This is a genomic window from Chryseobacterium barbadense, assembly GCF_042849955.1.
Lineage (GTDB): Bacteria > Bacteroidota > Bacteroidia > Flavobacteriales > Weeksellaceae > Chryseobacterium.
Genome location: NZ_BAAFHL010000015.1, coordinates 5,001 through 62,671, shown reverse-complemented (window position 1 = coordinate 62,671; position 57,671 = coordinate 5,001). Strand labels below are relative to the sequence as shown.

48 protein-coding genes and 1 rRNA gene (2 of these 49 cut by a window edge) are annotated in these 57,671 nt (G+C 36.5%); 28 read left to right on the top strand and 21 right to left on the bottom strand.

The genetic code is table 11. The features are described 5' to 3' along the window. The 7 genes from flxA to ACGHIN_RS08390 all read left to right on the top strand — a co-directional run. Positions 1 to 1,286, top strand: partial view of a flexirubin biosynthesis tyrosine ammonia-lyase FlxA gene (gene flxA / locus ACGHIN_RS08420; protein ID WP_390452510.1) — the 3' portion only. It extends 235 nt beyond the left edge of the window; the window shows 1,286 of its 1,521 coding nt (coding positions 236-1,521); its start codon lies off the left edge, out of view; its stop codon occupies positions 1,284 to 1,286. A 59-nt stretch (positions 1,287 to 1,345) separates the two neighbouring features. Next, on the top strand, positions 1,346 to 2,077 hold the full coding sequence (gene flxB, locus ACGHIN_RS08415; protein ID WP_390452509.1) for a flexirubin biosynthesis SDR family reductase FlxB: 732 nt from the start codon (positions 1,346 to 1,348) through the stop codon (positions 2,075 to 2,077). A 122-nt stretch (positions 2,078 to 2,199) separates the two neighbouring features. Then, positions 2,200 to 3,420 carry a beta-ketoacyl-[acyl-carrier-protein] synthase family protein gene (locus ACGHIN_RS08410; protein WP_390452507.1) on the top strand — a complete coding sequence of 407 codons (1,221 nt, stop codon included), beginning with the start codon at positions 2,200 to 2,202 and terminating at the stop codon, positions 3,418 to 3,420. A 4-nt stretch (positions 3,421 to 3,424) separates the two neighbouring features. Further along, on the top strand, positions 3,425 to 3,679 hold the full coding sequence (locus ACGHIN_RS08405; protein WP_184191560.1) for an acyl carrier protein: 255 nt from the start codon (positions 3,425 to 3,427) through the stop codon (positions 3,677 to 3,679). 135 nt (positions 3,680 to 3,814) lie between these two features. Beyond that, the gene (locus ACGHIN_RS08400) at positions 3,815 to 4,699 is read left to right on the top strand and encodes an LpxL/LpxP family acyltransferase (protein WP_390452505.1); all 885 of its coding nucleotides are present in this window, start codon (positions 3,815 to 3,817) and stop codon (positions 4,697 to 4,699) included. A gap of 211 nt (positions 4,700 to 4,910) precedes the next feature. Next, positions 4,911 to 6,443 carry a phytoene desaturase family protein gene (locus ACGHIN_RS08395; RefSeq protein ID WP_390452503.1) on the top strand — a complete coding sequence of 511 codons (1,533 nt, stop codon included), beginning with the start codon at positions 4,911 to 4,913 and terminating at the stop codon, positions 6,441 to 6,443. Positions 6,444 to 6,564: 121 nt separating this feature from the next. After that, positions 6,565 to 8,193 (top strand): C45 family autoproteolytic acyltransferase/hydolase, encoded by a 1,629-nt coding sequence (locus ACGHIN_RS08390; RefSeq protein ID WP_390452514.1) that lies wholly within the window; start codon positions 6,565 to 6,567, stop codon positions 8,191 to 8,193. A gap of 82 nt (positions 8,194 to 8,275) precedes the next feature. Here the strand turns inward: ACGHIN_RS08390 and ACGHIN_RS08385 are convergent, their stop codons facing one another. The 16 genes from ACGHIN_RS08385 to DarG all read right to left on the bottom strand — a co-directional run bounded on the left by ACGHIN_RS08385 (position 8,276) and on the right by DarG (position 20,882). Continuing rightward, a complete protein-coding gene (locus ACGHIN_RS08385) occupies positions 8,276 to 9,448 on the bottom strand; it encodes a DUF2062 domain-containing protein (protein ID WP_390452501.1) in 1,173 nt (390 codons plus the stop codon). Positions 9,449 to 9,452: 4 nt separating this feature from the next. Next, positions 9,453 to 9,938 carry a hypothetical protein gene (locus ACGHIN_RS08380; protein WP_390452499.1) on the bottom strand — a complete coding sequence of 162 codons (486 nt, stop codon included), beginning with the start codon at positions 9,936 to 9,938 and terminating at the stop codon, positions 9,453 to 9,455. Positions 9,939 to 9,943: 5 nt separating this feature from the next. Further along, positions 9,944 to 10,315 carry a 3-hydroxyacyl-ACP dehydratase gene (locus ACGHIN_RS08375; protein ID WP_390452498.1) on the bottom strand — a complete coding sequence of 124 codons (372 nt, stop codon included), beginning with the start codon at positions 10,313 to 10,315 and terminating at the stop codon, positions 9,944 to 9,946. Positions 10,316 to 10,318: 3 nt separating this feature from the next. Then, positions 10,319 to 10,954 carry a flexirubin biosynthesis protein LolB2 gene (lolB2, locus tag ACGHIN_RS08370; protein ID WP_390452497.1) on the bottom strand — a complete coding sequence of 212 codons (636 nt, stop codon included), beginning with the start codon at positions 10,952 to 10,954 and terminating at the stop codon, positions 10,319 to 10,321. Beyond that, positions 10,920 to 11,546 carry a flexirubin biosynthesis/transport protein LolA2 gene (gene lolA2, locus ACGHIN_RS08365; protein WP_390452496.1) on the bottom strand — a complete coding sequence of 209 codons (627 nt, stop codon included), beginning with the start codon at positions 11,544 to 11,546 and terminating at the stop codon, positions 10,920 to 10,922. The genes lolB2 and lolA2 overlap by 35 nt, the downstream gene beginning before the upstream one ends. A 185-nt stretch (positions 11,547 to 11,731) precedes the next feature. Continuing rightward, positions 11,732 to 12,499: a polysaccharide deacetylase family protein gene (locus ACGHIN_RS08360; RefSeq protein ID WP_390452494.1), complete on the bottom strand. Its 768-nt coding sequence runs from the start codon at positions 12,497 to 12,499 to the stop codon at positions 11,732 to 11,734. 144 nt (positions 12,500 to 12,643) lie between these two features. After that, the gene (locus ACGHIN_RS08355; RefSeq protein WP_390452493.1) at positions 12,644 to 13,705 is read right to left on the bottom strand and encodes a beta-ketoacyl synthase N-terminal-like domain-containing protein; all 1,062 of its coding nucleotides are present in this window, start codon (positions 13,703 to 13,705) and stop codon (positions 12,644 to 12,646) included. Continuing rightward, complete coding sequence (locus ACGHIN_RS08350) at positions 13,702 to 14,901, bottom strand: beta-ketoacyl-[acyl-carrier-protein] synthase family protein (RefSeq protein WP_390452492.1); 1,200 nt, start codon at positions 14,899 to 14,901, stop codon at positions 13,702 to 13,704. The genes ACGHIN_RS08355 and ACGHIN_RS08350 overlap by 4 nt, the downstream gene beginning before the upstream one ends. Positions 14,902 to 14,993: 92 nt before the next feature. After that, complete coding sequence (locus ACGHIN_RS08345; protein ID WP_390452490.1) at positions 14,994 to 15,251, bottom strand: phosphopantetheine-binding protein; 258 nt, start codon at positions 15,249 to 15,251, stop codon at positions 14,994 to 14,996. 105 nt (positions 15,252 to 15,356) lie between these two features. After that, positions 15,357 to 15,899: a 3-oxoacyl-ACP synthase gene (locus ACGHIN_RS08340; RefSeq protein WP_390452488.1), complete on the bottom strand. Its 543-nt coding sequence runs from the start codon at positions 15,897 to 15,899 to the stop codon at positions 15,357 to 15,359. After that, entirely contained in the window at positions 15,896 to 17,056 is a 1,161-nt protein-coding gene (locus tag ACGHIN_RS08335; protein WP_390452486.1) for a beta-ketoacyl synthase N-terminal-like domain-containing protein, read from the bottom strand. The genes ACGHIN_RS08340 and ACGHIN_RS08335 overlap by 4 nt, the downstream gene beginning before the upstream one ends. Then, positions 17,053 to 17,481, bottom strand: coding sequence for an acyl-CoA thioesterase (locus ACGHIN_RS08330; RefSeq protein WP_390452485.1), 429 nt, complete (start codon positions 17,479 to 17,481; stop codon positions 17,053 to 17,055). The genes ACGHIN_RS08335 and ACGHIN_RS08330 overlap by 4 nt, the downstream gene beginning before the upstream one ends. Then, the gene (locus ACGHIN_RS08325) at positions 17,471 to 18,736 is read right to left on the bottom strand and encodes an ABC transporter permease (protein WP_390452483.1); all 1,266 of its coding nucleotides are present in this window, start codon (positions 18,734 to 18,736) and stop codon (positions 17,471 to 17,473) included. The genes ACGHIN_RS08330 and ACGHIN_RS08325 overlap by 11 nt, the downstream gene beginning before the upstream one ends. Then, the gene (locus ACGHIN_RS08320) at positions 18,726 to 19,481 is read right to left on the bottom strand and encodes an ABC transporter ATP-binding protein (protein ID WP_390452481.1); all 756 of its coding nucleotides are present in this window, start codon (positions 19,479 to 19,481) and stop codon (positions 18,726 to 18,728) included. The genes ACGHIN_RS08325 and ACGHIN_RS08320 overlap by 11 nt, the downstream gene beginning before the upstream one ends. A gap of 1 nt (position 19,482) precedes the next feature. After that, positions 19,483 to 20,478 carry a BtrH-related acyltransferase DarH gene (gene darH / locus ACGHIN_RS08315; RefSeq protein WP_390452480.1) on the bottom strand — a complete coding sequence of 332 codons (996 nt, stop codon included), beginning with the start codon at positions 20,476 to 20,478 and terminating at the stop codon, positions 19,483 to 19,485. After that, a complete protein-coding gene (gene DarG / locus ACGHIN_RS08310; RefSeq protein ID WP_390452478.1) occupies positions 20,475 to 20,882 on the bottom strand; it encodes a flexirubin biosynthesis protein DarG in 408 nt (135 codons plus the stop codon). The genes darH and DarG overlap by 4 nt, the downstream gene beginning before the upstream one ends. Positions 20,883 to 21,098: 216 nt before the next feature. Here DarG and ACGHIN_RS08305 point away from each other — a divergent pair, with 216 nt between their 5' ends. Beyond that, the gene (locus ACGHIN_RS08305) at positions 21,099 to 24,011 is read left to right on the top strand and encodes a M16 family metallopeptidase (RefSeq protein ID WP_390452477.1); all 2,913 of its coding nucleotides are present in this window, start codon (positions 21,099 to 21,101) and stop codon (positions 24,009 to 24,011) included. 317 nt (positions 24,012 to 24,328) lie between these two features. Here the strand turns inward: ACGHIN_RS08305 and ACGHIN_RS08300 are convergent, their stop codons facing one another. Genes ACGHIN_RS08300 through ACGHIN_RS08280 form a run of 5 tightly spaced genes read right to left on the bottom strand, consistent with a single transcriptional unit; the run spans position 24,329 to position 30,956 of the window. Further along, positions 24,329 to 24,772, bottom strand: a complete 444-nt coding sequence (locus tag ACGHIN_RS08300; RefSeq protein ID WP_390452476.1) for a hotdog family protein — start codon at positions 24,770 to 24,772, stop codon at positions 24,329 to 24,331. Next, the gene (locus ACGHIN_RS08295) at positions 24,772 to 25,203 is read right to left on the bottom strand and encodes a hotdog family protein (protein ID WP_390452475.1); all 432 of its coding nucleotides are present in this window, start codon (positions 25,201 to 25,203) and stop codon (positions 24,772 to 24,774) included. Before ACGHIN_RS08295 ends, ACGHIN_RS08300 begins: the two co-directional genes overlap by 1 nt. Further along, the gene (darB, locus tag ACGHIN_RS08290; RefSeq protein ID WP_390452513.1) at positions 25,203 to 26,342 is read right to left on the bottom strand and encodes a dialkylresorcinol biosynthesis protein DarB; all 1,140 of its coding nucleotides are present in this window, start codon (positions 26,340 to 26,342) and stop codon (positions 25,203 to 25,205) included. The genes ACGHIN_RS08295 and darB overlap by 1 nt, the downstream gene beginning before the upstream one ends. Positions 26,343 to 26,344: 2 nt before the next feature. Next, positions 26,345 to 27,259 carry a dialkylrecorsinol condensing enzyme DarA gene (locus tag ACGHIN_RS08285; protein ID WP_390452473.1) on the bottom strand — a complete coding sequence of 305 codons (915 nt, stop codon included), beginning with the start codon at positions 27,257 to 27,259 and terminating at the stop codon, positions 26,345 to 26,347. 43 nt (positions 27,260 to 27,302) lie between these two features. Beyond that, positions 27,303 to 30,956, bottom strand: coding sequence for an MMPL family transporter (locus ACGHIN_RS08280; protein ID WP_390452471.1), 3,654 nt, complete (start codon positions 30,954 to 30,956; stop codon positions 27,303 to 27,305). Between the two features lie 376 nt (positions 30,957 to 31,332). On the opposite strand from ACGHIN_RS08280, the gene ACGHIN_RS08275 reads away from it, so the two are divergent. From ACGHIN_RS08275 to ACGHIN_RS08180, 20 genes are all read left to right on the top strand, one after another. Continuing rightward, on the top strand, positions 31,333 to 32,148 hold the full coding sequence (locus ACGHIN_RS08275) for a hypothetical protein (protein ID WP_390452470.1): 816 nt from the start codon (positions 31,333 to 31,335) through the stop codon (positions 32,146 to 32,148). Continuing rightward, positions 32,149 to 33,288: an EpsG family protein gene (locus tag ACGHIN_RS08270; RefSeq protein WP_390452468.1), complete on the top strand. Its 1,140-nt coding sequence runs from the start codon at positions 32,149 to 32,151 to the stop codon at positions 33,286 to 33,288. It abuts the gene before it with no gap. A gap of 599 nt (positions 33,289 to 33,887) precedes the next feature. Next, positions 33,888 to 37,217, top strand: coding sequence for a T9SS type A sorting domain-containing protein (locus ACGHIN_RS08265; protein ID WP_390452466.1), 3,330 nt, complete (start codon positions 33,888 to 33,890; stop codon positions 37,215 to 37,217). A 151-nt stretch (positions 37,218 to 37,368) separates the two neighbouring features. After that, the gene (locus ACGHIN_RS08260; protein WP_390452464.1) at positions 37,369 to 38,517 is read left to right on the top strand and encodes a hypothetical protein; all 1,149 of its coding nucleotides are present in this window, start codon (positions 37,369 to 37,371) and stop codon (positions 38,515 to 38,517) included. A 52-nt stretch (positions 38,518 to 38,569) separates the two neighbouring features. After that, a complete protein-coding gene (gene topA, locus ACGHIN_RS08255) occupies positions 38,570 to 41,110 on the top strand; it encodes a type I DNA topoisomerase (RefSeq protein WP_390452463.1) in 2,541 nt (846 codons plus the stop codon). Between the two features lie 119 nt (positions 41,111 to 41,229). Continuing rightward, on the top strand, positions 41,230 to 41,691 hold the full coding sequence (locus tag ACGHIN_RS08250) for an ecotin family protein (protein ID WP_390452461.1): 462 nt from the start codon (positions 41,230 to 41,232) through the stop codon (positions 41,689 to 41,691). A gap of 37 nt (positions 41,692 to 41,728) precedes the next feature. Then, a complete protein-coding gene (locus ACGHIN_RS08245) occupies positions 41,729 to 42,799 on the top strand; it encodes a formimidoylglutamase (protein WP_390452459.1) in 1,071 nt (356 codons plus the stop codon). A 3-nt stretch (positions 42,800 to 42,802) separates the two neighbouring features. Next, complete coding sequence (locus ACGHIN_RS08240) at positions 42,803 to 43,804, top strand: glycosyltransferase family 2 protein (RefSeq protein ID WP_390452458.1); 1,002 nt, start codon at positions 42,803 to 42,805, stop codon at positions 43,802 to 43,804. A 94-nt stretch (positions 43,805 to 43,898) separates the two neighbouring features. Next, a complete protein-coding gene (locus ACGHIN_RS08235) occupies positions 43,899 to 45,017 on the top strand; it encodes a glycosyltransferase family 4 protein (protein WP_390452456.1) in 1,119 nt (372 codons plus the stop codon). A 37-nt stretch (positions 45,018 to 45,054) separates the two neighbouring features. Next, entirely contained in the window at positions 45,055 to 45,918 is an 864-nt protein-coding gene (locus tag ACGHIN_RS08230) for a polysaccharide biosynthesis/export family protein (RefSeq protein ID WP_390452455.1), read from the top strand. Positions 45,919 to 45,920: 2 nt separating this feature from the next. Further along, a complete protein-coding gene (locus tag ACGHIN_RS08225; RefSeq protein ID WP_390452453.1) occupies positions 45,921 to 48,413 on the top strand; it encodes an exopolysaccharide transport family protein in 2,493 nt (830 codons plus the stop codon). 214 nt (positions 48,414 to 48,627) lie between these two features. Next, positions 48,628 to 49,521, top strand: a complete 894-nt coding sequence (gene porG / locus ACGHIN_RS08220; RefSeq protein WP_390452452.1) for a type IX secretion system protein PorG — start codon at positions 48,628 to 48,630, stop codon at positions 49,519 to 49,521. 5 nt (positions 49,522 to 49,526) lie between these two features. Continuing rightward, complete coding sequence (locus ACGHIN_RS08215) at positions 49,527 to 50,276, top strand: isoprenyl transferase (protein WP_390452450.1); 750 nt, start codon at positions 49,527 to 49,529, stop codon at positions 50,274 to 50,276. 30 nt (positions 50,277 to 50,306) lie between these two features. Then, positions 50,307 to 52,844 carry an outer membrane protein assembly factor BamA gene (gene bamA, locus ACGHIN_RS08210; protein ID WP_390452448.1) on the top strand — a complete coding sequence of 846 codons (2,538 nt, stop codon included), beginning with the start codon at positions 50,307 to 50,309 and terminating at the stop codon, positions 52,842 to 52,844. A gap of 4 nt (positions 52,845 to 52,848) precedes the next feature. Then, a complete protein-coding gene (locus ACGHIN_RS08205) occupies positions 52,849 to 53,412 on the top strand; it encodes an OmpH/Skp family outer membrane protein (protein ID WP_390452447.1) in 564 nt (187 codons plus the stop codon). Positions 53,413 to 53,470: 58 nt separating this feature from the next. Then, positions 53,471 to 53,974, top strand: coding sequence for an OmpH/Skp family outer membrane protein (locus ACGHIN_RS08200; RefSeq protein WP_390452445.1), 504 nt, complete (start codon positions 53,471 to 53,473; stop codon positions 53,972 to 53,974). A gap of 69 nt (positions 53,975 to 54,043) precedes the next feature. Beyond that, positions 54,044 to 54,529: an acyl-CoA thioesterase gene (locus ACGHIN_RS08195; RefSeq protein WP_390452443.1), complete on the top strand. Its 486-nt coding sequence runs from the start codon at positions 54,044 to 54,046 to the stop codon at positions 54,527 to 54,529. Beyond that, on the top strand, positions 54,526 to 55,386 hold the full coding sequence (rfbD, locus tag ACGHIN_RS08190) for a dTDP-4-dehydrorhamnose reductase (RefSeq protein ID WP_390452441.1): 861 nt from the start codon (positions 54,526 to 54,528) through the stop codon (positions 55,384 to 55,386). Before ACGHIN_RS08195 ends, rfbD begins: the two co-directional genes overlap by 4 nt. Then, positions 55,386 to 56,069, top strand: a complete 684-nt coding sequence (locus ACGHIN_RS08185) for a hypothetical protein (protein ID WP_390452439.1) — start codon at positions 55,386 to 55,388, stop codon at positions 56,067 to 56,069. The genes rfbD and ACGHIN_RS08185 overlap by 1 nt, the downstream gene beginning before the upstream one ends. A gap of 584 nt (positions 56,070 to 56,653) precedes the next feature. Next, positions 56,654 to 57,671 (top strand): 16S ribosomal RNA (locus ACGHIN_RS08180); it runs 499 nt beyond the window's last position.

Here is a 57,671-nt window from a genome sequence, read left to right as displayed (position 1 = left end):
ACTCGTCAGGAATTGGAAACCCATTACCTCCACAAGAAGTGAAGGCCTGTATGTTGGCGAGATTAAATACCTTGTCTTTAGGGAATTCAGGAGTTCATCAATCGGTTATCGATTTACTTAAGGAATTAATTAACAGAGATATTACGCCGTTGATTTTTGAACACGGAGGAGTAGGGGCAAGTGGAGACTTGGTACAACTGGCTCATTTGGCGTTGGTACTAATTGGTGAAGGAGAAGTTTTCTATAAAGGAGAAAGAAAATTAACAAAAGAAGTATTTGAAATAGAAAGACTAGAGCCAATTCAGGTGGAAATCCGTGAAGGATTGGCGTTGATGAACGGTACTTCTGTGATGTCCGGAATTGGAATTGTAAATGCCTACAAAGCCAATCAGTTAACTGATATTTCTATCCAGCTTTCTTGCGCCATCAATGAAATTGTTCAGGCGTATGACGACCATTTGTCGGAAGCTTTAAATGGCACAAAAAAACATTACGGTCAGCAGAAAGTGGCGGAAAAAATGCGTGCTCATTTATCTGACAGTAAATTGATCAGAAAAAGAGAAGATTACTTATATACTCATTTTGAAGAGCAGGAAAAAGTATTTAAAGATAAAGTTCAGGAATATTATTCATTAAGATGTGTTCCTCAAATTTTAGGACCAGTTCTGGATACATTGGAATACACGGAGAAAGTTCTTGAAAATGAGATCAATTCAGCCAATGATAATCCTATTATCAATATTGAAGATCAGCATGTGTATCATGGCGGGAATTTCCATGGAGACTATATCTCTCTGGAAATGGACAAACTGAAGTTGGTCGTTACTAAACTGACGATGCTAGCTGAAAGACAATTAAATTATTTATTAAATTCTAAAATTAACGAAATATTGCCTCCTTTTGTAAATTTAGGTAAATTAGGGTTTAATTTTGGAATGCAGGGAGTTCAGTTTACAGCAACTTCCACAACAGCTGAAAGCCAGATGTTATCCAATTCCATGTATGTTCACAGTATTCCTAATAACAATGATAATCAGGATATTGTAAGCATGGGGACAAATGCTGCCGTAATTTGCAGGAAGGTGATTGAAAATGCTTTTGAAGTATTAACTATTGAAGCGATTACCATTATTCAGGCTATTGAATACCTTGGTTTCCAGGATAAAGTGTCTTCATCTACTAAGAAATTGTATGATCAGATCAGAAAAATTATTCCGGCTTTTTCTGATGATATGGTAATGTATCCGTATCTGGAAGAAGTAAAGAAATATTTAAAGGCAATGTAATTAAACTTTATAATTAATTGTCAATAATTAAGAATTGAAATAAAAACTAACACTAATACATGAAATGTGCAATAATAACAGGAGGCTCCAGAGGAATAGGAAGAGCCATCTGTATAAAGCTCGCAGAAGAAAAGAACTATCATCTGCTCATCAACTACACTTCCAATGAAGCAGCAGCTAATGAAACATTGGCTAAAGTTGTAGAACTGGGAGCAACAGGAGAGATTCTGAAGTTTGATGTAGGAAATGCAGAAGAAACAGAGAACGTTTTATCAGATTGGCAGGAGAGAAATCCTGATGCTATTGTTGAAGTGATTGTCAATAATGCGGGAATCACAAGAGACGGATTATTCATGTGGATGAAAAATGAAGACTGGAATAGCGTGATCAATACCAGTTTAAATGGATTTTTCAACGTAACGAATTTCTTTATCCAGAAACTGTTGCGTAACAAATATGGCAGAATCATCAATATGGTTTCTGTTTCCGGAGTGAAAGGAACTGCCGGACAAACCAATTATTCTGCGGCAAAAGGGGCTTTAGTGGGAGCTACAAAAGCTCTGGCTCAGGAAGTGGCTAAAAGAAATATCACCGTGAACGCAGTTGCTCCGGGATTTATCAGAACAGATATGACGCAGGAGTTTAATGAAGATGAACTGAAAGCAATGATCCCTGCCAACCGATTTGGGGAAGCAGAAGAAGTAGCAGATTTAGTGGCATTTTTAGCTTCTAAAAAGGCATCTTATATCACAGGTGAAATTATTAATATTAACGGGGGAATTTACTCTTAATTAATGTAACAATTCAACAATGTATCAGTATAACAATAGAGAATTTAGCTGTGATAATATTATTGGCTACATTATTAGACTGATACATTGTTATATTTAATTGCATTGTTAAATTGAAAAGAATGGAAAATAGGGTTGTAATTACCGGAATGGGAATTTATTCCTGCATCGGGACTTCTTTGGAAGAAGTCAGAGAATCCCTGTATCAAGGAAAATCCGGAATTGCTTTAGTAGAAGAAAGAAAAGAATTTGGTTTCAGATCAGGCCTCACAGGTGTTGTCCCGAAACCTGATTTAAAAAACCTTCTCAATAGAAGACAGCGTGTAAGTATGGGAGAAGAAAGTGAGTACGCTTATCTTGCTACCATGGACGCTTTGAAACAAGCCAACCTGGATCAGGATTATCTTGACGCCCATGAAGTTGGTATTTTATATGGAAACGACAGTGTTTCTCAGGCAGTTATCGAATCTATTGATATTGCCAGAGAAAAAAAAGACACTACATTAATGGGTTCAGGAGCCATTTTCAAATCTATGAACTCTACCGTTACCATGAACCTTTCCACAATATTTAAGCTAAGAGGAATTAATTTGACCATTAGTGCAGCGTGCGCAAGCGGATCACATTCCTTAGGATTGGCCTATATGATGATCAAAAATGGTTTTCAGGATATGATCGTATGTGGTGGTGCTCAGGAAACCAATAAATATTCTATGGCAAGTTTTGACGGCTTAGGCGTATTCTCTGTGAGAGAAGATGAGCCGGCAAAAGCATCAAGGCCATTTGACGCAGCAAGAGACGGATTAATTCCAAGTGGAGGAGCTGCAACCTTAATTGTTGAGAGCCTGGAATCCGCACAAAAACGAGGAGTTCCGATTTTAGCAGAAATCATAGGATATGGCTTTTCATCCAACGGAGGACATATTTCTACACCCAATGTCGACGGGCCGGCTTTAGCAATGAGCAGAGCCTTAAAACAATCAGGTTTAACAGCAAAGGATATCGATTATATCAATGCTCATGCAACTTCCACACCTATTGGAGATGCCAATGAAGCAAAAGCCATTCATGAGATTTTCGGAAGTGAAGTTCCGGTAAGTTCTACCAAATCCATGACAGGCCATGAATGCTGGATGGCAGGAGCAAGTGAAGTGATCTACTCAATCCTGATGATGCAAAATGATTTTGTTGCCCCAAACATCAATCTGGAAAACCCTGATGATGAAGCAAAAAAGATAAATTTAGTCTCTGAAACGAAAAATCAAAAAATTGACGTATTTTTGTCAAATTCTTTCGGATTTGGGGGAACCAACTCCGCATTAATTGTTAAAAAATTTGATTAAAAACATGGAAAGGGAAAAAATTGTTGCCATTGTTAATGATTTTCTGATCAATGAATTTGAAGTAGATGGTGACGAAATCAGCAATGAAGCCAACCTTAAAAATACGCTGGGCTTAGACAGTCTGGATTATATTGATATGGTAGTGGTAATCGAGTCTAATTTTGGAGTGAAATTAGGAGAAGCCGACTTTAAAAAGATGGTTACCTTTGATGATTTCTATACGACTATTGAAAATAAAATTGCTGAAAAAAACGCATAATTATCGATTAAACTTTTATTTTCTATTAAAATTTAATGAAACTTGTCTTTGTTGAGTGAAATGCCTTTGCAACTTAAAAACGACATTACATTAAAAAGATCTTTGCGAACTTTGCGTTAAGAACAAGAATAAAACATGAACAAGTGGAAAGGTAAGTCTAAAGGGACAATATTAGGATATAAAATATTCGTCTGGTGCATTAGAAATATGGGTGTCCGCAGTTCATATATTGTTCTTTATTTCGTAGCAGCTTACTACTTTCTTTTTCTGAAAAAGAGCAACCAATACATCTTTTATTATTTTCATAAAAGGCAGAATTACAGTTACTGGAAGGCTAAACTGGCCATATTTAAAAGCTATTTCGTCTTCGGAAAAGTTTTAATTGACAAAACAGCTATTTCTGTAGGTCTGAGAGACCGTTTTACCTACGAATTCGATGGTGTTGAAAATCTGAAGAACCTTTTGAATGAGAAGAAAGGCGGAGTTCTCATCAGTGCCCATATCGGGAATTTCGAAATTGCAGAACATTTCTTTGCAGACATCGATTTTGATTGTCAGATTAATTTAGTGACAACAGATCAGGAAGTTACGGTTATCAAAGAATATCTGGAAAGCGTAGCTGTTAAAAAAAGTAATATTAAATTCATCTACGTGAAAGAAGATATGTCGCATATCTTCGATATCAATCAGGCACTTTCTAATAATGAATTAATTTGTTTCACCGGCGACCGTTATTTCGAAGGCTCAAAATATCTCGAAGCAGACTTGTTAGGGAAGAGTGCCAAATTTCCGGCCGGCCCATTCTTAATAGCTTCCAGATTGGGAGTTCCTGTTGTATACGTTTATGTAATGAAAGAAAACAACCTTCATTATCACTTATTTGCCAGAGTAGCCCAAAATATCAAAAAACGTGATGCACAGGGACTTTTGCATTCTTATGTCCAGAATCTTGAGTTCATGCTGAAAAAATATCCTACCCAATGGTTCAATTATTTTGATTTTTGGGATGATATTGATTAATTTTTCTAATTTTAAGCCTGAAAACTAATAATAAAATAAACTCAAACATCTAAGAACTTTAGGAAATAAGGCTGCAAAGTTTTATATTGTATGTGATATTCATATAGTTTGTCATTCCGTAGGAATCTAATAAAGATGCTTACTGCAAACAAAGAGAATATTTAACGACAAATACATCTAACTTTCTTAATTAAAAACACACTTTTCTCCTTTGAAAAAAGAATATGACATATTGGTAATCGGGAGCGGATTAGGAGGTCTTGTTTCGGCACTTGTTCTGGCAAAAGAAGGCTTAAAGGTCTGTGTGTTGGAGAAAAACAATCAATACGGTGGAAATTTACAGACTTTTTCACGGGATAAACTGATTTTTGATACGGGTGTACATTATCTGGGCGGACTTTCCGAGGGCCAAAATCTTCATCAATATTTTTCCTATCTGGAAATAATGAATGATCTTGAGATCAAAAAGATGGATGAAAACGGCTTCGACAGAATTACCTTTGGAGACGAAACCATTGAATATCCCCATGCTCAGGGATACGAAAATTTTGTAAAACAGCTGACCGAATTTTTTCCCCATGAAAAAGAAAATATAGAGAATTACTGTGAAGAAATTCAGTATGTATGCAGCCAGTTTCCAAGATATAATGTGATTGGAAGTGATAACTATGACCGGGAAATCCTGCATCTTAATACCAAAAGATTTATAGAATCCGTTACTTCGGATAAAAAGCTTCAGTCAGTGTTATTAGGGTCTAATTTCCTGTACGCGGGAGATTCTGTGAATGCCCCTTTTTATGTTCACGCCCTTACCGTGAACTCCTATATCCAGAGTGCCTACAAATGTGTGAAGGGAGGAAGCCAGATTTCCAGATTGCTGATCCGGAAATTAAGAGAATACGGAGCAGACGTTCATAAGCATTCTGAAGTGTCGGAAATGATTTTTAATGATGATGTATTGGTCTCTGTAAAAACCAAATCGGGGAAAGAATACCATGCGAAGAAATTTGTTTCAAACATTGAAATCCGTTCTACCATACAGCTAATTGGTGAAGAACGGCTGAAAAAATCCTTTCTGAACAGAGTGATGAGCTGGGAGCCGATACCATCGTGCTTCAGTGTTTATCTGGTTTTGAAGCCTCATGCGATACAGAGTTTTAACTACAACATTTATCATCACTCTTCTGAGGAGCACGTCTGGAGTACGTATCGCTATACCAAGGAAGCCTGGCCGGAAACCTATATGCTTTCCTCTACACCATCAAAACATCACCCTGAATTTGCGGAAAGCTTAACCGCTATTTCTTACATGAATTTTGATGAGGTGGAAGCCTGGAAAAATACGGTAAATACGGTTGCAGATGAACACGAAAGAGGAGAGCAATACGAAAAATTCAAACAAGAGAAAGCTGAGAAAATGATTGATGCACTGGAAAAGAAAATTCCGGATATAAGAAAGGCAATCAAAAAAATATATACCTCTTCTCCTTTGTCTTACCGGGACTATATTGGAAGCTTTGAGGGAAATATGTACGGATATATCAAAAGTTCAGAAAATCCTTTGAAGACAATGGTTTCTCCCCGAACTAAAATTAATAATCTCTTTCTGACAGGGCAATCTGTGAATATGCACGGGATTTTGGGCGTAACGATCGGGGCTTTCAACACCTGTGCGGAAATTCTTGGAAAAGAATTGATAGATGAGCGTTTATCTCAAATGATCAAGCAAAGTGAAAAGGAATAACCATAATTTTGTCATTCTGAATGAAGCGCCGCGTAACGAAGAATCTCAACAAAGAAAAAGAGATTTCTCCTTTCGTCGGAATGACAAATATTTCGTACAATTATTTCTCAACCTTTTCCTCATTCTCAATCTTATTTCCTGCGGTATTTCAAAATCCGTTCATCATCTTCCGGATATTAATCAATATACACTTGAAATCCCTAAGGTCAGCAAAATCAATGATTCTACTTTTAGGTATAACCAAAATTATTTAACTAAAAACAAGCAACAGCTTTGGGAACTTTATATACAGGGAAATCCTTTACAATTAGGTTATAATAATGGGGCCTTGACTCAGGATTTAATGCAGAAACAGGAAGAAATATTTTTCTCTAAAGTGGAAGGTTTTGTCCCATCCAGGTTCAAACAAAAGTTATTAAGAGGCTTTTTGAAATGGTACAACCGGAAAATGTATCTCAATGTAAGAGAAGATTATCAGGCGGAACTATACGGATTATCCCAATATTCATCAGAAAAATACAATTTCATTGCTCCTAAATATTTGAGAAGCCTGTATTTGCATGGAGCTCATGATATTGGGCACGCTTTGCAGGATTTAGCGATGGTGGGCTGTACTTCTTTAGCTGTTTGGAATGAAAACACAGAAGATGGAGATTTACTGATTGGCAGGAATTTCGATTTTTATGTCGGGGACGATTTTGCCAAAAATAAAGTTGTTGAATTTGTAAAACCTGAACAGGGAATTCCATATATGTCCGTAAGCTGGCCGGGAATGATCGGTGTAGTTTCAGGAATGAATCAAGAAGGAATTACCATTACCATCAATGCCGGAAAATCAAAGATTCCTTTAACGGCAAAAACGCCTATTTCTTTAGTCACAAGGGAAATTTTACAATACGCTAAAAATATTGATGAGGCGATTACCCTTGCCAAAAAGAGAAAAGTTTTTGTTTCCGAATCTATTCTCGTGGGAAGTGCCCATGATAAAAATGCGGTAATTATTGAAGTTTCTCCAACCAATTTCGGGGTTTACAGGGTTCAGAACTCAAGCCAGGTATTTTGTACCAATCATTTTCAGTCAGAAGCCTATAAAAATGATCAAAGAAATCAGAAGCATATTATAGAAAGCCATTCTGAATACCGTTATGAAAAGCTTCAGGAACTTTTACAACAAAATAAAAAGCTGAATCCGGAAAAAATGGCTGCCATTTTAAGGGATCAATCCGGCTTGAAAGGAGAGAAGATAGGCTATGGAAATGAGAAAGCAATCAACCAGCTTTTGGCACATCATGCCGTTATATTTTCGCCCCAGAAAAAGTTGGTTTGGGTTTCTTCAAATCCTTATCAGCTGGGAGAATTTGTCTGTTACGATCTGAATGAAATTTTCTCCGGTAAAAATTTACAGAAGGGTGAATTGGCGAAATCACAGATGAATATTCCTGAAGATCCATTTGTACATTCTCAGGAATTTAAAAACTATGAGCAATATAAAATCCTGAACTCTGAAATAACCAATGCCATTCATGAAGATATGTTGCTTACAGAAGATTTTATCAGCCATTATCAAACGTTAAATCCTGATTTTTGGGAAGTATATTATCAGACAGGCAGATATTATTATCAGTTAAAAGACTACCAAAAAGCAAAAGCTGAATTTGAAAAAGCACTGACAAAGGAAATCACTACGCTTCCGGATCAGGAAAATGTTGAGAAGTATTTGAAAAAGACGATGCGCAAACTGAAGCCGTAATTGTCATTCCGTTGGAATTCTAAATATTATTTTTCTTGACTTTGAGTCAGGAGCAGAATAACTTATGAAAACTAATATTTCATTAATTATTCTCCGGATTAAGTTTATGCAGAAGCAGGTAAGTTGCAATTCCTGTAAGAGCAGACATTGTTGTGGCAAGAATTGCACTTCCGATCACATATTGCAGCAGATTATTTTTTACAAGATCGAAATTGAATTCCTGAGTCAGGATATTACTGTCTCCCTGCACAAACGGAGCTCCCAGAAATAAGGAAGCAGCAATGATGAAGGGAATGAACGGCGGCAGACTGATATTGGATGCGACGAAAGCCAGTACTTTATTCAATTTGAAGAGTACCGCTAATGAAATAACGAGCAATGTATGAAGTCCCCAAAACGGAGACAAACCGATGAAGATTCCCAATGCCACGGAAAATGCCTTCGTGCGGTTGCTGCCGTCACTTTCAAGAACATCTTCTTTTATGAACTTTTTAAAGCTTTTTTTTTTGAAATTATTCACGAAATTTCTCGGAATAATGTAAAATAAAGTGATAATAACCAGAATCGTATTCAGAATGCTGATCCTCGTAAAATCTTTAAACGGCCTGAAATGAGAAACCCTCTCAGCAGGATCATATAAAACTTTCACCGGAACATTTTTCACGGGGACATGTCTCCATGCAGTTCTTACAATGATCTCGATCTCGAATTCAAACTTTGGGGTAAAATATTTTTTCGGAATTCTGTGTAAAGGATATAAGCGGTAACCGGATTGCGTATCTTCAAGCTTAATTCCTGTTTCAAACCAGAACCAGAAATTAGAAAAACGGTTTCCAAAACTGCTTTTCTTGGGAATTCCATCCTGAGACATATTTCTGTTTCCAATCAGCAGAACATCTTCTTTTTCCTGAAGCAAGGCTTCCACAAAAACAGGAATGTCATCCGGATAATGCTGCCCGTCGGAATCAATGGTGATGGCATAATCATATCCCAGTTTCTTAGCCTTCCTGAATCCGGTTTTAAGTCCATGGCCTTTCCCTTTGTTTTCGGGCAAGGAAATGACTGTAATTTGAGGATAAGTACTCAGAATTTCCGCAGTAGAATCGGTAGAACCATCATTAATCACAATGATATTTCCGGTGTAATCCAAAACACCGTCTATCACTCTTTGCAGAGTTTTTTCATTGTTGTAAGTAGGGATTAAAACACTTATTTTCTTTTCAGAAATAGCGTTTTGTACTTCAGGGATGGTCATTGTTTTATTTTAATAAAGCTCTGTCTGCAGCCGTAAAAGTTTTAGACTGTGAGGCAAACCTTTTAATATAGTTTTTTAAAGCGGTATTCTGTTTACTGAAATTATTCAGGAGAAATGTTTTATCAGCTTTTAAGCTGGAATGATAGCCCACAATCTTCGGGAGATTTTCCTGAACACTTAATCGGATCAATCTTAATTCTGCATTATTAGGATTGTTTTTAATAATACTTTCAAGGTTGGTAGCCCCGGATTTAATAAATGATTTTCTCTTATTCTTTTCTGTAGTGATCTTCGCTTCCATGATTTTAGCAGCGGCCTTATATCCCGAAGTTACAGCATCAGAAGAAGACTGCTTCTCCGTAAGATCTATAAAATTCTTTGTATTGGCAACAGACTGATTGGCTTTTGCATAGCTGTTTCTCAATGCATCGATATCTGCAGATTGAAAAAAAAGAAACAATCCTGTTAATAGAGATAAGAGAAGTTTCATACGGTCTATTTATTATAATTTACTGACATTTTTAATGCAATAGTCTCGCCAAAAGATGTCGTATTTTTTACTTTAACTTCTCCTTCACTTTCGTTAATATCCAGTTGAAGTTTCAGTTCAGGATTTTCAACAGGATTAATGATGGCCATAAACTTTACATTGGAAGCCGATTTTAAGAATAATTTGGAACCGGTAAACTCTTCCGTAAGTTCTTTTACGATCTGCATCATGCAAACTCCGGGAGTTACAGGGTTTCCCGGAAAATGCCCTTTGAAAATATCGTGATCTTTATTTAATCGGATATGGGCAATGAAGCTTCCGTTCTCTGCCTTTTCCGAGGATTGTAACGTATAAAAATCTGTAAGAATGGTTTGCATCAGTTATTCGGTTTCAGTTATTTGAACAAGTTTAATATTGATCTTAAAATCTTTATGCTGAAGATCGATACTATCCGCGAAGATATGTTTTTTTGCCTCAAAAGTAAAATCGATTTTTTCCTTATTATTTTTCGTATAAATGATGGTATTTAACAAACCGTTTTGTTTATTGAAGAATAAGTAACAGGCTTTTTTATCAGTTTTAGAAAGGTAGATTTTCGATTGATTGTTTTCAAAACTTTTGCTTACCGGATACTGCCTTTTCAAAAGCTGCTGGAAATCATTTCTCAGGAAATTAATGACCATTTTCTTATCCAGATCAGGGATCACATAATTGACCTTAAAATCTTGATCTGAAATCTCAAAATCGATCAGTTTGTTCCCGAAATCAGAAGTTAAGGCAACACGGTGCGTCGTTTCATTAAGTTTCTTGATGATCAGAATTCCGCTAACGTGATTTTTATAAATATCGATCTGACATTTATAGACATAATCTTCACCGGAAGAAAAATACAGATTTTCAACTACCGTTTCGGCATTGGAAACAGGGGTTGCATCCGTAAGCTGAAAGGTTTTACATGAAACCAACAGCAACAATCCACAACTATAAAGAAAATTCTGAAGCAGCGATCGGCGCATTGATCTTGGTGTTTTTGAAAACAATATTCGTAGTATCTCCTGAAGCTTCCAGCATATTCACCTGCGAAACCGTAGATTGATTTTTAGGGAAATACAGTTCAATCTGTTTAATGTATTTTAATAATTGTGAAGACTTCGGAGTGAATTTGGCAATGTTGAAATTCGCATTTTTAAAATAGCTTACCTTGAACTCCGGATCATTGAACATTTTCCCGTTTGAACTTCCCACGATCAGTTTATTGATCTTCTCAAAAGTTTTGCTCTTAGCATCTACAGAAGATTTCTTTCCCTGATCATTAATGAAAATTTTATTGTCTTTAAAAACAATACTGTATTGATAAGGTTTTGTATACCTCCAGCTTAGCATATTCGGAGATTTTAAAGACATTTTGCCGTAGGTCACAATGTTTTTATCCAAAAAATCCATCTTTTTGGTTTGGATAAAGTCACTCTGCAATGTTTTGATCTGTTGGGCTCCGGAAGAAACCTGAGCGACAAATGCTTTAGCTTCCGTTCCTGTCATGGCCGTATTTTGACCCAAAAACAGGCTTGAAACTAATAAAAATGCTCCGAAAGCAATATTTTTAATCATTTTCTTAATGTATTAATTTAATCACAAAAGTTACAAAAGATGATGAAGTTTAAACACTTTAAAACTCTTTAAGCTCAATACTTTGAGAATAAAAGTTCACATACGCTTAAAAATCTTTGATTTTTCAAAAAACTCATGTGTTCTTCTAAAGTGTTAATTTACTAAACTCAAACTTACTTAAGTGTTTAAAAAAGCTTTTGTGACTTTTGTGGTTTAGATATTATTGAATCCACCGTAAAAGTAGAATACTTTTTCTCCTTCAAAAATAGCAATAAATTGACCAAAACGTTATAGGTCTTTTCAGAGGTGTCATGAAGCAAAATAATGTTTCCTTTTCTTACCCCTCTGGTAACTCTTTTATAAATTTTCTTTTCGTTGTCAGTAATGGTATCTAAAGAACGGACATTCCAGCCGATGCTTTTTTTATGAGTTCTTTTAATCGCTTTGGCGATATTCGGATTGGTAACTCCAAAAGGAGGACGATATAAATCCGTAGTGATATTTCCGACTTTAGAAATGATCTCATCACATTTTTCAATTTCTTCAACCATCTTTAAAGTGGATAAAAATCCTGTTGAATTGGAGTGGGAGAGTGTATGATTTCCAATCGTATGTCCTTCCGCAATGATCCTTTGAAAAGTTTCAGGATATTGCTCAATCTGTTTCCCGATGCAGAAAAAGGTTGCTTTTACATTATTTTCTTTTAAAATATCTAAAAACCTGGGAGTAAATTCAGTCGGGCCGTCATCAAAAGTAAGGGCAACTTCTTTACTTCTTGTTCTTTTGTGCGTAATACTATTGACGAAATATCCTAATCCAATATCAAAAGAACCCCAAACTACGACTGCGGAAAAAGCCAGAAAACATACCAGATATACCCAAAAGCTCCCGTGGAACGCATAAATAAATACGTTACAGAAAAGATAAAACAGGATAAATGGATAGTGTTTCACTTTTTACTTCGGATTTTGTTGTTGCTCATAATCGTTTGTCATTCAGAGCGAAATGAAATGGAGCGAAAAATCCATCATGTTATAAATTCTTCCTTCGTTAGAATGACAAATGTTCTGCTTAATGCAAATTTACGGTTTTGCTCATTAAGCTTTCCCCAACAACATTAAACTATGGTCATTTCCGGATAAATGATTATAAAGGAGAATATTTTTAACCCCTTCTTTCTTCACTGAATTGATCATCATGATTTCCGGAATCTGCTGATTTTTCAAAATATGACAGGCCATAAAGGTTGAAAAACCACTTGCCGTATTGAATTCTCCACTCAGATGTTTATAATATAACATTGCTGAATTTGGAAATAGATCCATGGCTTCCGTATAATAAGCATCAGATTTTACATCGCCGCTGAAACCTAAAATAACCGCATCAATATCATGATGGGTAAGATTGTTTTTAGCTAAAAAATCTCCGATAAAGTTTTTAGCCTCATCGTGTTCAATTTTGTTGCTGATCTGAATATCCTGAAGCTGTGCATAAGAATTCTCCGTTTTTTCTTTGCCTACAACAAAGAAACTCGATCCTTCTCCCCAAATAACACCTTCTGTTGTGGAATTCAGATGATCAAAAGGTAAATCTTCTGATTTTTTAATCGTATTATTCAGTTTATAAAGTTCCATCGTTCTGTCCGTCTGTTCATCCGTAGAACCAACGAGAACATTTTCGGCTTCTCCGTCATTGATCTGAAGTTTGGCATCCAACAAGGAGAACTCCAGGGAAGAAGACGTATTCACGTACGTAAAATTATAAGCGTGACATTGCAAACCTAAAGCGATCTGCCCTGCAACGGTATTGTGGGTGGATTGAATAAAAAAAGTGGGAGTCAGGAACTCTTCATTGTTATCAATTACATTTTTTAAAAACTTTTCGGAATCCTGAGAACAGCCCATCCCGGTTCCTACAATAATAGCATCCGGGTGCTCAATTCCAGCTTCTTTCAAAGCATAATGGGAAGCCACGGAGCTCATTTTAACTGTTTTAGACATCCTTCTGATCATTGCAGCGGGAATGAACTCTTTGTAATTGGGTTCAATGGCTTTAATCACCTGAGTAGAGTTTTCAGGAGTAAGATCTTGAAAGAAATTTTCATTTAAAGTATCCTGAGCCGAAATGCAGGAAGCACTGTTGATGTATACTGCACTCATGATTTAGAGAAAATTAAGGTTGAACAATTTCCACCAAACCCGAATGAATTGGAAAGGACATGATTGATATTTTTCTCTTTCAATTCCGTTACGGGAGTTAAATCAAATTCTTCCATTTTTGTTTTAAAATTCAGATTCGGGAAGATCATATTGTGCTGCATTGCTAAAATTGAAAAAACCGCTTCAATTCCTGCTGCTGCCGCCAATGTGTGACCTGTAAATGCTTTTGTAGAGCTAAATTCAGGCACTTGGTTTTCTCCAAAGATCCGAATCATCGCAATTCCTTCCGATAAATCATTGTTGGGAGTTGCCGTTCCATGAACATTGATGTAGTCTATATTTTCCTTTTGAAGCCCGGAAATGTTTAAAGCCTGCTGCATCGCTAAATAAGCACCCTGTCCGTTTTCCGAAGAAGCGGTTTGATGATGAGCATCATTGGCATTTCCATAGCCGGAAAGATAAGCGAGTACCTTTTTATTTTCCTTTTTTACCACTTCATCCGATTCTAGGACTAAAAAAGCGGCGGCTTCGCCCAGATTCAATCCTTTTCTGCCGTTATCGAAAGGAGTATTATAAGAATCGGTAAGAATCATCAGGGTATTGAATCCGTTCAGGGTAAATTTTGACAGGGAATCTGTCCCGCCAACGATCACACGATCCAAAACTCCGTTTTTAATGAGTTTGGCTCCCATCATAATGGCATTGGCTGCGGACGAACAGGCAGTACTGATGGTAGAAACCATACCTTTTAAACCTAAATAGTCTGCAATTGCCAATGAGGAATTTCCTGCGTCATGGGAATCAATATATTTTTGCTTTTCAGGGAAGTCTTCGTAAGAGTAGAAATACTTTTCGGTAATATCCATTCCGCCTACACTGGTAGAGGAAATCAGTCCGGTTTTGTACTGATTGATATTTGAAATTCCGGCATTTTCTACAGCTTCTTTGGCAGCAACCATCCCTAATAAAGAAGTTCGTGTTACATTATTGTCTTCAGAAAGCTGAAGTTTCTGTATTAGCTCTTCATTAGATAATTTTATTTCACCTGTTTTAATTGCTCCGGCGCGGCGTGTTTCAAACAATTCAATGTCTGAAATCCCGTGTTTGCCGGATTGAAGTGATATAAGATTTTCCTCCACATTGTTTCCAATGGAAGAAATGATGCCCATTCCCGTTATGGCAATTTGATGACCCATGGTTTATATATAAATGTAGCAATGTATCAATTTGGCAATATAACAATATTGGTAAACTGGTACATTGTTACACTGTTACACTGTTACATTAATTACTTTGTTCTGTTTTCTTCGATGAATTTTGCCATTGTATCGATAGATTGGAAGATTTCTTTTCCTTTTTTTGGATCAGATAATTTAATTCCATAATCTTTATCCAGAAGCACGATCAGTTCCAATGCATCAATAGAATCCAATCCCAGCCCGCCTCCGAATAACGGATCAGAATCTTTGATCTCCTCTACGGAAACGTCTTCAAGATTTAATACTTCGATAATTTTGTGCTTCAATTCTGTTTTTAAGTTTTCCATAAATAATTAATTTGAAAATATGCTAATTTGAAAATTCGAAAAACAGGCTAATTATTACAGTACTTTTTACATGTTCAAATTAGCATATTCTCAAATTCTCAAATTTTATAATGTTAACAAATATACGAAAGCTTTATAACTTTCCTGATAGAGTTCCACCCAACCGCATAAAACCTTCTCCGCCTTTCCAGATAGTAAAATCTGGTGGGAATACTCGTTTAAAAAATCTTCATCAAATTCATCCAATACAAAAAAAGCATTTTCAGTTTGCATTTGATGTTTAATACTGATCTCACCTACACAAATGTTAGGTAAAGTATACACAAAAACAGCAGGACTCGGGAAATAATTTTCCTGAGAGTTAATACTTTCCTGGTATTTTGAATCTGTATCCAAGCTGGATGATCTGTTGGCGAAAACCAATGCCGTTCTGCTGTTGTCTTTGTCTTTCAAAAGAACTTCGGAAGCAAGGAATGCGAGTTTACTTAAATTATCCATTTTATGAAACTTCGGATAACTGATCTCTAAACTTTTATACGCTTCTTTCGCGAACTCTGAAAAGGTTTCGTTTTGGCTTTCAAAAATAACGTTTCCATTAACGGTTATGGTTGAATGTTCTATGGTGCAGGTGTCTGTTTTCTTCATCATTTTCCTATTAACATTTTTTCTAAAACAATAGCAGCATTACATCCTCCGAATCCCGATGCGGTCTTCAAAATATAACTGATTTCCGCAGGCTGGCTTTCTTTAATAATATGTAAAGGTTGGGAAGTTCCCGGTTCTTCAAAATTTTGGGATGGAAGTAAGGTATTGTGTAAAGCACTTTCCATAGAAATAATGCTTTCCAGTAAACCGGATGCTCCCAAACAATGTCCGTAAAATCCTTTCATGCTGTTTAAAGGAACATGCTGTAATTCCATTCTGTTGAAAGCGATCGCTTCCATTTCGTCATTATATAAAGTGGCGGTTCCGTGGGCAGAAATGAAATCGATCTGTTCTGCAGAAACTTTGGCCTCTGTCATGGCATTTTTAATGCTTGCAAACAATCCGTCTCCTGTTCTGGATGGTCCTGAAATATGATTGGCATCATTGATGGCGGAATCACCGAGAATTTTAAACCTGGCTTTTCCGTTTTCCGATGGCATTGAGGTAATATAAGCTGCAGCAGTTGCTTCACCGATATTGATCCCGTTTCTGTTCTTATCATATGGTTTGCAAGGACCGTCCCCGATTGCCTGGAAAGAATTGAAACCTGAGATCACAAATTCTGAAATTTCATCACCGGCCACTACGAAAGCATCCTGATATTTTCCGGCTTGGATCATATTTTTGGCAACGGAAATCGCCATAACTCCGGAAACACAAGCGTTGGAAACAACGATAGGTTTTGTGTAAAATCCGAAAAAATCAGCAATTTTTTGTGCCAAGCCTGAAAGATAAATCCCTTCCGGTAATACGGATTGGTTTTTCAGTAAGCTGATGTTTCCTTTGGTGGTAGATAGAATGAAGGCTGTTTCTTTTGTAATGTTGTGCTTTTCCACCAAAGGTTTTAAACACAAAAGAAACATTTTTTCTAATCTTGTGAAACCCGCTTTGTCATTCTGAGTATAGCCGAAGAATTTACTGAACTCTTCTTCCAGTTTTTCAGAATCGATCATGGATGCATAAAACGCTTCCTGATTTTCAATGATCTTATGTAAAGCGACTCCGGACTGACCTTGTAACAAGGCACTCCAGTTGGATGCAACATTCATTCCCAAAGGGGTGACGCAATTATAATCTGTGATATAAACTTCCTTCCTCATGATAATCCCATTTTATCTTTCCAGTTTTGAAAAAATTCCGGATTGTATAAGCACAGATTTCCATCAGCGTCTAAGAATACCTGAATGGTTTCTCCGCTGCAAACCAGTTTATCCTCCTGATTGAAAAGCTCATATCTATAGATCAGCTTGGCTGAGGTAGAATTTACAAAAGTGGTCACAATTCTAAAGGTTTCGCCATATTTTAGAGGAAGAAAATGTTCGCAGGTGCTTTTTACAATAGGAGTTACGTAGCCTGCTTTCTGAATATCAAGATAAGTCAGCCCGTGCTGTCTTCCGAAAGCTTCTCTTCCGTCCTCGAAATAGACAATATAATGTCCGTGCCAGACAATTCCCAACGGATCTGTCTCATTAAAGCGGACTCTTACTTCTTCCGTACAACGTAATATATTTTCTTTAGACTGCATTTTTTTTCCTTTCGTAAAAAATAGAAATAGCTACCATCGCAAGATAAAACAAAAATAAGAATACTAATTCTTTAGCAATATTCCCGATCCCGCTATTTCTTAAAATAATATCATAATACGCATTCAGGCCCCAGTTCATGGGAGAGAATTTAGCGATACTCTGCATAAATTCAGGCATCAGAAAAACCGGCACCCAAATCCCTCCAACGGCTGCTAAAACCACTACTGATGTAGCACCAAAGGGAGCAGACTGTTCCTGAGTATCCGCAAGAGTTCCTAACAGAACCCCGAAACCTATCGCAGCTAATCCAGCAAATAAGGTCACAACGATCAACTGGAGCATTTTTCCTGAAACATCAAACGCAGGCAGATCCATATAAGGGAAAAGGTAAATTCCTACAGCAACCATCAGTAAAAACTGAATAATGCAGATAATAAGGTAGGTAAAGGTCTTTCCTAAAATATGAATGAAATAGGGAGTAGGGCTTACTCTGACCCTTACGCTGGTTCCCTGGCTTTTTTCTTTTACTAAATTGATGGAAAGGGGAACAACAATGAAGAAAATAGCAAAAAGTGTCCATGCCGGAACATTATGCTGAACAGAATTGGGAAGGACTTCCGCATCTCCTTTTTTAGGTGTGATCTCCTTAAAACTGATCAGGTTTTTGTTTTCTTCAAGATTTTCAGTGGTTCCCAGCTGGTCCTGAAATGCTTTATAGATCTTTTTATTTTCAATTTCAAAAACCATTTTGTTGACGGAATTCATCACAGAGCTTTTGAAGCCTGAATTGGTTGCGGGGTCAAAATACAGATGAATTTCTTTGGCTTTTGAAACAGTTTTCAGGGTAGCCGTTGAATCTGTTTCCAGTCCGAACGAGCTTACGATTTTCTGAACTTTGTTTTCAATATTGGAATTCAGGTCTTTCGTGAGGTTTTCCGGAATGACGATCGCCATTTGATATTCTCCTGAAAAAACTGCATTTTGAGCTGATTTTTCATTGAAATTGGTCAATAACTGGAAGGTTTTGCTGTTTTCCAGTTCTTTTTTTATGCTTTTGGAAACTTCGGATTTGTCGTTATCGATAAAAATGATCGGGATTTTTGATCCTTCCAGGTTTTTAAAGGTGGAATCCTGAATTAACGTTATGGTTACGATCAAAAGCAAAGGCATCACGAAAATAATGACGATTCCGCCAATATCTCTTTTCAGCAAAAGAATTTCCTTGACAAAGCTTCGCCACAATTTATACAACATCTCTCAATTCTTTTCCGGTTAATGAAATAAACACATCTTCAAGGTTTTCCGCATTGGCTATTTGGGCAATAAGCTCTTCCGGTGTTCCAATCGCATGGATTCTTCCTTTATCGATAATCGCAATTTTGGTACAGAATTCCTCCGCTTCAGAAAGGTGATGGGAGGTGTAAATGATACAGGTCCCGTTATTATTAAGCTCTTGCAAATAATCAATAATCACTTTTTTAGACTGAACATCCACTCCAACGGTGGGCTCATCCAGAAAAAGAACTTTAGGATTGTGCAGTGTTCCTGCGATAAGGTTGCAACGGCGTTTCATTCCTCCTGAAAATTGGTCTACTTTTTTATCGGCAAATTTTGATAACCCCATAATTTCTAAGGATTCGTCGATGGTTTTGTGAAGTTTTTTATGCTGCAAACCATATAAGCTTCCAAAAAACATCAAATTTTCTCTTGCTGTCAATGTAGGGTAAAGTGCATATTCCTGTGGAACAATACCAATAATCTGTTTTATTTTAAAGCTGTGTTTCTGAGGAGATAACCCGTTGATCTTGAATTGTCCAGAAGTAGGTTTGATCAAGCCCGAAAGCATAGAAATTAAAGTGGTTTTTCCCGCTCCGTTAGGTCCGAGAATTCCGTAGATTTCATTCTTATCGATATTCAAAGAGATATCGTTTACAGAAAACTCGTCAGAATTTTTGTATTTTTTATATAGGTTTTTGATCTCAATAATATTTTCAGCCATTTCAGATCGCTTTTCTCAATTTTTTATAGAAGGCTTCTTCCAGATCCGCAATATGAAGCATCGATTTTGAAAGCTGGTTGTAGATATCACTTTTGGAATTTCTGTTTTTATAGACCCTTGCAATATCTACAGCAAAATCTCTCCAAAGATCACCGATCATGGTAATTTCTTTAGAAAGTTCTTTTAATTGATCATTTTTAAGAATTTCAGCAGCTTCCTGTAAAAAGGCTCCGTAAATAAATCTGAAACCTCCGCCTCCGGTCCCGATTTCTTCCTGCATTCTGATCAGCTGTCCCAAATAATGGTTGGTTACTTTGGTCCCTTTTTTCTCAGCCCATTTCGGGATACTTTTAGCTACCCATCTTATGGCTTTTACCCCGATCAGCGGAACGGGAGCCAGCATGTTTTTACAGGTATCCTTAATTCCTTTTTTAATGGCTCCTTCCAGGTCTACACTTTCAGGAACATAAACAGGGTAGTACATATGGCCTTTCGGAGGAAGTGCTCCTTTGGCATATCTTACTTTTTCCAGTTCTTCTTCAGAAAGGGAGGTTACATAATCCATCACAGGGTCGCTGATTAGGAATTTTCCGTCTTCTTTTCCATACACTACCAAATTGTGGGCATTGAAATGGAATTTATATTCTTCAGGAAAGTAAGTAAGGTTAAAAACCCCCACCTGTAATCCTGTCGGGATATTGTTTTCTAAGTTTCTTTCTAAAGCTGTCTGAGCTTCTTTGGGATTGGAGAATTTTTGTCTTTTGATCTTAATTCCCAGTCTTTTGGCTGCTTTGCTGAAAATCGCTCCCGGCATCGGACGATAACTGAAACCCGGTGCAAAGTTCACCTTCAAAAAAGGAAGGTAAACAAAAAATAATCCGGAACCTATTCCGAAAATCATGGGCTCGCTTAGCTTGAGTCCTTTATATAGCAGTAAATTAGAGGCAACACCGTTTTCGCAATGGGCAGTCTGATGGTGTTCAAAATTCAATTTCATTTTTTTCCGTCAAAGTTTTTTAATTCATCCACTGAAATACCGAAAGCATCGGCATATTTTTTCAGCACGTTTTCGCTTAGTGTTTTAAATATTTTTGGTTTTGTGTGTCTTTTTACACGCCATTGCCACATTCCTACATAGGCTGCAAGCACACTCAGGTCCATTTTATTCAGTTCCATGAAATAAATAATGGGACTCACTTTATGATCGGCAACATTTTGTCTGGCTTCTTCAATTCTTTCATGAATCAATTCCATAGATTCATCCAGGGCTGCTTTTTTAGCTTCCCAACCAATGCTGTTTGCCGTGGTATAATTATCATTTTCATCAGTTACATACAACACTTCGGTCATATTGGCTGATTTCAGATTACTTTCATCCTGAGGAAGGTCTTGTTTTTTCATCTAAAAAAAGATATCAGTTTAAACACCTGTTTTTTGTGATTACTTTTAATCAGTTGGCTAAAATAGTGAAAATACATTATATGTTGATCATATTAATCCTGGCCAGATTTTTCCCGGGAAACATGGGGTGGTAATATGCTTTTTTACTGCTTGTGTAACAAATAGTTCATTAAGTAAGACTAATATTTTTTAAAGAAATTGATTAAATATATCACTATGAAGAAATTTTTTATTTCTGTATCGCTATTCTGTATGATCAGTGTGATGGCTCAGAAATTTGATACTCAGAAGCTTACGGATGACCAAGGATATACATATGAGACTGTAAAGAATGATAAGTCTGGTGTGAGAGTATATACCTTAAAGAATGGCTTGAAAGTATATCTTGCCAAGAATGATGATGCTCCAAGAATTCAGACCTATATCCCGGTAAGAACGGGATCTAATAATGACCCTAGTGACAATACAGGATTGGCGCATTACCTTGAGCACATGGTGTTCAAAGGAACATCTCATTTGGGAACTCAGGATTGGGCAAAGGAAAAAGTCTTGCTTCAGCAGATTTCTGATCTTTATGAACAGCACAAAGCTGAAAAAGATCCTGCTAAGAAAAAAGAGCTTTACAAAAAAATAGATGAGGTTTCTCAGGAAGCCTCTAAATATGCCATTGCGAACGAATACGACAAAGCGATTTCATCATTGGGAGCTACGGGAACCAATGCGCATACCTGGCTGGATGAGACGGTTTATAAAAACAATATTCCTTCCAATGAGCTGGAAAAATGGCTTAAAGTGGAAAAAGAACGTTTTTCAGAATTGGTTTTACGACTTTTCCACACGGAATTAGAAGCGGTTTATGAAGAATACAACCGTGCTCAGGATAATGATGGGCGCCTTGTAAATTATGCATTAATGAACGCCCTTTTTCCGAAGCATCCCAACGGGCAGCAGACAACCATCGGAACTTCAGAGCATTTGAAGAGCCCTTCAATGGAGGCTATTCATAAATATTTTGACACCTATTATGTTCCTAATAATATGGCCGTTGTTTTGGTTGGGGATCTTGATTATGATAAAACAATCAAATTGGTAGATCAATATTTTGGAGGATTCAAATATAAGGAGTTACCAATGAAGAAAATGGTAACGGAAGAGCCCATGACAAGCATTGTGACCAGAACGGTAAAAAGCCCGACAACTCCAAGAATGACCATTGCCTGGAGGACCGATTCTTATGGGACTCAGGAAGCCAGGTTGGCAGATATGGTTGCCGATATTTTAAGTAACAGAGGGGATGCAGGTCTTATTGACCTTAATATCAATCAAAAGCAAAAAACTTTAGGAGCCGGAGCTAATGAATCTCCGTTTAAAATGTATGGTTCTTTTACACTTACCGTAACTCCGAAAGAAGGACAAAGCTTTGATGAAGCTAAAAAATTACTGTTTGATCAGTTGGAGCTTGTAAAAAAAGGACAGTTCCCGGATTGGATGCTAAAGGCAATCATTAATGATAAAAAAGTTCAGAGAATGAAAAGCTGGGAAACTGCTGACGGCTTGGCAACCAATCTCTATGACTCTTATATTAATGAGAGAACTTGGGAGCAGGAGCTTGATGAGATCAATCAATATGAAAAAATTACAAAAGCAGATATCGTAAAGTTTGCCAATGAGTTTTTCAAAGAGAATTATGTAGTGGTTTATAAGGAGAAGGGCGTTAATGATAAGCTCGTTCGTGTAGAAAATCCCGGAATTACTCCAATTAAACTGAACAGAGAAGCGCAGTCTCCCTTCCTTAAAGATCTTTTAGCAATGAAAGCTACGGAAATAAAACCTGAGTTTATTGATTATAAAGCAGCGATCCAGACATCACAGATCAAAGACAAGAAAGTGAGTTTTGTAAAGAATAAATATAACGAGATTGCTCAGGTAAACTACATTTTCCCTTTCGGAACAGACAATGACAAGGAATTGTCTCTTGCAGTTACTGTTTTAGAATACCTGGGAACAGATAAGTATTCCCCGGAACAACTGAAAGAAGAGTTTTATAAATTGGGAATATCAAACAGCTTTAGAACTTCCAACGACCAAACCGTGATCACATTAAGCGGACTCGAAAGCAATATGCAGAAAGGAGTAGAACTTATGAATCATTGGCTGACAAACGTAAAAGCAGATAAAACCATCTATGATCAGACCGTAAAAGCTATTTTGGAATCCAGAGCTGTCGCTAAAAAAGATAAGAACAGAATTATGGCTGCTCTTAATAACTATGCGAAGTATGGAAAAGATTCCAGAATGACGGATATTATTTCTAAAGAGCGTCTACAAAGTATTGATGTGAATGAATTGATGAAAAAAGTAAAAACCATCAACCAATATCCATACGAAGTTTTCCTGTATGGACAAGAACAGAAGAGTCTTGAAAAAGCTGTGAAGCCTTACATCGTAAATACAAGCCTTCAACCTGCAAAAGCTAAGGAATATCCTGAGCCTGCAACTGAAGGAAAGGTATACTTCACGAACTATGATATGGTTCAGATGGAGATGTCCAAAGTAGCCAAAGGAAACAATGTAAACCTTGGAAATTTCGGGAAAGCTAATGTTTTCAATGAATACTTCGGGCGCGGATTGTCTTCTATCGTTTTCCAGGAAATCAGGGAGAGTAAATCGTTAGCATATTCTGCTTACGTTTCTTATGCCAATGCTACGGAAAAAAATCATCCGAATTATGTAACGAATTATATCGGAACACAGGCAAACAAGCTTCCTTTAGCAGTGAATGCAATGAATGATCTGATGGTACAGTTGCCGCAAATTCCAACCCAGTTTGAAAATGCGAGAGGTTCTGCTTTAAAGCAAATTGCATCCAACAGGATCAACAGAACGAATATTTTCTTTAATCAGTTAGCGCTTAAAAAACTAGGGGTTGATTATGATATCAGAAAAGATGTTTACGCTGAAATCCAGGGATTAACATTACCACAGCTTACGAGTTTCTATAATACGGAAATCAAACCTGTGAAATATAATACAGCCATTATCGGAAAAAGAGAAAACCTGAACATGGAATCCATCAACAAAATGGGTGAATTTAAGGAGGTAAGTCTTGAAGAGATCTTCGGATACTAAACTATATTAAATTAAAAAAAGGAGTGAGGTGAAATACCTCACTTTTTTTGTTGATTTTTATTCCCACAGATTTCATGGATTTAGCTAGGGTGTCAGTTCGAGTAATTTTTTGTAATAAAATGGAAAAAATGTATCGAGAATTTTAAAAAACAACTAATTTCTCGATACGATTTTTTCAAATCTACTCGAAATGACAATAAGGTTAAGGAAATTTCCCCAAACTTCAAAGTAATGATCTGTGAAAAACTTTTGTGATCTGTGGTTTTAAACAAAAAAGCCGTACAAAAAGTACAGCTTTGATATTGATTTAAATCTATTTACGATTTTATTTCCTGAATAAAAAGATTGATTTCAGCCCGGATCAGCAATTGATCATCATGAAATGTTTCACAAAAGATATTGCAGATATTTTCATATTGCGAGATCAGGGATGCTTTTGAAATGATTTTATCACCTACTTTCGGCAAAGAAAAAATCTCAATCTTCTTAATATTGGTGATGAAACCGATCACTCTTGTATCTGCTTCCGGGTTTTCAAAGAAACTTTGCCCGAGAATGGATGAACAGGTTTGGGCCATGTTTTCGATCAATCCTGATTCTGCGAACGTATTGTTATGGACGAAAACATTCTTTTCAGTAATCATGAATGACGTAATCACACTCTCCTTGGTCAGTTCCAGGATATAATCTGCCATCAGCATAGGCTGACGATGAGGTAAATAGTGATGTATATTGATGATATTGTCTTCCCTGATTTCCATTATTTTACAACCGTTTTCATTTGGGATTGTGCAATCACTGCACCATTTAATCTGGTGATGATATTCACTAGTGTAACACCCATGATTTCACTCAGAATTTCAACTTCTGAGGTTAAATGATCTTCCACTTTTGGCAATACTTCCGCTTCAAAAAATTTGATAGCACCGATATAGCCGGTAGGAGCTTCTTTTCCTGACAGATAAAATTTATATCCGGTGTGTAAAGCCACACTCTGAGCCTGATGCTCAATTAATCCTGAAGCCTGAAAAACACTATCCTGAACAAAAATATTATCTTCTTTGATCTTAAATCCGGAAATAAGATGATTTTCTGAGTATTCTAAAAGCTCATTCACCATTACGAAAGGAAATCTTTGCGGAATAAGACTTTCCACGAATTGCTGGTCAGATATCGGCAATCTGTTTTCCATTAGCACACCGTTAATAAAGCACAAGAATAAGCAAATCTTCCGCTTTCAGGAACGCAAAGCAATACTTTTTCGCCCTTTTTCAGTGTTCCGGAATTCATCAGCTCTTCCAGTGCAATGAAAATAGAACCAGCACCGATATTTCCAACTTCAGAAAGATTATAATACCACTTTTCCCATGGAAAATCCATTCCTTTTTTCGCAAATTCTTCCTTCAGTCCTTCTTTGAAATATCCTGAAGAAATGTGAGCCAGTACGTGATCGATTTTTTCTGGGTCTAACTGATGCTTATCAAAGGAAGCTCTTAAACTTTCCGCGCCTTTTACCAAAATGTACTCATCCAGCAATTTAGTGTCCTGTTTCAATGAAAATATCGATTGTTTCAGCCATTCGTCTGAAGGATAATCTGCCCATGATTGTAAGCTTCCGTCTTCCTGCTTTTCACAACCGGAGTACATGCACGCTTCAATTTCGTGAGCATAAGAATAGAAATCAATAAATTCCACTCTTAAAGATATGCTGTTTTCTCTTGGTTTGTTCTCTAATAACAAAGCTCCCGCTCCGTCAGAAAGCATCCATCTCAGAAATTCTCTTTTGAAAGCGATGATCGGTCTTTCTTCCAGTAATTTTAAATTCTCTGCTTCGTGGTTGAATTTATCTGCGGTCATCCATGATGAAAACCTTTCGGAACCTACACAAACAGCATTTTCCTTTACGCCTGCTTTCACAGAAAGGAAAGCATAGTTGAACGCATTCATCCCGGAATTACACAGTCCCATTGAAGTATTGATCTCGATGGATTTTCCCAGATTCAGCTCTCCGTGAACCATTGAAGCATGAGAAGGCTGGATCTGGTCTGCAGAAGTAGTTCCGCAGGAAAGCAGCTGCATATCTTCCTTCTTGAAGTTTTCATCAAAAAGTCCTTCTATTGCCTTTGCCGTGATCTGCGCATTGGTATGGGTAGGTTTCCCGTTTTTGTCCAATGCGTAATATCTGGTTGTTATTTTGTTGTTTCTTAAAATTAAAGCTCTTGCTTTAGATGGTTTGTCGTTTACCAAGCCAAGATACGTTTCCATGTCATCATTAGAAACCGGTTCATTGGGTAAGTATGTTGAAGCTTTTGTTATAAATACGTCGTTCATCATTATTTTAAATTTATTCCTTGTAAATACTCTCTTTCTTTTCTTCTTTTAGTCCAGAATAATGGACCCAGCAATATATGAAAAATCAAAACAATAGGTGATATGATCCAGATTGCCGCCATCAAATATACCTTAAAGAATTTTACCAGCATTGGTCGCTTTTCTTTTTTCTTGATGATGAGGTTGGACCAAACCGTGAAGATTTTGTTTCCTACCTTTTCCACTCTCACGAGGAAAGGGCGGATTTCAACGGCTCCGTTTTTCACCAGTTCCGGTTGCAGATTTTGCAGATCGTTGTTTTCAAAATGCTTTTTAATGACCTCACCATATTTTCCGGCACCGGCAATTTCTTCCTCCGAAACTCCGGCAGCGGGCAGCATCCCGGATTTTTCTTTTTGTCCTGTCGTCAGCCAGCGTAAGATCGTCAATACACTGGTATAATTATCATGCCGGTCTACCAAAGCAATATTTCCTACAAGTTGGGCTTTCAGATCTCTTAGATATACTTTCAGTTTTTCCTGGGAAAGCATCCACATATTTCTCGTTCCGGAAACGGTAACGACAGGAGTGTCTTTTAAAAGATTTTCCGCATAGCCACTTTTCAGGAAAGAAATGATTGGGATGGAAGGTGTTAAATACCAAACCTGATATCCGAAAATGATCAGGTCATATTTTCTGCCCAATATTTCCGGAGAAGGTGGATGGATTTCACTCGGGATTTGTAGGTAAGACTCCGGAAACGTATTAAAAAAAACATCACTTGGCCACGGAAAAGGAAAATCTTTCTTGAGTTGAATGTTATAGTAAGTAACCTGGTATTCCTCCTTTTTATCTTCAAAAGGTTTTGCTACATTTTTCACAATATCCTCCAGCTGCCCGGTTTGTGAATAATATATAACAAGTATGTTTTTTTTCATTACTATTTTTTAACGTTTACAAAAATATACTTTTCAGATGTATTTAGTGTTTTTTGAAAATTTTTATTGCTTCGGTATCCAATTCCTTCTGATAATTGCCGTTTTCAAAACCAGGTTCTTTTACATTCAGGAAAATAACGGTTTCCGGTAATGCTGAAATAGTATTGATCTCAAAGCTTTCATCTGAAATCAAAAGCACATCAATCGTCTTATTCACTTCTGAAATATTCTTGAGATAATTCAACTTTCTTCTTTTTACCAGATAATTTTGCTCTGCAATTTCCCTTTTTTCTTCATTTTTTATCCAGCTGAATATTTTTCTGCTTGCCTGATAAAGGGTGAGTAAAACATCCTTTTGTCCAAAATCATCCGCAATATGCAGAACGGTGGCGTCTTTCGGGATATGCTTATTCAGTTCAAAATAAACTAATTTATGAGCGTTAAAATCTTCTTTTACTTCTTTTACGACTTCATTATCTTTATACAGATAGGTGAGGAATAATTTCTTTCTGAAATAATTTTCGTCCTCAATCTCGTTTCTCAATTGAGCAAATTCCCTTCTGAAATAGCTGTTGATTTTCTTTGTCCTCTCTGAATAATTATTGCCAAAGCCCGCATCATCTTGTTTGATCCTGTCACCTACTTTTACCGTAATGCTTCCATCATAAATGATGAAATCTCCTTTAGGAAGGACTTCAGAATTTCCGTGAATATAAAGTGGTAAAATATCCAGGCCGAACTGTTCAGCCAGATAAAAAGCTCCTTTATGGAATCTCTTGATGTCATTAGTGTAAGAACGCTCCGCTTCAGGGAAAACAACCAGAGAATATCCCTGATCCACTTTTTCCTTTAATTTTTCCATCCCGTTTTCTATTCCCTGGGAAACCGGATAAAAGCCCAGAGCCCTTACCATTTTCCCAAAAACAGGAGACTGATAGACCCAGTCATTCACCAGATACACAATTTTATGAGTGGTCATGGCGATAGCTAAAGTATCCAAGAAAGAAGTATGATTGGCAATAATGACTGCAGGTTTACTGAAATCTTCCTTGCTATTTATAATCACCTTTTTCTTTACAAATGGATTCGAAAACAAGACGGAAGTTAAAAACCTTGCCATTAATAGTTTAATGAAGTTTAATGTTTTTCCTTTGGAATTCTTCACAAAAAAACTTCCGAACACGGAGAAGAATAATCCTCCCAGTCCATAATATAAAAAGGAAAGCACTGAATGTAAAAACAATCTGAATGTAATTGGAGAAAGTCCCTTTTTGGCTCTGTTGATAATCAGGAATCTGAACCAGAACGGATATAATGTGGAAGTAATAATGATCACGGAGAACATTCCTATTAAAGCCACCAGTGCTAATGAATGCAATGCCGGATGTTTGGCAAAGATCAGGGAGCCGATGGAAAGAATGGTGGTGAAAACAGCCAGAATAATGGAAATTCTATACTTGGGAAGCTCATTTTTCCCCGTTGTATGTTCTTTCTGCATAGCCTTCGTGAGGAAAATACTGAAATCGTCTCCGACTCCGAATACCAATGTACAGACAACGGTACTGAAAATATTAAGTTCCAATCCTAAAAAGTATAAAATCCCTGCCGTTACAATTCCTGTTAAGACAATCGGAAACATGGTAAGAACTGTCAGTTCAAAGTTTCTGAAGAAAACAATGATGGTCAGAATGATGGCAAGAAGAGAATAATTGATCAATGTATTAAAATCCCTTTTCAGTAAGCCTAAAAAGTTTTCATTCATTTGCTGGCGATCGATGGCTAAAACGTCATGCTTCTTTTCAATATCTTTAATAAAGGCATCTCTTTTCTTTTCATCCACCTTTACAACATTGGAAACAGTATGAAATCCATTCTCACTGCTCAAAAACTCCGAGACCTGTAATGCTTTTACTTTTTCATAGTCATTTACACTTAAGGGAGAGTAGTCTTTACTTAAAACCTCATTGAACTGAGAAAAAGCGGATGGGTTGAACCCGAATTTGTTTCCGTTATTCACTAACTCAGAAATGGTCTGATTTTTTTTATTCTCGTTCCAGAACTTCTTCCATGTTTCTATTTTCTTTTGCTGATCCTGTTTGGATAAAACAACATTCCCTAAAGAATTATAGCTTAAAATCTTGCCTTCCTGCTTTTCTTTTTCTAAAAACCGGCTCAGTTGAGAGTTTCTGGACAGTGCTTCTTCTTCAGAGTTTCCGTAAGAAATGGTATAAATGGACTTGGACGTGATGTCTGAAAGCTTTTCCAGCTTGGCTTCACTGATCTTTAAATCTTTCGGGATATAATTGAGATCACCAATATCTTCATTGAATCCAACATGTCTGAAACCGAATAGACAGGCAATAATCACCAAAGAACACCCGATAATCAAAAACTTGTTCTTTTCGTAAGGATAAGAACCGATCTTATCAATGAAATTGGTATTCTCTTTTTTTTCGTTTTCTTTTGGATGGTATAGTTGTGGTATAATAATTAAAGCCGAAAAAGAGGACAGGATTACTGTGATGGAAGCAAAAAGTCCAAGGTCTTTCAAGGCTTCGGAACGTACAAAAACAAGGCATAAGAATGAAAGGGCAGTTGTGGCGCTGCTCAATATAATAGGTTGTGTGATCTCTTTATAAAGCTCTTCAATATTATTATTGTGCTTGTAATGCGTGAGAATATGAAGCGCATAATCTATCGTGATCCCGATAAGAATAGCTCCTACACTTAAAGAAATAGCTGAAATTTTATCCTTAATAAAATACAAAACCAGCAATGCTAATAAAACGGAAAATACTGTCGGAAGAAAAACAATAATTGGAGTAAAAAAATTCCTGAAATAATACATCAGCAGAACAAAAAGCACTGTTATGGAAATCAGGACCGTATTCTGAATGTCCTTTTTAATCTGTTTGGCATTGGCCACAGCAATCACCGGAGAACCAAAATAACTGATTTCCGTTTTCCCTTTGAATTGCTTATTGATATTGTCTTTTATTTCATTCAGCTGATCAACAAATGCCTCATTATTTTTAGTGTCGTTGCTTTTATTTTTGGGTTCAATGAAAAGCAGGAGGTTTTTACCGTCTTTGGTGACGATGTAGTTGTCTTCCAGCCTGAAATCTTTACTTATATTTAAAGCATTAAGCTTTTTTATTCCTAAAAAGGTAATTCCCAACGGATCTTTTTTTATAAAATCTTTGGTTACCAGGCTCGTAGGAGATACCAGCGAAACATAATTGCTTTCTACCTGTTGGGCAATACTGTCCTTTTGGAGCTTTCTTTCAATTTGCTTATAATCATTTTCGTCCAGAAATAAAGGGAGATTCTGGTTGATAAAGTCAAAGGTTTCTGAAATTTCATCATCATTTACTTTCCCCTGAACCGAACCCACATATTTTTGAAGAGGCTCCAGTTTCTGTAAAAAGGTATCCGCGGTTTCGGAAAGCTGAAAGCTGTCTTCACCGGATTTGTTTTCAATAATAACGATAATTTTATCTGAAAAGTTGAGTTGCTTAAGAACCTTTGCCGTAAGATCAGACTTTTCATTTTTAGGAATAATCTGATTAATATCTTCTTCAAAATTGATTTTCGAAGCAAAATACCCGCACAATAGAGCAATACCCAATGCAATCCCTACAGCGGGAATTCTGTTTTTGGAAATCAGGTAATATAAATAAATGAAGAAGCGATGCATTGCATTATAAATCAGGTTTGCAAATTTAAATTTTTAAGCATTAGTTCAAAAGTTTTACCGATAAGTTTTCACTGAAAATCAATAAAATATTTCTAGGTAAAATGAAAAAAACTTATACTTTTGCAAAAGTTCCCCTTATTTAAAATATATTTAAACAAAATTTTACAAAAAATGATGCTGTTTTGATATGTTAAAACCAATTGATGAAAAAATAAACGGATTTTTATTTATAATAATATTTCCCCTTCTGCTTTTTTTTATATCCTATTACGGATTTGAGTCCGCCTATGTAACCTGGATAAAAACGGCTGAGAAGGCACCCGACTTTATGTTTGAGTCGGTATATGCCTACAGAATAATTCCAAATTTTCTCAGTGTGCATGTAACGGAAATAATAACTTATACAGTAGATCATTATCTGCCATTTGCTAAAAGTTTCCTCCTGAAAAGCGGTTCAATCTTTTATCACAGCACTTTTCTGATTAATGCTTTCTTTTTTATTTTATCCTCTATCATACTGGATAAGATTTTTAAGCTTAAACCGGTTGAAGCAATCCGCAATATCCATATCCGAAGAATGCTTCATCTGTTGGCGGTTTTTTTTATGGTGATACTGCAATATGTTCCCACCAATTGTGACATGATTGCAATTTTCTTTTATTTATCCGGAGTTTATTTCACGCTCACCTATCTGGACGGGAGAAAACCTACAGATCTGATGATGTTGGGGATTGTTATCATTATTTCAACATTTGCCAGGGAAACCGCTTGTCTGAATATTGCTTTTTTTGCAGCCATTTTCTTTGATCCCCAAACATACAGAAAACGGGATTTCGCTGTTATAAAAGAAATGTTACTCCTTGTCATCGCATTTGTTTTGCCGTATGTGGGGCTTAGGTTGGCTATTCGCCAGGAGGCTTCCTTTTTTGAGGGAATTTATTTAATGAAAAACTTTACAAGTCCATATAATCTTGCCGGGCTATTGTTTGGGGTGATTGCAATGTATTTTGCGTATCAGCTGTGTCAAAAGGAAGGAAAAGGAATAGTGAAAAAATACCTGTTTTTCTCACTTCCTTATCTTATTATGATTACTTTAGTGGGGCTTTTTTGGGAAGCAAGGTTGTTTTTACCTCTAATTCTTACAGGAATAGTGCTTGCTTCACAGAAATTTAAAAATGTTCATCTATTATAAATGAGTTTACTGCATCCATATTATATAATCGCACTGGTTTTCATGCTTGTTATGAGTTTTCAGGAAGTGTATCGGGGAAGAGTAGAAAAGCGCTGGTTATATTTTTTAGGGATTTATCTGGTGATTCTTGCCGGGCTTCGGGATGAGGTAGGCCCGGATTATGGAAGTTACAGAGGGATTTATGTTTATTCCGATACTAAGGATTATCTGACGATCTTTCTGAAAGCCCTCCGTAAGGAAGGTGCCCAGCCTATGGAAGTTGAATGGTTGTTTATATTGATCAATAAGATATTGCTGAATGTCTTCAATGCGCCGTTCTACATTTTGACTCTTGTTATAGCAATGTTGGCTGTTTTCTTTAAGATAGAATATATTGAAGATAATACTTTTTATCCCTTTACCTTTATGGCTTTTATGTTTATTCCCGGTTTTTTTATAGGGGAAAGCGGACAGATCAGGCAGAATCTGGGATCATTTGTTGTGTATTTTGCGATAAGATTTATCAAAGAAAGGAAATTGTTTTATTATCTCCTTTGTATTTATCTGGCAGGTGGAATTCATAACGTTTGTTATCTTTTCCTGCCCATGTATTGGGTCGCCCGTATTCCTCTAAATAAAGCTGTAATGTTGATTTTGATCATTACTTCAGTATTTCTGTCTCCTTTTGAGGTCTATAGGGCCTTTGGTGAGTTTTTAAATAATGTGGCAGCAGATAATACGTTGGCCATGGGATTCAACGGGTATATAGATGAAACGGTTCAAAGGCTTAATGGTGGTTTCGGTATTCCGGAAGCTATGATGGCAATTCTTACTTTTTTCCTTTTTGCTTTTGATACGCAAATGAAGGAAAAATTTCCTTATTATGAATACCATAGAAATTATGCTGTTATAGGAATATGTCTTTATTTTATTTTTAGAAACAACCCGATATTTTCGTCCCGATTGGCGGGTGCATTTATTGGATTTGCATACATTCTGATTCCTAATGCTATGTATGTAGTATCCGAAGGAACTAAAAAAATGATCCATACATTTATCCTTGCCCTGGTGGTATTTAACTTTGTTGTATTTTCAAGTTTTAATAATATCAGAGCAGGAAGGTTTACATTTGATCTTTATAAAAATCATCTTCTTCCTTAATTCCGACGCTTTAAAAATATAGATGAAAGCGGCGCCTATAGGCGCCGCTTTTTTTATTATAGTGTGATATTAATATTTATTTAAGAAAATAAAATATTTTATCAATATTTAATAATAATACATACTTTTGCGACGGATGAATTATATGTTGTTTCTTCATTGGTAATCATTTAATTTTAATGTCTTTGTAATATAATTTATTTATTTTGGGTTAATTTATAAAATAAATGATTGTTTTATGGCAAAGGCTTAGATATTGTACTTTTGATAGCAGCACAAACTTAAGGATATGAAAAATTTAATTAAAACAACAAGCAAAAGAAATTGTATGATCACGCCAGATCAGCATTTTAAAGTAAAACCGATAAACAGTGTATTAACTGTAAAAGTAAAATGTAAAAGCCTGATTCTCCACGGCTGTAATTATGATTAGCGAAAGATAACACATTTTTTAGCAAAAGATAATATGTTTTTAAACATAAGTTAATGCTTTTTTTAACAAAAGATAATTAATAATTGTTTAAAGTTAGATTTATTTATTAAAAATGCTGTTTTTATTGCGGTTTATTTAAATTCGAATTGAAAAATAATTACAAGCCATGGAAAAGTTAATTTTAAAAATTTTTATTGCAATTCTTTGCACAGTGTCGGCTTTTGTATATTCCCAGGATTGGACTAAGGCTCCCAACAGTTATATTTTTGATCCATCTCAAGATAGTGAAGGTTTATATATTCCTGTAAAGAAAGCTTATGCCATGTGGGAACAGAATGAGCTGATCAAAGGCTCAGGTATTCCGGCAGGAAAGGTGACAGCAGATGTATTTTGGGAAGATATACATGGACTGATAAAATCCGGAACCGGATATTCATTGGAAATTGTGGACTCAGGAATTAATGCAAAAATAAAGGTTCCTGTTAATAAGTCTAAAGAAGGAAATGCCGTAGTGGTTTTCAGAGTAAATGATGAAATTTATTGGAGCTGGCATATCTGGGTTACAGATGACCCTACGAATGGTTCTTCGTATAAAAGCTTCAGTAATCTTAAAAGAGAAAAAAGCGACGGTACCATTGAAGCTATTCCGGATGCTGACTGGGGATGGATGGACAGGAACTTAGGAGCAATAAGCAGTTCTATTACAGCTTCAGACTGGAACCGTAATGCGGGTTTGCTATATCAATGGGGAAGAAAAGATCCCATACCTCCTTTGGTATGGCGGGGAAATGATTTTTATGAAGTGTCGGGTTCTGTAGGAAAAGTAAGGCACAGAGGAGCTGTAAACACTCTGAATGCTTTAAAAATAGATGATCTCAGAAAATTTGTGTTATTGTCGAGTGCAAGTGTCACCAATAACATAAGATTGTCGGTAAAAAATCCGCTAAGTATCATTTACGTCAATAAAGATGATAATTCAGGACCCGCATATTATAACAATAATGCGAATCTGCCCGTTAACTGGTTTGGAACATTTTCAGGATTAGCGGCTAATCAGCTTAGTGAGCTCAATTTATGGTCTGATAACTCCAAAGGATTGATTTCTACTAATTATAATGACGATAATAGTGCCAGACCTTATAGGGATAAGTCATCTTTTGACCCTTGTCCCAATGGATGGAGACTTCCATCGGCACTGGTTGCTAATCTGGCGTCAGCCACCTATGTAGATGATGTGAGAATTGATTTTTCGCCTTTTGGAGTAAGAACCAACATGCCCAAAAATGTTTTTGAAGCCAATAATTATCATGTCATCAAACCGACAGATACCGCCACCCCCGTCTTTATGAAGGGCTTTAAAATCTATTCGAATTTTGGATTTGATTTATCCAATGTAGGCGGGTTAAATATGGGCGTTTTCCCGGGAACAGGGCAATTGCTCCGCAATTTCCATAACGGACAATATACGGATCAGCACCAGACTGCTTTATGGACGGCGACCATGGTAAGGCATTTTGATGGTACACCGGCTGTAGGGGCAAGAGCTCTATCTCTTATTCCGGATAAAGGACAGCCGGATATTCCGGACTCCGGATTTCCTGATGTAAAAGGAAGATATTGGTACTCGCCATTATCATCCGGGCCGACTTCCAATGCAGCAGGATGCAGATGTATAAAAGATCCGTTATATGTAGTTAATAATTATGACTTCCCGACTGAGTATTTAGTTTCAGCAGGCGAATACAAAGAAGGTATTGATAACCCTAATACTTATCAGATTGTTAAGAATACGGTGATTTCGACTATTGAAATTCCTGTAAGTAAGGCATTTTCTGTTCAAAGTGAGCTTTTGAATAATAAACCGATTCTTAATTCATCAAGCTTCAGCAATTTAAAGGCCAATGTTCTCTGGTCTACCAATACGGAACTGATCAACAAAGTTACTATTGTTAACCCTTCTCCGGGAACATTGGGCAATATTATAAATACCAAAATCCTGGTTGAAGTTAAACCCAATCAGAGCGGAAACGCTGTGATTACACTACATAATGAGAATATCGCAAATCCTGTTTATTGGAGCTGGCATATCTGGGTAACAGATACTCCGGTAGGATCTAATTCTTATACTACTGAACTTCCGAATACCTCTGTTACGAATTATGTTAATTATGTCAATAAAGCGGATAATGTGTTCCAAACAGAGTTTATGGATAGAAATTTAGGGGCTACAGATGCTTTTCCGGAGGTAGTAAATCCTCTTACTCCTACTGCGGCTGAGATGGCGAAAATCAGAGCGGCAACAGGCTTGCATTATCAGTGGGGAAGAAAAGATCCGCTTCCTGTTTTTCAATTTGCAGATAACAGGGCTTCCTACAATATATTCTTAGGAAATGTAACGGCAAGTGGATCTGTAACCTATTCTACTTTGCTTAATTCTGCCTATAATAATATGGCTGGAAGCTATATTGTTCCCTATAATACCTATGCAGGGGCATCCAATGTTCAGAGTTCCGATAAAGTTTCGGAAAAAGTAGCTAAAGTGATTTCCTATTCTGTACGTAATCCATTAGTGTATATGATTCCAAGCACATTTGCACCTTTCAACAGCGCGGTTCCTAATTATACCAATGGTTCGGACTGGTTGTCGCCGGAACCTAACCTTGCTCCGGACAGATGGGGAAGAGGTGGTGAAAAATCGCCTTTCGATCCATGTCCTGCAGGATGGAGAATTCCGGACCTCACGGGCGTTGCCATTGTATCTAATAAAGATTTCGGCTTGACTCCTTTTTATAAAAAAGATAAGAATGTGGCAACCTCTTACAGCATTATTAACGATTATTCAGGTATCCGTGTCAGAAACCCGAGTACCACTTCTACCATAGGTTATGCATTTAATAATGCTTCTTACAAAATAGGAAATTATCCGAATTCCGGTTCCAGAGGATTCAGAAGTGTGACGGGAAACCAGAATCCACAAGGGACATTCAATTTCATTAATTTCCAGTATCCTGGAGTATGGACGGCCGCATTGAATTCAAATTATATAGGAAGGCCTATCAATATGCTGTTTGATGCCGCTTCTTCAGCCAACAGGGTCATTGCCTTCCATGATAATAATGATCCTTATTTCGGAATGAGTTGCCGTTGCGTTAAGATAAAGTATGACGCCAACGGAAATGAAGAAGGGGTGATCCCAAAATTACAGATCACTTCACTTCCGGTTACTAAGGCTGCGACTCCCTTAACGGACAAAGAAATTGGAGATAAAATAAAAGCGGACAAAATCACCGTATATCCGAATCCCGTTAAAAATGTATTATATATTAATGCTTCAGGTGATAGGGGGTATTATTACCAGATTTATAATATGTCCGGTCAGCTTGTAAAAACAGGGAAATTTGAAAATAAACAGACTGACCTTTCAGCATTGGTTACCGGAACTTATCTGATGAGAATTAACAATGAAGAAACAATAGTTAAAATCATAAAAGAATAACACAAGTTTCATACGATTGGTGTAAAAGAAACATAAAAGTAGTGTTCAGATACTTGTAAATTCATATTTTTGAAATTCAGAATGATGAATATATAACATGAACTGGAACAGCTTTTATGTTTCTTTTTCATTTAATGCTAAAAACACACGTATGAAGTTCCAAAAAGCCGAACAATATATCAATAGTAAGATTCTTATTTATTTGCTCATTGTTGCCACGGCTGTCTATACTCTTGTTTTCACTTATATTTATAACTTTAAGGATGACGGCTATATCCTGGCAGACTGGCTGATCAATTACCAGGATGGAGGCTTTAAAAGGAGGGGGCTTTCTGGAAGCTTCTTTTTTCTTTTGCAGGATATCACAGGAATCGGGCTCAATTACCTGGTCTATTTTTGCCAGTTTTCCATTATTTTATTGTTCTTCTGGTATTACACCAAACTGATCCGTTATAAGGTTACAACATTTTTATATTTGTCATTACTGCTTTCTTCTATAGGTTTCATAGGGCTTTTAAACACGGTTACCTATGTTGGGAAAAAAGAATTTATCGTCTTTCTTTTATTCACATGGTTTGTCTGCCTTTTGGATAACGATAAACTTTCAAAATATAAGGAATATCTCTTCTGTGTTCTGCTTTGTATCAGTACTTTGCTACATGAAATAACTTTGTTTTATGTCCCTTATTTTGCTATTGCGCTGTATGCAAAAACGGGAAAACTTGAAATTACACGATATATCAAATATTTTCTTGCCGCAGGTATTCCCGCAGTGTTAATCATTCTATTTGGAAAAAATGTGAATGAGGGAATGTCGCTCCAGTTTCTGAACCAAAGAGGAGTGCATCCCACCTATGGTATTTTCTATTGGGATATAGATGAAAGGCTTTATATAAAAGAACATATCAAAGAATACCGGCTCTATTTTATCAGCTTAGCAATAAGTGTATTCCATGTTGGCTATTATTTAAAATATCTAAACAACCGAAAGTTATTATCTATTTTATTGGCGGGGGCATTTTTATTTTCGTTGCCATTGTTTTATCTGGCTATTGATTGGGGAAGATGGATGTATATTCATATGATGCTGATCATTGTTCTTTTTGCTTTGCTATTGCGGAAAAGAGGCTCTCTATTTGCTTATGAGCCCATTGTGGTGAACAAGAAATTCTATATTACATTATTCATCATCATATTGTCATTAATTTACAGAGTTGAAATGTCCGGAAAAGGATTCACATTCGAAGGAATCATCTACAGAATCTTCATTGCCCCTTTAGAATTGTTAAATAAAATGTGATTAAAAAAATCTATCTGATAAAAAAACTTTACTTTTGCAAAAATTTTTTAGAATGTCGAAAAATTTAGTAATCGTAGAGTCTCCGGCAAAAGCAAAAACTATTCAGAAATATTTAGGGAGGGATTTCGAAGTGAAATCCAGTTTCGGACACATTCGGGATTTACCTAAAAAAGGAATGGGAATTGATTTGGCTACTTTCAGTCCGGATTATGAAGTTTCGGCAGACAAAAAGAAATTGGTTACAGAATTGAAAGCCGCTGTAAAAAAAGCCGATATGGTTTGGCTGGCTTCCGATGAAGACCGCGAAGGAGAAGCGATTGCTTGGCATTTAGCGGACGAATTAAAATTGAAGCCGGAAAACAGAAGAAGAATCGTCTTCCACGAGATTACCAAAAACGCCATTTTAAAAGCGATTGATAATCCAAGAGATATAGACCAGAACCTTGTTAATGCTCAACAGGCAAGAAGAGTCTTAGACAGGATCGTAGGTTTTGAAATGTCACCGGTTCTTTGGAAAAAAGTAAAACCGGGATTATCTGCGGGAAGGGTACAGTCTGTTGCCGTACGATTAATTGTAGAAAGAGAAAAAGAGATCCGTGAATTCGTTCCGAAAGCGAGCTTCAAATTAGACGGGATCTTTCTGAATAAAAATGAGCAGGAAATTGCCGCAAAGCTGAAAAAAGACTTCGAAAAAGAAGAGCAGGCGGAGCAATTCCTTGAATTGGCAAAAACTACGGAATTCAAAGTTCTGAATGTGGAGACAAAACCGGGAACACGTTCGGCATCCGCTCCATTTACTACTTCTACACTTCAACAGGAAGCTTCTTCAAGACTGGGATATAATGTGACGACCACGATGCGTCTGGCGCAGACATTGTATGAAGAAGGGCATATTACCTATATGAGAACCGACTCAGTAAATCTTTCCCAAGAAGCCATTGAAGGAGCAAAAAATCAGATTCAGTCAGAATACGGAGCAGAATATTCTGCTCCGAGAAACTATACTACCAAATCAGCTTCTGCGCAGGAAGCTCACGAAGCGATCCGCCCGACAGATTTTTCAGTGAAAAGCATTGGAGATAATCAATTGAACAAATTATACCAATTGATTTACAGAAGAACACTTGCTTCTCAGATGGCGAATGCTAAAATTGAAAAAACGGTTATTGAGATCGGAAATTCAAAGCTGCCACAGCAATTTGAAGCACAAGGAGAAGTTATAATTTTCGATGGTTTCTTAAAAGCTTATGGAATCGTTAAAACAGAAGAAGATGATGAGGAAAGCAACGAAAAGCTATTGCCAAAAGTAAGCGTTGGTGAAGTTTTAAGCTATAAAACGATTATCGCAGCAGAAAAATTCACAAGGCCGAGCGCAAGATATACGGAAGCAGGATTGGTAAGAAAGCTTGAAGAATTGGGAATTGGCCGTCCTTCTACCTATGCACCTACGATTCAGACCATTCAAAACCGTGAGTACGTAGATAAGCGCGAGATCGAACCGCAAACCCGCGAAGTTCTTAAAATGTCTCTGGCAAAAGGTATCATCAAAAAAGCGATCCTTGAAGAAAAATTCGGGGGCGATAAAAATAAATTCGTTCCTACAGATATTGGAGAGGTTGTGAATGACTTCCTTACTGATAATTTCAAAGAAATCTTAGATTATGGCTTCACGGCAAGAGTGGAGGAAGGGTTCGATGAAATTGCGAACGGAGAACAAAAATGGAAAGAAATGATGACGGATTTCTACTCCAAATTCCATCCGAGAATTGAAGATGTAGAAGAAAATGCAGACCGTGCTACCGGAGACAGGTTATTAGGAATTGATCCGAAAACAGGTAAAAATGTTCATGCAAGAATCGGAAGATTCGGGGCCATGATCCAGATCGGTGAAACGGATGATGAGGAAAAACCGGTTTTCGCGTCATTAATGGCAGGTCAGAATATTGCCACCATTTCATTGGAAGAAGCATTGGAATTATTCAAGCTTCCCTTTGAACTGAATGATTTCGAAGGACAAAGCGTTTCCGTAGGAGTAGGAAGATTCGGGCCTTACGTAAAATGGGGCGAAACATTCATCAGTATTCCGAAGGGAGAAGACCCGTTGTCTGTAAACCAGCAGCGTGCGGAAGAAATCATCAACGAAAAGAAAAAAGCGGATGCCCCGATCGCTACCTTCAAAGGAGAGCCTGTGACGAAAGGAACGGGAAGATTCGGGCCATTCATCAAATACAAAGACATTTTTGTGAATGTTCCGAAAAAATATAATTTCGAGAATCTTTCACAAAACGATATCAATGAACTGATCGAGGCTAAACTGGAAAAAGAAGCCAACAGATATATCCAACAGTGGGAAAAAGAAAAAATTTCCATTGAGAACGGAAGATGGGGACCTTTCATCAAATTCGGAAAAGGAATGTTCAAAATTCCGAAGAAAAAGGATGATACCAAATATGCAGCGGAAGAATTGAAAGAAGTTTCTTTGGAAGAGGTAAAAAAATGGATTACGGATCAGGATAAAAATGCCTTTGTTGAGAAAAAGAAGCCGGCTGCGAAGAAAACCACTGCTAAAAAGGCAGCCACTAAAAAGAAATAAAAATTTTATTATAAAATAGGAGCCATTAACAAAGCCTGTTAATGGCTTTTTTGTGAATTAAAGGATGATAAGAAGATTGATTTTGATGAGGTTTTTGTATGTTTGCGAAAATGTATTTCATGGTAAGGATTTTTTGTTTGGTCTTGCTTGCTTTAGGAATTTACACCTTTGGGCAGGAAGAAATAGCGTATCCGGAGCCCAAAGAAGGCTTTAAAAGAGTAGATATAAAGCTTCCAAAGATTAAAAACGAGGACGATTATAAAGTTGAGATCAATTTCAGCATGATGTATGAAATGCTGGATTGTGAAAAGGGAAGTTTTACTATGCCGGATTTTGAAACACGTTATCTTAAACCTCCGCACGCATATCCTTATTATGTTATTGATAAAGACATATATGACGTTGTTGTCAGAAGCAAGGGGACATGTGGGGCTAAAAAAGTCCGAAAAAAAATATACAGTTCCAAGCCGATCCTTATAGAGTACAGCAGTATTTTTACCTATAGATATTATGTTCCTGAGAATATGAATGTAGAATACAGGATTTGGAAGGCGGAACCTAATTATATAGAAGTAAAGTAGCAAATTATCACATTCTTAAATTTTCAAATTAAAAAATATGGATTTTGAAGATTTTATCATTTCGCCAAGAAATTTTAAAACTGAAAACTGGCAAATCGGGAACAGGATTGCGAAGGAAATCAAGGAAGACAGCATTGTTCTTCTTTTTATTTCAGATTATAGAGGAGCGAACGGAGAGGCCGAAGTTCAGGATTTTACAGCGGTGAGGAAAGAATTTTACAGGCTTTCGCAACTGGATTTTGAAATTCCCGTAGTGGATTTGGGCGATCTGGTTTCCGGGAAAAGCATTCAGGATACCCATTATATTCTTCAGGAAGTTTTGTCAGCTTGTCACTATAACAGAGCCATTCCCGTTATCATCGGCGGGTCCAATGATTTTGCTTTTTCGTTGTTTTCTGCCTTAAACTTTCATCAGAAAAATATCAATTATACTCAGATCAGCAATATTATTTCCTTAAAACAGGGAGAAGAAATTAACGAACATACTTTTTTAAGTAAAATCTTCGGAGCCAAAAATTTTTCCATTAAGAATTATCACCATTTGGGATATCAGAAACATTTGAATGAAGTGGATTCCGTAAAGCTGATTAAAGAAGTAGAATTTGATATCATCCGTTTGGCGGAAATGATGAATTCTACGGAAAAAACCGAACCGTTCTTCAGGAAGGCAGATTTGGTAACCGTAAATTGTGATGCCATTGAAAGCTTTAGTGATGCTTTTTCTATGAATCCTCAGGTCAATGGACTAAACCGTAGAGAGATCTGTGCTTATATGAAAGAAATAGGTTTAAGTGAAAATCTGAAATCCGTAGGTATTTTCAATTATAATATTTATTCTGAAAACCAGCTCAATCATCAGCTTCTGGCACAAATGATCTGGTACCTGATTGAAGGAATCAATATTCAGAAATCACATCCTAAAGAAAGACATTATGAAGTTTTTTATGTTTTGATCGATGACAGACAATATGCTTTCAAAAGAGATACTTTCAGTAATTTATGGTATTTTGGGGATGATGATAATATAGAAAACTGTATTCCCTGCTCGAGAAAAGACTTCGATGAAGCCAAAAAAGGCTGGTTGAGCGCAAGACTGACGAAAATATAATGTATGACCAACGTTCCCTCAAAAGTTTCCATCATTGTTCCCGTTTATAATGTCGAAAATTATTTGGCAAAATGCCTCGATTCTTTGGTTAACCAAACCTTACAGAATATAGAAATTCTTGTAATAAATGATGGAAGCAAAGATAATTCCGGGCAGATTATCCAGGAATATGCCCAAAAATATCCGGATAAAATAAAGGCATTTCAAAAGGAAAACGGAGGATTAAGCGATGCCCGTAATTTCGGAATTGACAGAGCAATCGGGGATTATATCGGCTTTGTAGACAGTGATGATTACGTTACAGAAACCATGTTCGAAGAAATGGTGATGTTAGCGGAAAAGTACCAGTCGAAAATGGTAATCTGCAATATTCAAAAGGTGGATGAGCATGGAAATGTAACTCAAAAGCTTACCCAGCTTCCCCATATGCCGGAAAAGATTGATCTTGAAAAGCATTTTTCCGTATTTTCGGATATTAGTTATTTCGCCTGTAACAAACTATTTAAGAAGGAGCTTTTTAACAGCAAAAGATTTAAGAAAGGAATTCATTTTGAAGATATCCAGCTCATTCCTCAGCTTTTACTGGAGTGCAGTGTCATAACGCAGACCCAAAACTTTCATTATCAATACCTGGAGCGTAGAGACTCCATTACAAAAACGCATACAAAGAAAGGACTCGACATCCTGAAAGCTGTTGAAGATGTAGAAAAAGTTTTTAAAAATTCTGTTTATTCAGAGAAGTTGCAGGAGCTTAAAAATTTTCAGATTTTTGAAGGAGTATACTCTTTTCTGGCGTATTTGGCCTTTGTAAAAGAGGAACAGTATTTCTATGAAATGGCGGCTCAGCTTAATCATTTCGTAACACAAAGGGGAATAAAAATTAAAGATATATTAAACTATAATCGTTTTGATAAGAATTATCTTTTATCTTTGCCTCTGAAAAAAAAGATTTTTTATCTCCTGTATTTTGCCGGGCAAAAGAAGCTGATAAGGAAATTAATGTAAACACAAATGTAAGGTACTATTGTTTCGATTGGATTTTTTTATAAAATTCATGGTGTATCTTTTTACCGGAACAAGGAAGTACTCGAATAAAAAAATGAAGAATTTTGAATTGTTCTTAACTCAGACTTGGATCCCTATTTTTTATGTGAAAATAGGACTGGGTTTTATATTTTCTTTTCTGATTACTTTCTTTTCCATCCCTACTATTGTTAAGATCTCCAGAAGGAAAAACCTGATGGATGAGCCGGGAATAAGAAGCTCCCATCTCAGGAAGATTCCCAATCTTGGCGGAATTGCTATCTTTTATTCCATAGGTATCTGTGCTTCGATTTTTGCGTATGAGCTTTTTGATCTGTATAAATTCCTGTTTGCCTCTTTAGTGATTCTGCTGTATATTGGGATTATGGATGATATTGTAGTGATGAGGGCTTATAAAAAGCTGGTAGCACAAATCGTCGTGTCATCCCTTATCGTAATAGGTTCTGATATAAGAATAAGGAGTTTATTCGGCATATTTGGATTATATGAGCTGGACTATCTGGTAAGTGTGATCTTCAGTATTATCACCTTTATTGTTCTGATTAATGCCTTCAATCTTATCGACGGTATTGATGGTCTTGCAGGAGGTTATTCGGTGATTTGCAGCGCTCTTTTTGGGATAAGCTATTATCGTTTAGGAGAATATAATTATCCACTGGTTGTCTTGTCGGTGGTTATTATTGGAGCCGTTCTGGCATTTCTTTACTATAACTTATCGCATTATAGAACCAATAAAATATTTATGGGGGACACCGGTTCAATGTTATTAGGGTTCTTGCTGGCATTTACTTCTGTCTGCTTTATAGATATCTTTATAGATAAGGCTTTGCCTAATGTTCCCAGATATCACCTGCAATCTGCACCGGCAGTAGCTGTAGCGATTTTAATTTTACCTATCGTAGATACCCTGAACGTCATCATCGTGAGAATCATTAATAAAAGATCTCCTTTTGATGCTGACAAAAACCATATCCATCATAAACTGCTGAAACTCGATCTTACGCACAGAAGGTCCAGTTTTTATATTATAGTGTATTACCTTTTTATTGTAACCGTTGCTTATTATTTAAGACACATTAATGTAAATCTATTATTAATAATCATCCTGACATTAGGATTTTTAGGAGCATATTTACCGGATTTTATTTATCGTTTAAGAAATAATAACAACTAACCAATTAAATTTTTATTTTTGTAAATAACATTGAAATATGATGAAGAGCTATAAGTATTTATTCCTTTTGCTACCCTTGTTCATTACATCATGCATCACCACCAAAGATGTACGATATATGCAGCCTAATGAAAGTCTTGTAATCAATGAAGAAGGACTGGTTCCCTACAATATTCCGGTTTACAGAATTACCAAGAATGATATTCTGAATCTTAATATCGTTACAACTCCGAAAGGAGACGCAGCGCAGTTCTATTCTACCCTGAATACATCCGGAAGCTCGATAACGCCCACCAATAATAGTCCTGCAACGAATATTGCAAGCGGCGGCAGCGCTGGTGGCGCTGGTGGAAATATCAATTTTTACTTTAACGGACTTAAAGTAGATTCCAACGGAGATATCAATGTTTTCGGAATCGGTTATGTAAAAGCAGAAGGAAGAACCATTGAAGAGGTTACCAAAGAGATCCAGGAGAAAGTAAATGAGAACTTTCAGGAAGGAAAATCAGAAGTAAGGCTGAATACAGACGGAATTACTTATTATATCCTGGGGGATGTTGAAACAACCGGGATGACCGGGGAAAAAGTGGCTCATAAAAACACATTGACTATCACAGAAGCTTTGGCCATCAATGGAGGTTTAAATAGAACCGTTGACAGAAAAAATATCGTGATCCACAGGAAATTGCCGGAAGGAATCAAAATTGCAAAAATAGACCTTACGCGTGAAGATGTGATGAATTCGCCTTATTATTATGTGCAAAACGGGGACGAAATTTATCTGAATACAAGAGCGAAAAGTTTGAACGGATTCGGAAAAGATCCGATTCAGACTTTAACTACGGGAGTTTCGGTAATTACTACCGCATTATCCATTTATTTACTCCTAAAAAATCTTTAGTCATGATTCCAGAAAGAGCAACGGCAACAGAGAAAAATAATAATTCTCAGAAAGATAAATATGGTTCATTTGCATTATTCGATGTAGAGCATTTTTTAAGAAAATTACTGAAAAACTGGTACTGGTTTGCTTTGATGCTGATAATAGGATATGTGGTTTCTTGGGTATATAGTAAGTATTATGCTCAAAATATATATGCTTCCAACCTGTCTTTAAGTATATCTAATAATACTTCAAGCTATTTTACACCTAACCAGTCTATTAACTTTATCTGGAATCAGGGAGGAAATCAGGACGGGATCTACTTAAAGAAAATGCTTCTTTCGAGATCACACAATGAGTTTTTGGTAAAAGAATTAGACCTCTTCATTAACTATTCAACCAAAGGAGCCATAAAATCTACTTATCTGGATAAAGATGATTCCCCGATTTTTTTACAGATCGATAAAAAGCATCTTCAACAGATTGATTATCCTATTACTTTGATTCCTAAAGGCAATGATTCCTATGAAGTAGTGCTTCCGAAAGAGGGGCAAAGCAATAGTTTATATAATTATGAAAGCGAAGGATTTCAGTCCATCAACTCTTATGGAAGGCCGGAAAATAAAGTCATAAAAGTCAACGAATGGTACACAACGCCTAATCTAAGATTTAAATTAGTTAAAAATACAGTACCAACTAAAATCAAGTTGGATAATATTATCGTTACCCTAAGTTCCGTAAATCATGCGGTTAACGATATTGTTTCTACTATAGGGGTGGAGTTTGACAAAGAGATCAATACCATTATGATTATTACCAAGAAAGGATATAATCTTAATGGAACGGTGAATTTCTTAAATAAATCAGTTGCCGAATTACAAAAGAAAAGACTTGCGGATAAAAATATAGTTAATAGAAACACGGACGCTTATCTGCAGGGAAGTATCAACGATATAAGAAAAAAGCTGGATTCCAGTGCAGCCGTTTTAAACTTCCTGAAAACTTCGGAAAAACTCTACGATATTAAAGATAGAGATGAAAAGTCTTTGAACAAAATAAAAGAGCTGGAAGCCAAAAAAGCAGATTTAATGAGTAAAATCAACTCATTAAACAAGATAAGAAACACTCTTCAAACTCAGAATTTTGATAAAATGATCAGTACCAATGCGGCAGGGTTTGAAGATGGCCTTTTCTCAGCATCTGTTTCTGAATTAAAAGCTCTTTATCTTAAGAGAAGGGAAATGGCAAGTATTTATACGCCAAATTCCGAGCCTATGAAAGAGATCAATAGATTAATTAATGATGCGAAGCTGGCTTCCACCGGCTCCTTAAGAAATTATTATACAGGATATTATGAACAGATCAACAGATTGAATCAGGATATTTCCACTGCCAATTCTGATCTGGATTCATATCCTGAGAAAGAAAGAAAATATCTGGATGCGGAAAGAGGCTACAATATGATAGAAGCTACTTATAATAGCCTTCTTGCCAGGCAGAATGATGCTCAGATGAAAGTAGCCACCAACCAGTCGGATATAACAGTGATTGATCCTGCAAAGAATTTAGGGCAAATGCCAATCGGGCCGAATATAAAAGGAACGAAAGCAGCTATTATTGGAGGTCTCTTATTATTACCACTGTTATTTATCCTGGTTGGAGCATTATTAGATAGTAAAATAAGAAACATTAAAGAATTATTGGCAGCTACAAGGATTCCGTTATTAGGAGTTATCGGTAACAATACCAATGACAATATGCTTACAGTACTGGAACATCCGAAATCATCTGTTTCGGAGGCTTTCAGGGGAATCCGGGCGAATGTAAGGTTTTTATCCAACGAAAACGGGAAGAGCAAAGTGATCCTGGTTACTTCTTCTATTGGTGGAGAAGGGAAAACGTATGTTTCAATTAACCTGGCGTCAGTTTTAGGTTTAAGTGATAAAAAAACCATCTTATTGGGAATGGATTTAAGGAAGCCGAAAATCTTTGGGGACTTTAAGATTGATAATAAATTTGGGATTTCCAATTATTTAACGGGAGAAGTTTCAATTGACCAGATTATCAACAAAACAAAAATCCCGAATCTTGATGTTGCTACCTCAGGACCAATTCCGCCCAACCCTTCAGAGCTTTTAATGAGTGAACGAAATATAAAGTTTATTCAGGAACTGAAAGAAAAATATGATTTTATTATTATAGATTCACCGCCGGTAGGGTTAGTTGCAGATTCCTATGAGCTTATGAAATACTCAGACGCTAATTTGTATGTGGTTCGTCACGAATATACGGAAAAGTATATGCTTAAAATGATCACGGAGAAATATCATAATGGTGAGATTGATCATTTAGGGCTTGTTTATAATGATTATAATGTGAAACAGGGATATGGTTATGGTTACGGTTACGGCTATGGTTACGGTTACGGATATTTTGATGAAGACAAAAACTATAAGGAACCTCTTTTAATCAGAATAAGAAATAAAGTGCAGGCGATATTTAATAAAAAATAAAATATTTTAAACCCTCATTTACTGAGGGTTTTTGTATACAAGATATGTTGTGGGTTATTGGAAAAAGAATAATTTTGTCACTTTGTCGTTTACTTTATAACAAATTATTATTTTTTGTTTATTTTTAACTAAACATTAAGAATATCATTAATATAAAAATGTTTTATATTTGCAAAAATTAAATTTTAAAATAACCATAAATCCATGTTCTTTTATGAATAAAAAATTATTGTTTAGCTTCCTTGCCATATTGGGGACAATGGCAGGTGTTAAAGCACAAAGAAATGAATTGGGAGTTCGTCTAGGTATGAGTAACCTAGTGGCTGATATAGGACGAACCAATTATATTTTACAAAAGCCATTGGATTTAGATAGAATGTCAGAGTGGGGATTTCCTTTTTATGGAGGGGTGTTATATAGATTTAATTTTAATCCTTATCAAACTGTGAGATTAGACCTTGGATATAACCAGGTTCAGTTTAATGATAAAGTAGCTAAGGAAGAATATAGAAGAAACAGAAATTCCTACGGGAAAAACAATGTATATGAAGCTAGTTTAATGTTTGAATATAATTTTTTTCCTGTAAACAATGAGCAGGTAAGTATGGTAAGTCCATATATCTTCGGAGGGGTGGGTGCTTTAATGTTTGATGCTCCGAAGGCTACTCTGGTAAACGACTTTAGAAGAGATGCAGACGGTGTGGCGCAAGCTCCGCAAAATGAGCTTGACTTCACAACAACTCCTGTATACTCTACAGGAACAAAAACAGTAATGCATATTCCTTTTGGAGTAGGCCTGAAATATAAGTTTAATTATAATTGGGGAATATTTGCTGAAGCTACCTTCAGATACACATTGACGGATCAGCTGGATCACAGTAAAATCCTTTCCAAAGATGTGAAGTCCACTTATAATGCTGATATTTTAGATCCGTCTACGGGAGGATCATTGCTTCAGTCTGGAAACTATTATATTGTTTCTAAAGAAAGAGAAAATGCATTCTTAGGTGAAAGAAATGTTGGAGACTCAAGATCGAAAGATTGGATGAATACCTTTAGTTTAGGGCTTACTTATTCTTTCGGAAGACCTCCGTGTTATTGTGATTAATAAATATGTCGTTGATTAAAGATAAAATAAATTCTGAGAATTTACCGAAACATGTGGCCATCATCATGGATGGTAATGGAAGATGGGCGAAATCTCGTGGCGAAGAAAGAACTTTTGGTCACAAAAATGCTATTAATGCAGTAAGAAATGCCATTAATGCATGTAATGAGATCCATATACCTTATTTAACTCTTTATACATTTTCTTCGGAAAACTGGAGCCGTCCTAAAGATGAAGTGGATACCCTAATGAATCTGCTGGCGGAAACCTTATTGCTTGAAGCGGAAGAAATCTTCAGTAAAGGGTTGAGAATACATGTGATCGGAAACTTGGAAAAAATACCACCATTGGTGAAAGATCAGCTCCTTCGTGTGGTGGAACTTACCAAAGAAAATACAAAAGGAAATTTAGTATTGGCCATTAGTTATGGTTCTCAAAACGAAATACTAAATGCCGTTAAAAATATAAGCACAGATGTAAAGGAAGGAAAGGTAAATGTAGATGATATTAATGAAAAATTATTCGAAAACTATCTTTACACCAAAGATTTTCCTCCAGTAGATTTACTTATCAGAACCAGTGGTGAAATAAGGATAAGTAATTTCCTTCTTTGGCAGATCGCTTATGCAGAACTGCAATTTTTAAATGTTCTATGGCCGGATTTTACAAAAGACATTTTCTTTCAATGTATTGTGGATTATCAAAACAAAGAAAGACGATTCGGTATGACCGGAGAACAAATAAAAATCCAGTAAAATTTTAAAGAAAAGAAAGACTACGATAAAATGAAGTTTAGACTATTACCCATCATTATGTTTGCTGCCTCTGCACATTTTTATGGACAGGTAACTCCACAGGATAGCACAAAAGTGAACAATCCTGTATATGCGGAAAATCAAACAGGCACATACACCCTTAAGGATATTGTTGTAGATGGGGTTAAAAAATACACGCCAGCTCAAATATTAAGATTTACAGGATTATCTAAAGGTGAAAACGTGGATATTCCCGGACAAAAAATCAGTAATGCTATCAAAAAACTTTGGGATACTCAATCTTTTTCTGAAGTTGAAGTGTATGTACAAAGTATAGAGGGTGAAACAGTAGTTTTACGATTCTACTTACAGGATTTAAAAGAGCTTGGAGAAGTAAAATTTGAAGGAAAAGGAATTAGTAAATCCAAAAATGAAAAACTGGCAAAGGATAATAACTTGAAGCCAGGTACCAAGATTACTCAAAATTTGATTTCAAGCCTTAAAACAAACATTCCTAAAGATTACATTAAAAAAGGATTTGCCGATACCAAAATTACTATTCAGGATAAGGTAAATGCAAACGATCCGGCACTTGTTGACTGGACGATCAATGTAGACAAAGGAAAAAAGGTGAAAATTGATCATATTGAGTTTGAGGGAAATACCAAAGTTACAGACACCAAACTTAGAAAAAAAGGATTCAAAGAAACTAAGCAAAAGAGATTTGGTATCGGAGGTATTTTAAAGCCTTCCAAATTCATTGAAGAAAAATATCAGGAGGATAAACAAAACCTGATCAGTTATTATAACTCTCTGGGATACAGAGATGCAGCTATCGTTTCAGATTCTGTATGGAGAAATAAAAATAACAATTACGAGATCAACGTAAAATTAAACGAAGGTAAACAATACTATATCGGTGACATTACGTTCACGGGTAATACTGTATATTCCACAGAATATTTACAAAGACTTTTAGGATATAAGAAAGGTGATATCTACGATGCGGTAGGCTTCAATAAGAAAGTAGGAGAAGACGGAGGTAAAGAAGATGATTCCGATATCAAATCCGTGTATATGAACAACGGTTACCTTTTCTCTAACGTAACACCAGTGGAAAAATCTGTTTCCGGAGATGCGGTTAATCTTGAAATTCGTATCAATGAAGGAGAAAAAGCATCATGGAACAGAGTAACATGGGAAGGAAATACCACTACTCATGACCACGTTATCCTTCGTGCTTTGAGAACAAAACCGGGAAGCTTATTCGCGAAAAGTGATATCAAAAGAACCTATTTCGATTTAGCAGGGATGTCTTTTTTTGATCCGCAGCAGATTGGGCAGGATATTCAGCCTAACCAACAAGATAATACGGTAGACATCAACTGGAAATTAGTGGAAAAAGGATCTTCACAAGTTCAGCTACAAGCTGGATATGGAGGAAATAGCTTCATAGGAACGTTAGGATTAACGTTTAATAACTTCTCGTTAAAGAATTTCCTTAAGTTTAAAGACTTCAAGCCAGTTCCGCAAGGAGATGGGCAAACATTGTCTATCCAGGCACAGGCAGGACAATATTTCCAAAACTATGGGATATCTTTTGTAGAGCCATGGTTGTTCGGAACAAGACAAACTTCACTTTCAGTAAGCTTGAACAACTCCAGAGTTAAATATTCGGATGTTAACGGAAATGCACAGAAATTAAATATCTTCTCCGCTTCAGTAGGTCTGAACAGACTATTGAAATGGCCGGATGATTATTTCTCATTATATACGGGGCTTCAGTTCCAGAAATATAACTTCAAAAATTACCCGTTTGAATTTGGTGATACCACAGAATATTACGGAAATGCCAATAACTTCAGTTTAAATATCGGACTCAGCAGAAACTCTGCCGGAATCGACCCGATTTTCCCTACTGTAGGATCAAATATAGAAGTTTCAGCAAAACTTACGCCGCCTTACTCATTGTTCAGTAATAAAGATTACTCAACCATGTCACCAACAGAAAAGTACAAATGGATGGAGTTTTATAAAATTAAGTTCAAAGCAGACGTTTATAACGAAATCGTTGGAAAATTGGTGTTGAGATCTTCTGCTGAGATGGGCTTCATGGATGGTTATAACAGAGAATTGGGAGCTCCGCCTTTCGAAAGATTCTATGTAGGAGGTACCGGACTTTTTGGAGGTAGATATGACGGTAGAGAACTAATCCCGTTGAGAGGTTATGAAAATGCTTCTACCTATGGAGGAACTATCGATGATATTACTCAAAAAGGAGGGGGTACAATTTACAACAGATTCACGTTAGAATTAAGATACCCGATTTCATTGAACCAGACAGCTAAAATTTATGCGTTGACATTTGCGGAAGGCGGTAACGTTTGGAATTCATGGGGTAACTATAACCCGTTCCAATTGAAGAGATCTGTCGGGGTCGGGGTAAGAGTGTATATGGGAGCATTTGGTCTGATCGGATTTGACTTTGCTTACGGATTTGATAAAACGGTACTTGGAACAGAACCTTCCGGATGGAAGACCCACTTCTTAATGAACCAATCATTATAATGATATGAAGAATTTTAAAATCATTTTCACATTTGTATTATTTTTGCTTTTCGGAATAAGCAATGCACAGAAAATTGGCGTTGTGGACACCGAATATATTTTGGACAAGCTTCCTCAGTATAAAGAAGCAGAAGCAAGATTGAATGCACAGATTGATACATGGCAGTCTGAACTTCAGAACCTTCAGTCTGAGTATGAAAAGAAAAGATCAGCTTTTGAAAGCGAAAAAGTTCTATTGATAGGTGACCAGTTAAAGCTGAGAGAAAAAGAAGTAATGGATTTGGAAAAAAATATTAAAACCACTACCAGCTTACGTTTCGGCGCCAATGGAGAAATTACCAAATTAAGAACCAATCTGGTAGAACCATTCCAGGATCAGATCTGGGGAGCAGTAAAGACAATGTCCGAAAAAAATGGATTGGGCATAGTTCTTGATAAAAGCAATAACATTAATGTTATTTTCCTTCAAAAAAGATATGACTACACAGATAAAGTATTAGACATCTTATTAAAAGGAACATCAACATCAGATAAAAAAGAAAAAACTAATAGCAAAAGTAAAAAGTAATTAACTTTTACTGAATTTTAAGATCTAAAAACAAAATTAAATTATTTATTTACCAATTATGAAAAAATTAAGTGTATTATTTGCAGCAGTAATGATGGTTGTATCTGTAGGTATGGCAAAGGCTCAAAAAATTGCTACTTTAGACGTTATAGGTGTTCTTAACGCAATGCCTGAAAAGAAAAAAGCAGATGCTGATTTAAAAACTTTCTTAGATACTAAGCAGGCTGAAATTAAAAAGAAAGCAGATGCCGGACAAGCTAAATTAAAGCAATATACTGAAGAAGCTCCTAAGAAAACTGCTGATGAAAACAAAGCAAGAGAAGCAGAATTAGCTAAAATGCAGGAAGAAATCCAGCAAATGCAGGATAAAGCTCAGAAAGATTTCATCGCTAAACAAGATGCTGCTTATGAGCCGATCGAGAAAAAATTAAACGATGCCGTAACAAAAGTAGCTAAAGCTAACAGTTATGATTACATTATGGACGCTAATTCTTCTGCATTTGTTTACAAATCAGGTCCTGATGCTACTGCAGCTGTGAAAAAAGAATTGAACATCCAATAATTTTGGAAATTAACAAAGATTTATACATCTGGCCGTCTCTTTTAGAGACGGTTTTTTTATTTTTGCCGTATGGAAAAAGAAGTATCAACTACGGTAAAAGTACGGTTTAGCGATTGCGATCCGATCGGGCACCTGAATAATGTGAAATATCTGGACTATATGTTCAATGCCAGAGAAGATCATGTGGAAACGTTCTATGGTTTTACCTATGAAGAATACACCAAGCAGACGGGCTGTACATGGATAGCCATACAAAATGAAATTGCCTACTTAAAAGAAGTAAGATACAATACCCAGGTGATGATAAGCAGTAAAACCATCGATATACAGGACAGAACTGCTAAAGTGGAAATTTTAATGAATAGCCTGGATGAAAAAACAGTGCATGCCGTATTATGGGTTACAGTAATTTACTTTAATGTCAAAACAAGAAAATCTGAAATTCATCCGGAAGACATCAAAGAAACTTTCCATAAGTTTTATGTTGACTTGGAACAAAAGGAATTCCAGGCAAGAGTTAAATTTTTAAGATCTCAAAACGCTAAAAACTCATGAAAAAAATAGCAATCATAGGAAGTAACGGACAGTTAGGAAATTGTCTCCGGAAAATAGCCTCGGATTTTGAAAGCAATTATGAGTTTATTTTCACAGATTCCCAAACATTAAATATTACAGATGAAGACAAGGTCAATGATTTCTTTTATGATAACAAACCTGATTTTTGTATCAATGCTTCAGCCTATACAGCCGTTGATCTTGCAGAAAAAGAAAGAGATAAAGCTTTTGCTGTAAATGCTGAAGGGGTTGGATTTCTTGCCAAAGCCTGTGCAGAATATAAAACGGTATTGATTCATGTTTCTACAGACTATGTTTTTGATGGTGAAACAAACCTGTGTTATTCCGAAGATGATTTTACAAATCCGATCGGAGTGTATGGAGAATCCAAAAGAGAAGGTGAAGAGCTTGCGTTAGAAGCCAACCCTCAAACGATTATCATTAGAACGTCATGGCTATATTCAGAATTCAACAAGAATTTCGTAAAAACAATGCTGAACCTATTTTCTCAAAAAGATGAACTGGGAATTGTGGCTGACCAGTATGGCCAACCTACCAACGCCAATGATTTAGCAGAAGCTATTATGGATATTATAGAAGCTCCTCAAAAGACATTTGGAGTTTTCCACTTTTCCAATTATCCGGAAACCACTTGGTTTGAATTTGCCGGGAAGATTGCAGAATTTTCAAAATCTCCGGTCAAATTAAATGCTTTAACTACTGAACAATATCCAACTCCTGCAAAAAGACCAAAAAGAAGTACCATGTGCCTGGACAAGATAGAAAAGACTTATAAAATAGAACCTAAGCATTGGGAAAATAGCCTGGAAGAATGCGTTAATATCCTTACACAATAATGAAGAAGCTTGGAATTGTCATATTAGTTTTTTGTATTCAGCTTTTCAGTGCTCAGAATGTTTATTTAACGAAAGTTGAAAAAACCAATGACAACACAGACAAATTTCTGTACAAGATCAATCAGGAAACCAAAGATGCACAATATTTGGGTGAAGTTGAAATCCAGGGATTCTCTAAAGATGATGCCTTAACCTTTTCATTGATTTATAAAAAAGCAAAAGAAATTGGAGCCAATACCTTTTCATTAAAACCTTTTGAAAATATTGACGGATCTCCACAAAGCTTCAACCCTGCAAATTATAAGATAAGCCTGTATTATTTGCCAAAAGAAAAATTAGAATCTCAATCCGGGCATGTATATCTTTTCGCTTCGTCGGATAAAGATCAAAAAATAAGTATCAACAGGAAAGATTACATCTTGTCTCCAAGATCGTATATAATAATCAGCACTGTACCTGGAGAATTATACACGATTTCAACAAAAAAACTTCTAGGTTCAGCCATAAAGCTTCAGCCGAAAACCGGAGAATCTAATCAATATTTCCAAATCTCATCCATGAAAGTAAAATCAGATCAGTCTGGCATTGGTGGTTTAAATTTAAAATCCGGCGATATTGTTGGATTAGAGAAATCCTTCGCTGAATTTTTAAGCATAATTTATAAAGTTCAATCGGATTTTTAAGGTTCATTCTATAGTCAAACGAGTACCTATTAAAAATTTTAAACATTTGTTTAAAATTTTTCTTTCACGTGTTCAGGGAGTTATGCTTAAATATTACGAAAACATGAAATTTATGTTAAATAGATTTGTTTAGTGAGGTAATAAGTATGTATCTTTGCCCCACTGAAAACGAAAGGAAGTAGGTAGCGCAGGAGAGCTTTTAAGTAAGCAAAGAATTATACTCTACTGTATAGTAATATGGATACGGATTGAAAAAAAAACTTTTAATTTTTTTTGCAAAAAAAAGTTGTGAGTTAATAAAAGATTAGTATCTTTGCAGTCCCTAAATAAGGGAGCGCAGGAGTAGAGGGTTGAATGTTTTTGTAAGGGTTAAGGTTAAGAAAAAAAAACTTTAAAATTTTCTTGAAAAACATTTGGCTGATAAGAAAATAATTTTTACTTTTGCACTCGCAAATCAGGAGCGAAAACGACAGAGAAGTAGTGACTGAGGAAGCGAAAGAAATGAAGATCATTGACATACAATATAACAACCAAGTAAGGAAAAACTAAAGCGTTAAAAAACTTTGAGTGAGTCAGACAAACATACAATGGAGAGTTTGATCCTGGCTCAGGATGAACGCTAGCGGGAGGCCTAACACATGCAAGCCGAGCGGTATGATTCTTTCGGGAATCAGAGAGCGGCGTACGGGTGCGGAACACGTGTGCAACCTGCCTTTATCTGGGGGATAGCCTTTCGAAAGGAAGATTAATACCCCATAATATAATGAGTGGCATCACTTATTATTGAAAACTCCGGTGGATAGAGATGGGCACGCGCAAGATTAGATAGTTGGTGGGGTAACGGCCTACCAAGTCAGTGATCTTTAGGGGGCCTGAGAGGGTGATCCCCCACACTGGTACTGAGACACGGACCAGACTCCTACGGGAGGCAGCAGTGAGGAATATTGGACAATGGGTGAGAGCCTGATCCAGCCATCCCGCGTGAAGGACGACGGCCCTATGGGTTGTAAACTTCTTTTGTATAGGGATAAACCCAGATACGTGTATCTGGCTGAAGGTACTATACGAATAAGCACCGGCTAACTCCGTGCCAGCAGCCGCGGTAATACGGAGGGTGCAAGCGTTATCCGGATTTATTGGGTTTAAAGGGTCCGTAGGCGGATCAGTAAGTCAGTGGTGAAATCTCATAGCTTAACTATGAAACTGCCATTGATACTGCTGGTCTTGAGTAAGGTAGAAGTAGCTGGAATAAGTAGTGTAGCGGTGAAATGCATAGATATTACTTAGAACACCAATTGCGAAGGCAGGTTACTATGTCTTAACTGACGCTGATGGACGAAAGCGTGGGGAGCGAACAGGATTAGATACCCTGGTAGTCCACGCTGTAAACGATGCTAACTCGTTTTTGGGTTTTCGGATTCAGAGACTAAGCGAAAGTGATAAGTTAGCCACCTGGGGAGTACGAACGCAAGTTTGAAACTCAAAGGAATTGACGGGGGCCCGCACAAGCGGTGGATTATGTGGTTTAATTCGATGATACGCGAGGAACCTTACCAAGGCTTAAATGGGAATTGATCGGTTTAGAAATAGACCTTCCTTCGG

Coding starts and splice junctions, on each gene's coding strand:
- flxB (WP_390452509.1), top strand. CDS start 1,346: ATGAAATGTGCAATAATAACAGGAGGCTCCAGAGGAATAGGAAGAGCC.
- ACGHIN_RS08410 (WP_390452507.1), top strand. CDS start 2,200: ATGGAAAATAGGGTTGTAATTACCGGAATGGGAATTTATTCCTGCATC.
- ACGHIN_RS08405 (WP_184191560.1), top strand. CDS start 3,425: ATGGAAAGGGAAAAAATTGTTGCCATTGTTAATGATTTTCTGATCAAT.
- ACGHIN_RS08400 (WP_390452505.1), top strand. CDS start 3,815: ATGAACAAGTGGAAAGGTAAGTCTAAAGGGACAATATTAGGATATAAA.
- ACGHIN_RS08385 (WP_390452501.1), bottom strand. CDS start 9,448: ATGACCATCCCTGAAGTACAAAACGCTATTTCTGAAAAGAAAATAAGT.
- ACGHIN_RS08380 (WP_390452499.1), bottom strand. CDS start 9,938: ATGAAACTTCTCTTATCTCTATTAACAGGATTGTTTCTTTTTTTTCAA.
- ACGHIN_RS08375 (WP_390452498.1), bottom strand. CDS start 10,315: ATGCAAACCATTCTTACAGATTTTTATACGTTACAATCCTCGGAAAAG.
- lolB2 (WP_390452497.1), bottom strand. CDS start 10,954: ATGCGCCGATCGCTGCTTCAGAATTTTCTTTATAGTTGTGGATTGTTG.
- lolA2 (WP_390452496.1), bottom strand. CDS start 11,546: ATGATTAAAAATATTGCTTTCGGAGCATTTTTATTAGTTTCAAGCCTG.
- ACGHIN_RS08355 (WP_390452493.1), bottom strand. CDS start 13,705: ATGAGTGCAGTATACATCAACAGTGCTTCCTGCATTTCGGCTCAGGAT.
- ACGHIN_RS08350 (WP_390452492.1), bottom strand. CDS start 14,901: ATGGGTCATCAAATTGCCATAACGGGAATGGGCATCATTTCTTCCATT.
- ACGHIN_RS08345 (WP_390452490.1), bottom strand. CDS start 15,251: ATGGAAAACTTAAAAACAGAATTGAAGCACAAAATTATCGAAGTATTA.
- ACGHIN_RS08340 (WP_390452488.1), bottom strand. CDS start 15,899: ATGATGAAGAAAACAGACACCTGCACCATAGAACATTCAACCATAACC.
- ACGHIN_RS08335 (WP_390452486.1), bottom strand. CDS start 17,056: ATGAGGAAGGAAGTTTATATCACAGATTATAATTGCGTCACCCCTTTG.
- ACGHIN_RS08330 (WP_390452485.1), bottom strand. CDS start 17,481: ATGCAGTCTAAAGAAAATATATTACGTTGTACGGAAGAAGTAAGAGTC.
- ACGHIN_RS08325 (WP_390452483.1), bottom strand. CDS start 18,736: ATGTTGTATAAATTGTGGCGAAGCTTTGTCAAGGAAATTCTTTTGCTG.
- ACGHIN_RS08320 (WP_390452481.1), bottom strand. CDS start 19,481: ATGGCTGAAAATATTATTGAGATCAAAAACCTATATAAAAAATACAAA.
- darH (WP_390452480.1), bottom strand. CDS start 20,478: ATGAAATTGAATTTTGAACACCATCAGACTGCCCATTGCGAAAACGGT.
- DarG (WP_390452478.1), bottom strand. CDS start 20,882: ATGAAAAAACAAGACCTTCCTCAGGATGAAAGTAATCTGAAATCAGCC.
- ACGHIN_RS08305 (WP_390452477.1), top strand. CDS start 21,099: ATGAAGAAATTTTTTATTTCTGTATCGCTATTCTGTATGATCAGTGTG.
- ACGHIN_RS08300 (WP_390452476.1), bottom strand. CDS start 24,772: ATGGAAATCAGGGAAGACAATATCATCAATATACATCACTATTTACCT.
- ACGHIN_RS08295 (WP_390452475.1), bottom strand. CDS start 25,203: ATGGAAAACAGATTGCCGATATCTGACCAGCAATTCGTGGAAAGTCTT.
- darB (WP_390452513.1), bottom strand. CDS start 26,342: ATGAACGACGTATTTATAACAAAAGCTTCAACATACTTACCCAATGAA.
- ACGHIN_RS08285 (WP_390452473.1), bottom strand. CDS start 27,259: ATGAAAAAAAACATACTTGTTATATATTATTCACAAACCGGGCAGCTG.
- ACGHIN_RS08280 (WP_390452471.1), bottom strand. CDS start 30,956: ATGCATCGCTTCTTCATTTATTTATATTACCTGATTTCCAAAAACAGA.
- ACGHIN_RS08270 (WP_390452468.1), top strand. CDS start 32,149: ATGAGTTTACTGCATCCATATTATATAATCGCACTGGTTTTCATGCTT.
- ACGHIN_RS08265 (WP_390452466.1), top strand. CDS start 33,888: ATGGAAAAGTTAATTTTAAAAATTTTTATTGCAATTCTTTGCACAGTG.
- ACGHIN_RS08260 (WP_390452464.1), top strand. CDS start 37,369: ATGAAGTTCCAAAAAGCCGAACAATATATCAATAGTAAGATTCTTATT.
- topA (WP_390452463.1), top strand. CDS start 38,570: ATGTCGAAAAATTTAGTAATCGTAGAGTCTCCGGCAAAAGCAAAAACT.
- ACGHIN_RS08250 (WP_390452461.1), top strand. CDS start 41,230: ATGGTAAGGATTTTTTGTTTGGTCTTGCTTGCTTTAGGAATTTACACC.
- ACGHIN_RS08245 (WP_390452459.1), top strand. CDS start 41,729: ATGGATTTTGAAGATTTTATCATTTCGCCAAGAAATTTTAAAACTGAA.
- ACGHIN_RS08240 (WP_390452458.1), top strand. CDS start 42,803: ATGACCAACGTTCCCTCAAAAGTTTCCATCATTGTTCCCGTTTATAAT.
- ACGHIN_RS08235 (WP_390452456.1), top strand. CDS start 43,899: ATGAAGAATTTTGAATTGTTCTTAACTCAGACTTGGATCCCTATTTTT.
- ACGHIN_RS08230 (WP_390452455.1), top strand. CDS start 45,055: ATGATGAAGAGCTATAAGTATTTATTCCTTTTGCTACCCTTGTTCATT.
- ACGHIN_RS08225 (WP_390452453.1), top strand. CDS start 45,921: ATGATTCCAGAAAGAGCAACGGCAACAGAGAAAAATAATAATTCTCAG.
- porG (WP_390452452.1), top strand. CDS start 48,628: ATGAATAAAAAATTATTGTTTAGCTTCCTTGCCATATTGGGGACAATG.
- ACGHIN_RS08215 (WP_390452450.1), top strand. CDS start 49,527: ATGTCGTTGATTAAAGATAAAATAAATTCTGAGAATTTACCGAAACAT.
- bamA (WP_390452448.1), top strand. CDS start 50,307: ATGAAGTTTAGACTATTACCCATCATTATGTTTGCTGCCTCTGCACAT.
- ACGHIN_RS08205 (WP_390452447.1), top strand. CDS start 52,849: ATGAAGAATTTTAAAATCATTTTCACATTTGTATTATTTTTGCTTTTC.
- ACGHIN_RS08200 (WP_390452445.1), top strand. CDS start 53,471: ATGAAAAAATTAAGTGTATTATTTGCAGCAGTAATGATGGTTGTATCT.
- ACGHIN_RS08195 (WP_390452443.1), top strand. CDS start 54,044: ATGGAAAAAGAAGTATCAACTACGGTAAAAGTACGGTTTAGCGATTGC.
- rfbD (WP_390452441.1), top strand. CDS start 54,526: ATGAAAAAAATAGCAATCATAGGAAGTAACGGACAGTTAGGAAATTGT.
- ACGHIN_RS08185 (WP_390452439.1), top strand. CDS start 55,386: ATGAAGAAGCTTGGAATTGTCATATTAGTTTTTTGTATTCAGCTTTTC.